A 41,636-nucleotide genomic window follows, 5' to 3' on the forward strand; every position below is an offset into this window, starting at 1 on the left:
ATTCAGCGTTAAGTGACGATAGCCTAGGAGATACACCTGTTCCCATGCCGAACACAGTAGTTAAGCCCTAGCACGCCTGATGTAGTTGGGGGTTGCCCCCTGTGAGATACGGGAGTTGCTTAGCGGTTATCCGCCATAGCTCAGTTGGTAGTAGCGCATGACTGTTAATCATGATGTCGTAGGTTCGAGTCCTACTGGCGGAGTAGATAAGTTGATTAGGAGGGGGTATCCCTCTTTTTTATTGCTTTGTGTTTGACTAATTATCTTTATTTTATTACTATTTTATTAACTGGTTAAGTATAGGGGGATGTTTTGGATTTAGAAAATAAAATTGATAAGATGGTGAATTCTTTTATTAGCTTTTCAGAACATGATAATGAACTTTTATTTGGTGATTGTCATTCTGGTTTTGAGCTGACTAATACTCAGGAGCATATTTTAATGCTGCTTTTGAATGGAGAACTGACTAATTCTGAGCTGGCTTCTCAGCTGAATATATCTCAGGCTGCTGTCACTAAAGCAGTTAAATCTCTTTTGGCAAATGACTTCTTGATTGCCAAGAAAAGTAAAATTGATGGTAGGATTATACGCTATTCATTGACTAAAAAGGCTGATTCTGTGGCTCAGGAACATTATGAGCATCATTCTCGCACTTTGGAAGTGTATTCAAAAATATTGCATGAATTTGATAAGAGTGAGCAGGAAGTTATTGAAAGGTTTGTGGATATGTTGGAGAGGGAAGTAAAGTTCTGATGAAATATATAGATGTTGATAATTTGTCTTTTCAATATGATGGTGAAACCGTTCTTGATCGTATTACCTTTTCTTTAAGTAGTGGAGAATTTATCACTTTGACGGGTGAAAATGGTGCAGCTAAATCTACTTTAATTAAGGCTATTTTGGGAATTTTGAAACCTAAGGCAGGTGTTATTAAGATTGCGAGCAAAAATATTCATGGTAAGAAGTTGAGAATTGCATATCTACCTCAGCATATTTCAAGTTTTAATGCTGGTTTTCCATCAACTGTTTATGAATTTGTGAGATCGGGAAGGTTTCAGTATCATAGTTGGTTTAGGAGGTTGACTAAACATGATGATGAGCATGTGAAGGCTAGTTTAGAGGCTGTTGGCCTCTGGGATCTGCGTGATAGAAAGATTGGTAATTTGAGTGGTGGTCAAAAGCAAAGGGCTGTCATTGCACGTATTTTTGCTTCGGATCCTGATGTGTTTGTACTGGATGAACCCACTACTGGTATGGATGGTGGCTCTATTTCTACTTTCTACGATTTAATGCATCATAGTGCCCATGTGCATAAAAAAGCTGTTTTGATGATTACTCACGATTCAGAAGAAGTTAAAGACTATGCTGATCGTAATATTCATCTTGTTAGGAATCAATCATTGCCTTGGAGATGTTTTAATATTCACGAGCCTAGTGGGGAGGGGAATGATGCTTAGTGTTTTTTCTTATGACTTTATGCAGAGAGCTTTATTGGCTATTGTGGCGATGAGTCTGTTTTCACCTATTTTAGGACTATTTCTTATTTTAAGGCGTCAAAGTTTGTTGAGTGATACCTTGAGCCATGTGTCTTTAGCTGGTGTAGCTTTAGGAGTTTTGCTAGGCATCAATACGACGGTGACAACTTTATTAGTTGTTGTGATAGCGTCTGTTGTCTTAGAATATTTGCGTGTAGTTTATAGGCATTATAATGAAATTTCTACTGCTATATTAATGTCTTTGGGACTGGCGATTTCGTTGATCATTATGAGTAAAACAAATAGTTCTTCGATTAGTTTGGATCAATATTTGTTTGGATCTATTGTTACTATCAGTTCAGATCAGGTTATTGGATTATTTGTTGTAGCTGGTTTAGTATTGGTATTGATGGGGATTTTTATCAGACCGCTTTATGTCTTAACATTTGATGAGGATACTGCTTTTGTGGATGGCTTACCAGTAAGGCTTATGTCGTTGATTTTTAATATTATTACTGGCGTTGCTATTTCTTTGATGATTCCTGCTGCAGGAGCCCTTCTGGTATCGACAATTTTGATTTTGCCGGCATCGATTTCTATGCGAATTGCTAATAGTTTTAAGGGTGTTATGCTTAGTTCGATTGTTGTTGGCTTTGTTGGAATGTTCCTTGGTGTTGTTTTATCTTATTATTGGGAAACTCCAGCTAGTGCGACGATCACAGTAATTTTTATCATTGTATTTATATTTGTTAGTTTATTGGATAGGTTTGTAAAAGAATAAAAAGGTATTGAGTGCTTCTCAATACCTTTTTATTTTTAATAAGTCAATACAAAGTATTTCTTTTTTCCACGTCGGATAACTGTAAGTTCATGATCAATTTTATCTGTTTCTGATAAGATATAATCCAGATTTTGAATTCTTTCGCCATTGATATAGATAGCACCGTTTTGTACATCTTCACGGGCTTGACGTTTGGATGTGACGATGTTTGATGCTACTAGAAGGTCGACGATGTTGAGCGGCTCATCCGGTTTAACAGCATAGTTTGGGACGTTGCTGAGCCCTTGTTTAAGCTCTTTGGCAGATAGGTTTTTGATGTTACCGGCAAAGAGTTGTTCTGTTATTTTGAGGGCTTGGTTATAAGCTTTTTCTCCGTGAACAAGGGTGACTACTTCACGAGCCAGTATTTTTTGAGCTAGACGTTGGTGACGCGCCTCATTAAATTCTTTTTCGATAGCTGAAATTTCATCGAGAGATAAGAAGGTGAAAATTTTCAAAAAGCGGATAGCATCTTCGTCCATGACGTTGAGCCAAAATTGGTACATTTCATAAGGCGATGTCTTATCGGCATCAAGCCAGACAGCATTACCTTCTGATTTTCCAAATTTTTTACCGGTTGAGTCTGTAATGAGTGGAACTGTGATGACATGGGCAGTTTTATCAGCTTTACGGCGTATCAATTCAGTACCTGCTGTCATATTTCCCCATTGATCAGAACCACCGATCTGAAGTGTGACATTGTACTTTTGATTCAGTTCATAGAAATCATATCCTTGCATGATTTGGTAAGCAAATTCTGTATAGGAGATACCAGTTTCAATGCGTTTTTTTACGGATTCCTTACTCATCATCGTATTGACTGTAAAATATTTCCCAACATCTCGTAGGAAATCGATGAAGCTAATAGATCCAAACCAGTCATAATTATTAACCATAACGGCCTTGTTATCGCCTTTTTCAAAATCAAGGAAACGGGATAACTGTTTTTGAATTTTGGTTACCCATCCGTCTACAGTTTCTTTGGTTTGGAGACTACGTTCAGCATCTTTGAAGGAAGGATCTCCAATGAGACCGGTTGCACCTCCAACCAGGGCATAAGGCTTGTGACCAGCTAGCTGAAGGCGTCGTGATGTCAAGATAGCTACTAAATGTCCAAGGTGCAGGCTATCAGCTGTTGGATCATATCCGGTGTAGTAGGAGATAGATCCATTTTCGAAAGCTTTTTTTAATGCTTCTTCATCAGTTGTTTGAAAGACGAGACCGCGTTCTTTTAGTTCGTCAAAAATTGTCATAATGTCTCTCCATTGTTTAGTAATACTGTGGTTCATTATATCGTAAACCTAATGCTCATGCAAGTTGAGCGGGTTTCTGTTATAATAGGCTTGAGGTTTAATTATGCTAGATTTGCTTAAAAAATATATGACTCAGTTTCGCTCTTTTGTACAAAATATAGGGAAGAAAGTAGCTGATTTGAATAGAAATCGATCCAAAAAGGATGGGGATGCTGTTGAACTAACAGGTAAGGACGTTGCGTCTGTCTTTTTAGCTAGCTTCAAAACGATCCTTAATTTTATCTATGTGGTTGTTCTCTTAGGTTTCATGCTTATTTCAGGTATGGGGCTAGGCTATCTAGCTAGTCAGGTTGATAGTGTTAAAGTTCCGTCAGAAAATACTCTGGTAGATAAAGTAACCTCTTTAACTTTAGTTTCTAGACTGACCTATTCTAATGGTGATGAGATTTCCAAGGTGGATAGTGATTTGGATAGGACTCCAGTTAAGTCTGATGAGATATCAAAATCTCTTAAAGAAGCTGTTATTGCTACAGAAGATGAAAATTTTGAATCTCACAAGGGTGTGGTTCCCAAGGCTGTGTTTAGGGCTTTGTTGTCTTCTGTATTACCTGTAGGCTCTACGAGTGGGGGATCGACTCTGACACAACAGTTGATTAAGCAACAAGTCATTGGAGATGATCCTACTTTCAAAAGAAAGGCCAGAGAAATCATTTATTCGTTGGCTTTGGAGCGATACATGACTAAGGATGATATTTTAACGTCTTACCTCAATGTTTCTCCATTTGGTCGCAACAACAGAGGAGAGAATATTGCCGGTGTTGAAGAGGCTGCCCAAGGCATTTTTGGTGTGCCAGCCAAGGAGTTAACGATTCCTCAGGCGGCATTTATTGCTGGTTTACCACAGAGTCCTATTGTTTATTCACCATACGATGGCAATGGGACTTTGAAAACTGGAGATGAACTAGAATATGGTTTGGAACGCCAGAAGAACGTTTTATACAATATGTATCGGAATGGCTATTTAAGTAAAAAAGAATATAACAGCTATAAAGAATATGATATCAAGTCTGATTTTATTCAGTCTAAGGCTGCTCATGTATCTGAACATGATTTCCTTTACTATGCTGTTATGAATGAGGCGCAAGACCATATCTATGATTATTTGATTAAGAGGGATGGTGTCTCAGAAGTTGATTTAAAAAATGATGAAACGGTCGCCAATTATCATCAGCTAGCCTTGGAAGCTCTTCAAACAGGGGGCTACAAGGTGACATCAACGATTGATCATTCTATTTATAAAGCCATGCAAGCAGCGGCTAAAAATCAAGGTAAGTTGTTAGATGCTGGAAATTCCGGGACCGTTGAAGTTGGGAATGTCTTGATGGATAATCAAACAGGGGCGATACTTGGTTTCATAGGTGGTCGAAATTATAAATCCAATCAAAATAATCATGCCTTTGATACTCGTCGTTCTCCTGGATCTAGTATCAAGCCGGTCTTGGCATATGGAGTAGCTATTGATCAAGGTTTGATGGGTTCAGGTTCTGTCCTGTCTAATTATCCTGCTCGCTTTTCAAATGGCTCGAAAATTATGCATGGTGAAGATGAAGGGACTCAAGCAGTCACTCTTCAAGAAGCGCTGGATGTTTCTTGGAATATCCCTGCTTATTGGACTTATCAGATGCTTCTCAATCAAGGCGTAGATGTGGAGTCATACATGACGAAGATGGGCTACAGTATCGATGACTATAGTATAGAAAGTCTCCCTCTGGGAGGTGGTATCGAAACAACGGTATTGCAACAGACTAATGCTTATCAGGCTATTGCTAATGGTGGTGCTTATCAAAAAGGCTATCTAATTGATAGGATTAAGGATCAAAAAGGTAAGGTCATCTATGAGCATAAATCTGCACCGGAGCAAGTCTATAGTAAGGCTACCGCAAGTATCTTGACTCGGCTGTTGAGAGGGCCGCTTGACTCTGGTAAGACGACTAGATTTTTAACAGAATTACGCCGCGAGAATTCGGCGCTTGCTAATGGTGCTGATTGGATTGGAAAAACAGGGACAACCAATGATTATAGTGATGTTTGGTTGATTGTTTCTACCCCTGCTGTAACTTTAGGTGGATGGGCTGGCTATGATGATAACTCTTCTTTAGCTTCTATGACTGGTTACCAAAATAATGGTGACTATATGGCCAATCTTGTTAATGCTATTTATAGGGCTGATCCAACTGTGTTTGGCAGTGGTAAACGTTTCCGTTTAGATTCCAATGTCATTAAATCTAATGTTTTGAAGTCTACTGGATTGAGGCCAGGAACGGTCTCCGTTAATGGAGGGCGTTATACACTTGGAGGAAGTACAACCGCTAGCTATTGGGCTAAAAATGGTGCTGGCAGCACAACTTATAGCTTTATGATTGGCGGTAGCAGTAAGGACGACGCTGCTGCTTGGAAATCAGTTACCAAGCGCTAATGTACTTGCCTTTTTAGATGTTTTCAGGTATAATATAGACAACTATTTGTCGTCTAACTTGATTGAAATATTGTCCAATCAAGAGATACAGCAGTTAGATCAAACGATTTTAGTCGGATTTAGCTGCTCTTTTTGTGCCTAAAATTAGGATTTTTTCTGATTTGTAATCAAAAAATAAAAATTCTAAAAAATCACAAAAGTATCTGTCGATAAATATTTAACCGATCGCTTCGATTGTCTCTGCTTTCCTTAAAAGAAGTGGAAAGGCAATCATTGTATTTTACATGAAGGAGATAGAAACTTGGCAGGACATGACGTTCAGTACGGGAAGCATCGCACCCGTCGTAGTTTTTCTAGAATCAAAGAAGTTCTTGACTTACCAAATCTGATTGAAATTCAGACGGATTCGTTCCAAGATTTTTTGGATAATGGTTTGAAAGAAGTGTTTGAGGATGTGCTTCCAATCTCTAACTTTACAGATACTATGGAGTTGGAATTTGTAGGTTATGAGTTGAAGGAGCCTAAATACACCTTGGAGGAAGCGCGAATCCATGATGCTTCATACTCAGCGCCTATCTTTGTAACCTTCCGTTTGATCAATAAAGAAACAGGTGAGATCAAAACTCAGGAAGTTTTCTTTGGTGATTTCCCAATTATGACAGAAATGGGAACTTTTATCATCAATGGTGGTGAACGGATTATCGTTTCTCAGTTGGTGCGTTCTCCAGGCGTCTATTTCAATGATAAAGTTGATAAAAATGGTAAGGTTGGCTACGGTTCAACGGTTATTCCTAACCGTGGGGCTTGGTTAGAATTGGAAACAGATTCTAAAGATATTGCTTATACACGTATCGATCGGACACGTAAGATTCCATTTACAACCTTAGTACGTGCGCTTGGTTTCTCAGGTGATGATGAAATTATTGATATCTTTGGAGACAGTGATCTTGTTCGTAATACTATCGAAAAAGATATTCATAAAAATCCTGCTGATTCACGTACTGATGAGGCACTTAAAGAAATTTATGAGCGTCTTCGTCCTGGTGAGCCCAAGACAGCGGATAGTTCACGTAGCTTGTTGACAGCTCGTTTCTTTGATCCGCGTCGTTATGATTTGGCAGCGGTTGGTCGCTACAAGATCAATAAGAAACTCAGTGTTAAAACACGTCTTTTGAATCAAGTCTTGGCTGAAAATTTAGTAGATGGTGAAACAGGTGAAATTCTTGTTGAAGCCGGTACAGAAATGACTCGTGATGTCATTGATTCTATTTCAGACCAAATCGATAATGGTTTGAATAGCTTTATCTACACACCTAATGATTATGCGGTTGTGACTGAACCAGTGGTCCTTCAAAAATTTAAGGTGGTCTCACCGGTTGATCCTGATCGTGTGGTTACTATCGTTGGTAATGCCAGCCCAGATGATAAGGTTCGTGCTCTCACACCAGCAGATATCTTGGCTGAAATGTCTTATTTCCTCAACTTGGCCGAAGGTCTTGGTAAGGTTGATGACATCGATCATTTGGGTAACCGTCGTATCCGTGCTGTTGGTGAGCTGTTGGCCAACCAATTCCGTATTGGATTGACACGTATGGAACGTAATGTTCGTGAACGTATGTCTGTTCAGGACAATGATGTCTTGACACCGCAGCAAATCATCAATATTCGTCCAGTTACAGCTGCAGTTAAAGAATTCTTTGGTTCTTCTCAGTTGTCACAGTTCATGGACCAACACAACCCACTGTCAGAGCTATCTCATAAACGTCGTTTGTCAGCCCTTGGGCCTGGTGGCTTGACACGTGATCGTGCGGGCTATGAAGTTCGTGACGTGCACTATACTCACTACGGCCGTATGTGTCCAATTGAAACTCCTGAAGGTCCTAACATCGGGTTGATTAATAACTTGTCTTCATATGGACATTTGAACAAGTATGGCTTTATCCAAACGCCGTATCGTAAGGTGGATCGTACGACTGGTAAGGTGACCAATGAAATTGTTTGGCTGACTGCTGATGAAGAAGATGAGTATACAGTTGCTCAAGCAAACTCCAAGCTTAATGAAGATGGTACTTTTGCTGAAGAAATTGTCATGGGACGCCATCAAGGTAACAACCAAGAATTTCCAGCAAGTAGCGTTGAGTTTGTAGATGTGTCTCCTAAACAGGTTGTTGCAGTTGCAACGGCATGTATTCCATTCTTGGAAAACGATGACTCCAACCGTGCTCTTATGGGGGCAAACATGCAACGTCAGGCTGTTCCATTGATTGATCCAAAGGCACCTTATGTTGGTACGGGTATGGAGTATCAAGCAGCTCATGACTCAGGTGCAGCTGTTATTGCTAAGCATGACGGTCGTGTAACTTTCTCAGATGCTGAAAAAGTTGAAGTGCGTCGTGAAGATGGATCATTAGATGTTTACCATATCACTAAGTTCCGTCGTTCTAACTCAGGAACTGCCTATAACCAACGAACTTTGGTTAAGGTTGGTGATCAAGTTGAAAAAGGAGACTTTATCGCTGATGGTCCGTCTATGGAAGGCGGAGAAATGGCTCTCGGGCAAAACCCTGTCGTCGCTTACATGACCTGGGAAGGGTATAACTTTGAGGATGCTGTTATCATGTCTGAGCGTTTAGTTAAAGAAGATGTCTACACTTCTGTACACTTAGAAGAATTTGAATCAGAAACTCGTGATACCAAGTTAGGCCCTGAAGAAATCACTCGTGAAATTCCAAATGTCGGTGAAGAAGCGCTTAAAGATCTTGATGAAATGGGGATCATCCGCATTGGTGCTGAAGTAAAAGAAGGAGATATCCTAGTCGGCAAGGTGACACCTAAGGGTGAAAAAGACCTTTCTGCAGAGGAGCGCCTCCTGCATGCTATCTTTGGGGATAAGTCACGTGAAGTGCGTGATACTTCCCTTCGTGTACCGCATGGTGGTGAGGGTATTGTTCGTGATGTTAAGATCTTTACACGAGCAAATGGTGATGAATTGCAATCGGGCGTTAATATGCTGGTGCGTGTCTACATCGCTCAAAAACGTAAGATCAAGGTTGGAGATAAGATGGCCGGTCGTCACGGTAACAAGGGTGTCGTTTCACGTATTGTTCCAGTGGAAGATATGCCTTATCTTCCGGATGGTACGCCGGTTGATATCATGCTGAATCCACTTGGGGTGCCATCACGTATGAATATCGGGCAAGTTATGGAGCTTCACTTGGGTATGGCTGCACGTAATCTTGGCATTCACATGGCTACACCAGTCTTTGACGGAGCAACTTCCGAAGATCTCTGGGAAACTGTTGAAGAAGCTGGTATGGCAAGTGATGCCAAGACTGTTCTTTATGATGGTCGTACAGGTGAACCGTTTGATAATCGAGTTTCTGTAGGTGTCATGTACATGATTAAGCTTCACCACATGGTTGATGATAAGCTTCACGCTCGCTCAACAGGTCCTTACTCACTCGTTACCCAACAACCTCTTGGTGGTAAAGCTCAGTTTGGTGGTCAACGTTTTGGGGAAATGGAAGTTTGGGCCCTAGAGGCTTATGGTGCTTCCAATGTTCTTCAAGAAATTTTGACGTACAAGTCAGATGATGTGACTGGTCGTCTTAAGGCCTATGAAGCGATTACCAAGGGTAAACCAATTCCAAAACCAGGTGTACCTGAATCATTCCGAGTTTTGGTTAAGGAGCTGCAATCACTTGGTCTTGACATGCGTGTGCTTGACGAAGATGATAATGAAGTAGAACTTCGTGATCTTGATGAAGGCGAAGATGATGATGTTATGCATGTTGATGATCTTGAAAGAGCTCGTCAAAGACAAGCTGCAGAGGCCGCTGCTCAAGCTCAGGAAAGTTCACAAGAGTAATAGTGGGTATCTGACTCACGGATCAATCTTATTAGATTGATAGCACTATTAATAGAAAGGCAAAATAAGTGGTTGACGTAAATCGATTTAAAAGTATGCAAATCACTTTAGCTTCACCAAATAAGGTCCGTTCATGGTCTTATGGGGAAGTTAAAAAACCTGAAACAATCAACTATCGTACGCTCAAACCAGAACGAGAAGGTCTCTTTGATGAAGTAATCTTTGGACCAACAAAAGACTGGGAATGTGCTTGCGGTAAGTACAAGCGTATCCGCTATAAAGGAATCGTCTGTGACCGTTGTGGTGTCGAGGTCACGCGCGCTAAGGTTCGTCGTGAACGCATGGGTCATATCGAATTGAAAGCTCCTGTCTCTCACATCTGGTACTTCAAAGGGATCCCGTCTCGTATGGGATTGACTTTGGATATGAGTCCTCGTGCTTTAGAAGAAGTTATCTATTTTGCGGCTTATGTGGTTATTGATCCAAAAGATACACCACTGGAACCTAAGTCTATTTTGACTGAGCGTGAATACCGTGAAAAACTTCAAGAGTACGGTTACGGCTCATTTGTAGCTAAAATGGGTGCGGAAGCTATCCAAGATCTCTTAAAGCAAGTTGACCTTGAATCTGAAATCGCTGAGCTCAAGGAAGAGCTAAAAACAGCTTCTGGTCAAAAACGTATTAAGGCCATTCGCCGTTTGGATGTTTTGGATGCTTTCTATAAATCTGGTAATAAGCCAGAATGGATGGTTCTTAATATCCTTCCTGTTATTCCACCGGATCTTCGTCCTATGGTCCAATTGGATGGTGGACGTTTTGCGGCTTCTGATTTGAATGACCTTTACCGTCGTGTCATTAACCGTAATAATCGTTTGGCTCGTTTGCTTGAATTGAATGCACCTGGTATCATCGTGCAAAATGAAAAACGTATGCTGCAAGAAGCGGTTGATGCTCTTATTGATAACGGTCGTCGTGGTCGTCCAATTACTGGACCAGGAAGCCGTCCATTGAAATCATTGAGCCACATGCTCAAAGGTAAACAAGGACGTTTCCGCCAAAACTTGCTTGGTAAACGTGTTGACTTCTCTGGACGTTCTGTTATCGCCGTTGGTCCAACTCTTAAGATGTATCAGTGTGGTGTGCCACGTGAGATGGCTATTGAACTCTTTAAGCCATTTGTGATGCGTGAAATCGTTGCTCGTGAATACGCTGGTAACGTTAAAGCTGCTAAACGTATGGTTGAGCGTGGCGATGAACGTATCTGGGATATTCTTGAAGATGTCATTAAAGAACACCCTGTTCTTCTTAACCGCGCACCTACCCTTCACCGTTTAGGTATCCAAGCCTTTGAACCAGTTCTTATTGATGGTAAAGCTTTGCGTCTTCACCCATTAGTGTGTGAAGCCTACAATGCCGACTTTGACGGTGACCAAATGGCTATCCACGTACCGTTGTCAGAAGAAGCTCAAGCAGAAGCTCGTCTTTTGATGCTTGCAGCAGAGCATATCCTCAATCCTAAGGATGGTAAGCCAGTCGTTACCCCATCTCAAGATATGGTTTTGGGTAACTATTACTTGACTATGGAAGATGCTGGTCGTGAAGGTGAAGGTATGGTCTTCAAGGACAAGGATGAAGCGATCATGGCTTACCGTAATGGCTATGCTCACTTGCATACTCGTGTAGGTATTGCAACTGATAGTATGCCTGAAAAGCCTTGGACAGAAGATCAAAAACACAAGGTAATGATCACCACAGTAGGTAAGATTCTTTTCAATGACATCATGCCTGCAGAATTACCATATTTGAATGAGCCAACCAATGCTAATCTGACAGATAAGACGCCAGATAAGTACTTCTTGGAACTCGGTTCGGATATTAAACCTGCTATTGAGGCTTTGGAACTCAATGTTCCCTTCAAGAAGAAGAATCTGGGTAATATCATTGCAGAGACTTTCAAGCGTTTGCGCACGACGGAAACGTCTGCCTTCCTTGACCGCTTGAAAGATCTTGGCTACTACCACTCAACATTGGCTGGTTTAACGGTGGGTATTGCTGATATTCCTGTTATTAGCAACAAGCAAGATATTATTGCACAAGCGCATAATAAGGTTGAACAAATTAATAAGGCTTTCCGTCGTGGTTTGATGACAGATGATGATCGCTATACAGCTGTTACCAATACTTGGCGTGAAGCTAAGGAAGAGTTAGAAAAACGTTTGATCGAAACACAAGATCCTAAGAACCCTATCGTTATGATGATGGACTCAGGAGCTCGTGGTAACATCTCAAACTTCTCTCAATTGGCTGGTATGCGTGGTCTGATGGCGGCGCCTAATGGACGTATCATGGAATTGCCTATCTTGTCTAACTTCCGTGAAGGTTTGTCTGTGCTGGAAATGTTCTTCTCAACCCACGGTGCTCGTAAGGGTATGACCGATACAGCCCTTAAGACGGCCGACTCTGGATATCTAACTCGTCGTTTGGTTGATGTTGCCCAAGATGTTATTATCCGTGAGGATGACTGTGGTACTGATCGTGGATTGACTATTCGTGCAATCACTGATGGTAAGGAAGTTACTGAAACCTTAGAAGAGCGTCTTATCGGACGTTATACTAAGAAATCAGTTAAGCATCCTGAAACAGGTGAAGTTATCGTTAAGCCAGATACTTTGATTACTGAAAACATGGCTGCAGATATTGCTAAAGCTGGTGTTGAGGAAGTCACTATTCGTTCGGTCTTTACATGTAATACACGTCACGGTGTCTGCCGTCACTGTTATGGTATCAACCTGGCAACTGGTGATGCAGTTGAAGTTGGTGAGGCCGTAGGTACTGTTGCTGCTCAATCTATCGGTGAACCAGGTACTCAGTTGACTATGCGTACTTTCCACACGGGTGGTGTTGCGTCAAATACTGACATTACTCAAGGTTTGCCACGTATCCAAGAAATCTTTGAAGCACGAAATCCTAAAGGGGAAGCGGTTATCACTGATGTCAAAGGCCGTGTAACGGATATCGAGGAAGATGCATCGACACGTACTAAGAAGGTTTACGTTGAAGGTAAGACTGGTAAGGGTGAGTACGTTGTACCATTTACTGCCCGTATGAAGGTAGCTGTTGGTGATGAGATTTCTCGTGGGGATGCTCTTACTGAGGGCTCAATCCAACCTAAGCACTTGCTCGAAGTGCGTGATACCTTATCTGTTGAGACTTATCTCTTGGCTGAAGTTCAAAAAGTTTACCGTAGCCAAGGGGTGGAAATCGGTGATAAGCACGTCGAAGTTATGGTTCGCCAAATGCTACGTAAGGTTCGTATCATGGATCCAGGAGATACAGATCTCCTTCCAGGTACTCTAATGGACATTGCTGATTTCACAGATGCTAATAAGGATATCGTCATTGCTGGCGGTATTCCTGCAACCAGCCGTCCTGTCCTTATGGGAATTACCAAGGCTTCGCTTGAGACAAATTCATTCTTGTCTGCTGCATCCTTCCAAGAAACGACTCGTGTCCTTACAGATGCTGCTATTCGCGGTAAGAAGGATCACCTTCTTGGTCTTAAAGAAAATGTCATTATTGGTAAGATTATTCCTGCTGGTACAGGTATGCAACGTTACCGCAATATTGAACCTCAAGCCGTTAATACTGTTGAAGTTATCGAGGAGCCTATCCTTGAGACGGCTGAAGTTGCTCCAATTAGCGAGTAAGCTTTGAATATGAAAATCTCTCCTAAATTCGGGAGAGATTTTTTTGTTTTTTGCTATTATTGTTGATTGTGAAATTATTAAAAGTTTGTCATTATGAAAACGTTATTTACAATATTCTAACAGAGTGCTACAATGAAATTTAGCCAACTCTTGATGGTTGAATTTGAAAAATTTACCGAATTTTCTGTCGTTTTATTATTGAGGCCGGATTTGGTAATGAGAAGGGGTTTTTATGGTTTTAATCAAAAGAAAAATCAGAAATAAGCTGCGCAAAAATGCTAAGTGGATCGGTCTTGCAGCATTGGTAGTGGCAGCTGGCGGTATTGGGGTTTATCAGGCCAATAAAGGTAATTCAAAGAATCATGAAATCAACTGGTATACACCGACAGAGATGATTACACTCGATGCGTCTAAAAATACAGACCGGTATTCTGCTATGGCTATCGGGAACTCAGGCAGCAACTTGCTACGTGTTAATAAAAATGGGGATCTCAAGTATGATCTTGCTAAGAATCTTGAGGTTTCTAAGGATGGAAAGACTTATACTGTCACTATGCGAGACCATCTAAAATGGTCAGATGGCTCTGAGTTGACTGCTAAAGACATCGTTTATTCTTGGCAGCGTATGGTCGATCCTAAGACGGCATCGGAGTATGCTTATTTGGCGAGTGATGCTCATGTTTTAAATGCTGAAGATATTATTGGTGGGAAAAAGCCTGTATCAGACTTGGGAGTGGAAGCCAGGGGAAATCAGGTGATTTTCCATCTCTCTGATCCGGCACCTCAGTTTAAGAGCTTGTTGTCCTTTTCTAACTTTGTTCCTCAAAAGGAAGCTTTTGTGAAGAAATCTGGGAAAAAGTATGCGACTAATTCTCAGCAAATGCTTTATTCGGGGCCTTACACTGTTAAAGGTTGGAATGGTAGTAATGGTGACTATCAGCTAGTCAAAAATAAGTACTATTGGGATGCTAAGCATGTTAAAACTGATCTTGTCAATGTCCAGACGGTTAAAAAGCCAGATACAGCTGTGCAGATGTACAGGCAGGGAGATCTAGATTGGGCAGATATTTCTGCGACTTCTGCTATGTATGCAGCTAATAGGTATCGAAAGGATGTTATAAAAATACCAGAAGCAACTACTGTCTATATGGTTTACAATATGACTGGTGAAGTCAAGGGACTGACTAATAAAAAAATTCGTCAGGCTTTAAATCTTGCAACTAATCGTCCAGGCACTGTCAAGGCAGCAACTGATACGGGTTCGGAACCGGCTACGGCCTTGGTTCCTAAGGGAATGCAGAAATTACCAGATGGGACTGATTTGACGGCTTCTGTAGAACCTGGTTACACTTATGATGCGAAAAAAGCTGCTAAGCTTTTCAAGGAAGGCTTAAAAGAAGAAGGCCTTACATCTTTAACCCTGACTATCACGGCGGATTCAGATCAGCCAGATAGAAAGGCTGCGGTTGATTACACCAAGGAAACTTGGGAAAAAGCCTTACCGGGTCTCACTGTTGAAGAAAAATTTGTGACTTTCAAACAACGTCTGGATGATACTAAGAATCAAAATTTTGATGTGGCTTTTGTGCTGTGGGGCGGTGATTATCCTGAGGGATCTACTTTCTATGGACTTTTCACGACAGACTCAGCTTATAACTATGGTAAATTTTCTAGCAAGGCCTACGATGCAGCCTATAAAAAGGCTTTAACAACGGATGCGCTTGATCCTCAGGCAGGTGCTAAGGATTATAAGGCTGCTGAGAAAGCTTTGTATGATGAGGCACTCTTTAATCCGGTTTACTTCCGCTCTAATAGGGCTTTGCAAAATCCTAAGATCAAAGGATTGGTAAGAAATGCTACAGGTCTTTACACTGATTTTACCTACGCTTATAAGCAGTAGTGTGTTAATGGTGTGGCGCTGGATGTAAAGGAAACAATATTATGGTGAAATATTTATTAAAACGTTTAATGATCTTGGTGGTTACCCTTTGGGTAGTCATTACCTTATCATTTTTCCTCATGCAGGTGTTGCCGGGAACTCCCTACAATAATCCTAAATTGACGGATGAAATGATTGCAATGATGAATAAGCAATATGGTTTGGATAAACCAGTTTGGCAGCAATATTTGACTTATCTTGGCAATATTGTCCAAGGTGATCTTGGGACCAGTTATTCTTCTGTCAACCAGTCTGTGTCAACTATGATTGGTCAGCGTTTGGCTGTGTCAGCTCAACTAGGGATTCAAGCACTAGTAGTCGGTATTGTGGCTGGACTTTTTGTTGGCGCTGTCTCTGCTCGCAATAAGAATAACTGGATTGATGGTGTACTCAGTGTGCTTTCGACCTTGGGAATTTCTATTCCTTCCTTCATTGTGGGGCTTTTCTTGCTGGATTATCTGGGATTTAAATGGAATCTTTTGCCACTAGTTGGTTGGGGAAGCTTTAGTCAAAGCATTTTGCCAACTTTAGCTTTGGCTATTCCAGTCTTTGCACAGGTAACTCGTTTTTTCCGTAGTGAGATGATTGAAACCCTCAATACGGATTATATTCAGTTGGCGCGTGCCAAGGGACTAAGTTCACCTGAGGTCACGGCTAACCATGCTTATCGAAATTCTATGATTCCTGTTTTAACATTAGTTGGTCCTTTGGCCGCTAATATCTTGACAGGATCTGCCCTGATCGAGCAAATTTTTTCTATTCCTGGGATTGGTCAGCAGTTTGTCAGTTCGATCCCTACTAAGGACTATCCTGTTATCATGGGGACAACGATTGTCTATGCGCTGATGTTGATGGTTGCTATCTTAGTGACAGATATTATCAGTAGCCTGATAGACCCTCGTGTACGCTTACAGTAAGGAAGGTTGCTATGGAAGATACAAGACGCTTTAAACTTGTCGGGGTTGGTAGTACGGCTTCGCAAGAGAAAATTCAAAAACCGACTCTGTCATTTATGCAGGATGCTTGGCGACGATTAAAAAAGAATAGACTGGCTTTTGTTGCTCTTTGGTTTTTAGCTGCTATTATTATTTTGTCACTACTTTCGACGGCAGTGGTCAGCAAAGAAGATGCCAATAACTTTAATAGTGATAAAGTCACGACTTATCGCAACTTGCCGCCAAAATTGAGTGAAGGGCTTCCTTTCTGGAATGGTAAGATCAAGTTTGCTGGTACAGATAAAAAAGTGGATGTCTACAAGGAGCAGGAGGTTCCCAAAGGTGAGCAATTTATCTTAGGGACGGATAATCTTGGTCGTAGTGTGGCTAAGCGTGTTATTGTTGGTGTTCGTATTTCAATTTTAATTGCTGTTGTAGCCACTTTAATCGATCTTGTCATTGGTGTCACTTATGGTTTGATATCTGGTTATATCGGTGGTCGATTGGATACGGTTATGCAGCGGATTATTGAGGTGATTTCCTCTATTCCTAATTTGGTTATCGTAACGATGCTAGGGCTATTGCTGGGCAATGGGGTAATGTCTATTATCATTTCGATTGCGATTGTTGGCTGGACAGCGATGGCTCGTCAGGTGCGTAATATGACCTTATCCTATAAGGAGCGTGATTTTGTGTTAGCCTCTAAGGCTTTGGGAGAACGCCCTTTGAAAATTGCTTTTAAGCATATTTTGCCTAATATCTCAGGGATTATTATCGTGCAAATTATGATGACTGTCCCTAGTGCTATTATGTATGAGGCAGTTTTATCTGCGATAAACCTTGGGGTTAAGCCACCGACAGCGTCATTAGGGTCATTGATCACGGATGCTCAAGAATACCTACAATATTATCCTTATCAACTCTTGCTACCTGCTTTTGCTCTGGTTGTCATCTCGCTGGCCTTTATCCTTTTGGGGGATGGCTTACGTGATGCTTTTGATCCCAAGTTAAATGTAGAGGAATAGGGGGTTTATCAAATGTCTAAAGAAGAAATTTTGTCTGTCAAGAATCTCCATGTGAATTTCCATACTTATGCTGGGGATGTGAAAGCTATTAGAGATGTCAATTTTGAGCTTTACAAGGGTGAAACCTTGGCTATTGTGGGAGAGTCTGGCTCTGGAAAATCGGTCACAACTCGTACCCTTATGGGATTGTCGGCTAAGAATGCTGAGGTTAGTGGCGAGATTATCTATAAAGGGCGTGATCTGAATCAGATCGGTGAGAGCGAGTGGGTAAAACTTCGTGGTAATGACGTGGCTATGATCTTTCAAGATCCTATGACAAGCCTTGATCCAACGATGAAAATTTGGAAGCAAATTGCTGAGCCAATGCTGATTCACGATGAAGACCTAGAGTATGATCAGGCGTTTGAGCGTGTGATTGATTTGATGGAAAAGGTTGGTATTCCTGAGGCGCGTGAGCATGCTCATGATTATCCACACCAATGGTCAGGAGGGATGCGTCAACGTGCGGTTATTGCTATTGCCCTTGCTGCAAATCCTGCTATTCTCATTGCTGATGAGCCTACAACGGCTTTGGACGTGACGATTCAAGCGCAAATTTTAAAACTTATGAAGGAGATTCAAAAGGATACAGATAGTTCGATTGTTTTTATTACTCATGATTTAGGAGTGGTTGCTGGGATGGCGGACCGTGTTGCAGTGATGTATGCTGGTAAAATTGTTGAATATGGTCAGGTCGATGAAGTCTTCTATAACCCTCAACACCCCTATACGTGGGGGCTTCTAGGATCTATGCCAACGACGGATACGAAAGCTGGTAGTCTGCATGCTATTCCAGGAACACCTCCGGACTTGCTTCATCCGCCAAAGGGTGATGCTTTTGCCTCACGTAATGCTTTTGCACTGGATATTGATCATGAGGAGCTACCACCTATGTTTAAGGTGTCAGATACACATTATGCTGCGACATGGTTGTTAGATGAGAGGGCTCCTAAGGTAACTCCACCAGATTTTATTCAGAAACGTTGGGAGCAATGGCAAGAAATCAAGGAGGCTAGTAAATGACGCAAAGCAAACGAAAATTGGTTGAGCTCAGAAATGTATCTTTAACCTTCAATAAAGGGAAATCTAATCAAGTCAAGGCTATTGATGATGTGAGTTTTGATATCTATGAGGGAGAAGTTTTTGGTCTAGTTGGTGAATCAGGTTCTGGTAAGACAACGATTGGACGCTCGATTCTTAAGCTTTACGATATTGATGGTGGCCAGATTAGTTTTGATGGTCAATCAATCTCTGATTTTAAAGGGCAGCAGCTTCAGGAGTTTCGTAAGTCTTCACAAATGATTTTTCAAGATCCCCAAGCTAGTCTCAATAGCCGTATGAAAATTCAAGATATTATTGCAGAAGGGCTCGATATTCATCATTTGACACATTCCAAAGCAGAACGTCAAGCAAAAGTGGAGGAGCTGATTGAGTTAGTTGGATTGAATAAGGATCATTTGACCCGTTACCCCCATGAATTTTCAGGTGGGCAAAGGCAGCGTATTGGCATTGCTCGTGCTTTAGCTGTCAATCCTAGGTTTGTTGTTGCTGATGAGCCTATATCAGCCTTGGATGTTTCTATCCAGGCACAAGTGGTTAATCTGATGCAAAAGCTTCAAGCTGAACAGGGATTAACCTACCTCTTTATTGCCCATGATCTTTCTATGGTGAAGTATATTTCTGATCGTATTGGGGTTATGCATTGGGGCAAACTTTTGGAAGTTGGTCCAGCTGATGAGGTTTATAATAATCCTATTCATCCGTATACAAAATCATTACTATCTGCTATTCCTGAGCCAGATCCTGAAAAGGAGCGACACCGAGTTCCTCTGGTTTATGACCCAAGCTCGGAAAGAGATGGTCAAGCTCGACAAATGTGTGAAGTGACGCCAGGACACTTTGTCTATGCTACTGATGATGAACTTCTTACTTATAGGAAAGATCTTTAAATTTATGATTACCCATGAGGCTGAGATAAAAGTTCTCAGCCTTATTTATTTGGTCATTTTTATTTGCTAGGCTCAGTGGTTGAATATCTAATCTCATGAACTTTGTTTATCTTATTTCTAACCTACCTCAAACGGTCTTCTAGATTGTTTCAAGTAGAACTCTTAGAAATAAAAAAGCGCAGAGAAATCAAATTCTTCGAGTTATTGATTTTTGTCCCACTCTCATTATTTTCGTAAAAACTAAGCAGATTTTTTTTCAAGATGCCTAAAATCCTATATAATGGCATTGTTAAACGAAGGAAGTAGGCTATGTATCAGGTAATAAAAATGTATGGTGATTTGGAGCCCTGGTGGTTCTTAGAGGGTTGGAAGGATGATATTGTTGAAGTGCGGGAGTTTGAGAAATTTTATGATGCTCTAAAGTATTATAAGCAAGAATGGTATGGACTCTTTGAGCGTTATCCTAGCTTTAATAGTAAAAGTAGTGTGATGACAGCCTTTTGGAATGTAGATGATCAGCGCTGGTGTGAGGAGTGTGTGGATTATCTACAGCAATTTTATTCCATTGCTCTTTTAAAAGATTGGGCCAGTCTTCCTAAAGAAGCCTATCGACCGGGCTATGAAAAGAAACGTGGCGAATTATAAAAACTGAGAAATATTTCTCGGTTTTTTTAATTTTTTACGGATAAATAAGTAGGAGGTGAGATATTCTGATGGTTCAAAAATTTGGAAAACGTATCATTTCTCAAGCAGTTGAGAGTCAGGCCCAGGATATTTATTTTATTCCAAAAGCAGATGGCTATGAGATATACATGAGAATTGATGATGATCGCAAATTTATTGATCATTTTGAGTTTGACCAAATTAGTGGTCTTATTAGCCATTTTAAATTTCTAGCTGGCATGAATGTCGGTGAGAAGCGACGCAGTCAGCTTGGATCTTGTGATTATGAGTTAGATAATGGTGAGAGTGCATCTCTTCGCTTGTCTACTGTTGGTGATTATAAGGGGCGTGAGAGTTTAGTCATTCGACTTTTGTTTGATCAAAAGCGAGTTTTGCATTATTGGTTTGAGGGATTAGATCGCTTATTGCCAATTATTAATGGAAGGGGGCTTTATCTTTTCTCTGGCCCTGTTGGCTCTGGTAAGACGACTTTGATGTATGAGTTAGTGACTCAAAAATTTCCGAAGGCTCAGGTGATGTCAATAGAGGATCCTGTAGAGATTAAGCAGGATAGTGTCTTGCAGCTTCAGCTCAATCCTAGTATCGACATGACTTATGATAGTCTGATTAAATTAGCGCTTCGTCATCGGCCGGATGTTCTCATTATCGGTGAAATTCGTGATACTCAGACGGCTCAGGCTGTTATTAGAGCTAGTTTGACAGGGATTACAGTTTTTTCAACTGTCCATGCTAAGAGTATTCCGGGTGTTTATGCTAGATTGTTGGAATTGGGTGTAAAGCCCGATGAGCTTGCAAATAGTCTGACAGGGATTATTTATCAGCGCTTATTAGGGGGAGGAGGTGTATTAGATTTTGCCAAGGAGAACTTCGAAGCTCACTCAGCCAAAGAGTGGAATGACCAGATTGATGAGCTTCTTGCAGCGGGATATATCACTGCTGAACAGGCAAAAACCGAAAAAATTATCGCTTGATCGTCAGCGTAAAGTGATTCAGCTCTTCAATAATTTAATGAGTTCAGGTTTTACATTGACAGAAATTGTTGATTTTTTGGAGCGCAGTGGCTTGTTGCCCTCTATTTATACTTCTAGGATGCGTGAGAGTTTGTTATCGGGTGAGTCTTTAGCCATTATGATGGGGAGGTTAGGATTTTCAGATAATGTGGTGACTCAGCTAGCTTTATCAGAAGTGCACGGCAATACCCAAGGAGCCCTGATTAAGATAGAGTCTTATCTGGGAAAGCTTGTAGCGGTTCGTAAGAAGCTGCTAGAAGTAGCGACTTATCCTATTATACTTTTGTTGTTTTTGGTTGGAATTATGCTGGGTATGAGGCGCTATCTCTTGCCGCAATTAGGGGAAGAAAATATAGCGGCCGCACTGATTGCTCATTTTCCTACTATCTTTTTGGGTCTATTTATCCTGCTATTAGTCTTGGTTTTTCTTTCCTATCTTCATTGGAAGTCTTCAGATAAGGTGGCATGGTATAGTCGCATATCTCATTTTCCTTTTTTAGGTAGTTTTGTTCGTGACTACCTTACAGCTTATTATGCTAGAGAGTGGGGAAATTTGATTGGCCAAGGGATTGAGATGAGTCAGATCGTTGTGATTATGCAAAAGCAGCGCTCCCAATTATTCAGGGAGATTGGCAAGGAGATGCAGGAGGCCTTAGTCAGAGGTCAAGAGTTCCATCATAAAGTTTTAGATTATTCCTTCTTTCTTAAAGAGTTGAGTCTTATTATTGAGTACGGTCAGGTGAAGTCCAAATTAGGAGATGAGCTTGAAGTTTACGCTCAGGAGAGCTGGGAAACTTTCTTTTATAGGGTGACAAGAGCAACTCAGATTATTCAGCCTCTGGTGTTTATATTAGTAGCTCTTGTAATTATCATGATTTATGCGGCTATGTTATTGCCTATGTATCAGAATATGGAGGTTCAATTTTAGATGAAAAAGATTGTTACACAGATGAAAAAGGCGCGTGTGAAGGCCTTTACGCTGATTGAAATGTTGGTTGTCTTATTGATTATTAGTGTTTTATTGTTGCTTTTTGTCCCAAATTTAGCTAAGCAAAAGGATTCAGCTAAAAATACTGGTGGAGCAGCTGTTGTTAAAGTAGTAGAAAGTCAAGCAGAGCTTTATGAACTGAATCATACTGATGATGCTACAGTATCTAAACTTGTAGCGTCCGGTGATATCTCGCAGAAGCAGGCGGATTCTTATAATGAGTATTACAAGAAACATTCAGAAAAACGTCATGTCCCAAATTAAGGCTTTTACCTTATTAGAGACGCTTTTGGTTTTGGCTATTACTAGTTTTATTTTGATGGCTTTTACTGGAGGCGTACAGAGAACTTTTAAGGGGATTCAGCAGCGATTGTTTTTCTTGTCTTTTGAGCACCTTTATGAGGATACTCAACGCTTGAGTCATAGTCAGCAAAAAGAACTCAGTCTTAATGTCACTGCTACAGAAGTTTCTAATGGAGTTGCTAAGATTGAGCTGCCTGATTCTGTTCATCCCATTCAAGACTATCGGGTAGTTTTTTCAGAAGAGGGAGGAAATTCTTCCTTGCAGAAGTTAGAATTTCGGACACAAGACGGTTCTGTCACCTATCAACTATATATAGGGAGTGGTCGTTATAAAAAAACAGAAAGTTAGGGCTTATGTCCTTTTAGAGAGTCTGGTAGCTTTAGCTGTCTTAGTTATGATTGTTAGTCTAGTATTAAGTGAAGTGAATAAGGATAGAAAAAGAATGGCAGCTCTTCTACGTCGTCAGGAAGTTGTAAATGTAGCTCAAATGGCTGTTCAAACTAGGCAAGAAAATCTGACATTAAATGGCATTAGTGTTACTGTTCAACAATCTGACACCAGTATTACTGTCTATGAAGGTGGGAAGGTGGTGTTAGATGTTGCAAAACGTTAAAGTCAGAGCCTTTACTCTTCTTGAATGTATGGTAGCTTTACTGATTATTTCTGGGAGTCTTCTTGTTTATCAGGCTATGACAAATGTTGTCAGTAGCAATGTGAGCTATATCAGTCGTAACGATGAGGAAGAGTGGCTGTTGTTTTGTCAGCAGATGCGTTCGGAGTTGGCATCTGCACAACTTACTAAGGTTTCTGATAATAAGCTCTTTGTTAAGAAGGGGGAGCAAGAGTTAGCGTTCGGACGAGCCAAGGCTGGAGATTTTAGGAAAAGTAATGCTGATGGCCGTGGTTATCAGCCTATGATTTATAGGATTAAGAGTAGCCGTATTAGCCAGAGTGGTTCCATAGTTCATATTACTATAGTGTTTAACTCAGGTATGGAAAGGACGTTTATATATGCTTTCTAAGAGGAGGATCAAGGCAGGTGTATTGATTTATGCGGTACTTATGGCAGCTATATTTTCTCTACTTCTTCAGTTTTATCTCGATCGGGTGATAGCTAGCCAAAGGCAGTACTTGGCTATGGAAAATCATGCTGAAGCCTATGTGCTAGCTCAGTTGACTAAAGTAGAGTTAGAAAAGGATCCAGATAAGCGACAATTTTATTTTGATAGTGGGCAAGTAAAGATTGAAGGCAGAGGGGATCATATTGATATTGAAGTGACTCTGGGGTCAGGAGAGAAGTATCATTTTGATGATCAAATCCCAAGACAATCTCAAAAGGTTAAAAAAGGTAGCAAGAAATCAAAATCTCAGAGATCTAGGCCTTCTAAAAAAGAAGATGATGAAGTAGGGTCTGAGAAACAGACATCGGATTCATCGGACGATGATAGGACAACGGAATCTTCTAGTACTAGTCAGAGTGGGACTGAGAGGAGTTCATCAGAAGGTACAGTGGATAAGGATTCAGCCTCTTCAGATGATTAGCTGTAATTGTGGTTTAGAAGGTTTTGAGAGTTTTTATTTTCAGGTAAATCTGTTATGATAGCATTATGAATTTTGAGAAAATAGAACAGGCCTACGAGCTCATTTTAGAGAATGTACAGTTGATTCAAAATCAATTATCCACTAATATTTACGATGCTCTGATAGAGAATAATGTCCATTATATGAATGAAGATAGTAGAGATAGTAGAGTGTCTGCAAATATAGCTTCCTTAAAATCTTTGAATTTGACTTCTGAAGAATGGCGTCGGGCTTATCAATTTATTTTTATAAAGGCTGCTCAGACCGAACCCCTTCAAGCTAATCACCAGTTTACACCTGATAGCATTGGGTTTATCTTATTATTTCTTTTGGAAAATCTGACTGTAGAAGAGACAGTTGATGTTTTAGAAATTGGCAGTGGGACAGGAAATTTGGCGCAGACTCTTGTGGTTAACAGCCAGAAAAAATTGAACTATCTAGGATTAGAAGTCGATGACCTACTTATTGATTTGTCTGCCAGTATTGCTGATGTTATGGGGACGGAGGTTGGCTTTGTTCAAGAGGATGCTGTGCGGCCTCAGCTTTTAAAAGAGAGTAATATAATTTTTAGTGATTTGCCGGTTGGATATTATCCAGATGATACGATTGCTAGTCGTTATCAGGTTGCTTCTAAGACAGAGCATACATATGCTCATCACTTATTAATGGAGCAGTCTCTCAAATATCTTAAGAAAAATGGTTTTGCTATTTTCTTAGCGCCAGTGAATCTTTTGACAAGTCCCCAGAGTGATCTCTTAAAGCAATGGCTCAAGAATTATGCAGATATTATTTCTGTTATTACTCTTCCAGATAATTTATTTGGTCATGCGGCTAATGCAAAATCGATCTTTCTCTTGCAAAAACAAGCTCAGAAACCTAAGGAGACTTTTGTTTATCCTTTAACAGACTTGCAAAATCAGGACCAATTAGTTGATTTCATGACCCAGTTTAAAAAATGGGTAGCAGATTATATTCTTTAATTTAGAATTCTGCTATAATTGGAATACGTTTAGAAAACGATTTCAAACCCAGAAGAGGTGATCCTATGTCTAAAACAATCGCAATAAATGCTGGCAGTTCCAGTTTGAAATGGCAACTTTATCAAATGCCAGAAGAAACTGTTTTGGCGAAAGGCTTGATTGAGCGTATCGGTTTATCAGATTCAGTTTCAACTGTATCATTTGATGGGCGCTCAGATTCTCAAACTCTAACGATTGCAGATCATACCCAAGCTGTTAAAATTTTATTAGAAGATTTAATTCGCCATCATATTATTGAAGACTACTCAGAGATTACAGGTGTTGGACATCGCATTGTAGCTGGTGGGGAGTATTTTCAAAACTCTGCTTTAGTAGACGATCGGGTCATTGAGCAAATTGAGGAGTTGTCACTTTTAGCACCCTTACACAATCCTGGTGCTGCCGCTGGTATCAGGGCTTTTAAAGATATCTTACCTGATATTACTAGTGTGGCTGTGTTTGATACTTCTTTTCATATGACGATGCCTGATTATGCTTATCAATATCCACTTCCTCAAAAATATTATGAGGAATACAAGGTGAGAAAGTACGGCGCACATGGAACTAGCCATAAGTATGTGGCTCAAGAAGCAGCTAAGATGCTAGGGCGTCCGCTTGAAGAGCTCAAGCTCATTACAGCACATATTGGGAATGGTGTTTCTATTACGGCAAATCGTTATGGTCAATCAGTAGATACCTCCATGGGGTTGACACCGCTAGCTGGACCGATGATGGGAACACGTTCTGGAGATATTGATCCTGCTATCATTCCTTTCTTACTTGATCAAGCTCCAGAATTTAAAACGGCAGCTGATGTCGTTAATATGCTTAATAAGGAATCTGGTTTAGCTGGAGTATCAGAGCTTTCTAGTGATATGCGAGATATTTTAAAGGGGGTTGAAGAAGGAGTTCCTTCTGCGGTTTTAGCCTACGAAATGTTTGTTGATCGTCTCCAGAAATTTATCGGTCAGTATCTTGCTGTATTAAATGGTGCTGACGCTATTGTATTCACAGCGGGTATGGGAGAAAATTCTGCTCAGCTTCGCAGTGATATTATTGCTGGTTTAACGTGGTTTGGTTTGGATATTGATCCAGAAAAAAATGTTTTTGGTTATGTCGGGGATATTTCTAAGGCAGATTCTAGCATTAAGATCCTTGTTATACCAACGGATGAAGAAGTTATGATTGCACGAGATGTTGAATCTTTTAAATAAATGATATCAATAAGGCTGGGATAGTTCCCAGCTTTTATATTTTTTGCCTGTTTATTTCTTGACAGATATTTGATAGCGGCTAAAAGTTCGGGAATTGATATTGTTTTTAACTGAATATTTGAATAAAATTAACGATTTGTGGTAAAATACAAACAATATGAAAAATGGGGTATAAAAATGAAAGCTATTATTACAGTTGTTGGCAAAGATAGTAAAGGGATTGTAGCAGGAGTATCGGTTAAGATTGCTGAATTGGGGTTGAATATTGATGATATTACTCAGACTATTCTTGATGACTATTTTACAATGATGGCGATTGTTTCAGCACCTGAGAAAAAAGATTTTACTTTGCTTCGTAAAGAGTTTGAAGATCTCGGTGCATCGCTAAATGTTAAGATCAATATTCAAAGTGCCGCCATATTTGATGCTATGCATAACTTGTAGTAAGAGAAGAAAGGGCTAAAAATGGATATTAAGCAGGTTACAGAAACAATTGCGATGATCGAGGAGCAAAATTTTGATGTCCGTACGATTACAATGGGGATCTCACTTCTTGATTGTATTGATTCTGATATCAATAAGGCAGCAGAAAAAATTTACAGTAAAATTGTAGAAAAGGCTGGTAAGCTCGTAGCTGTTGGGGATGAGATTTCTGCTGAGTTAGGGATTCCGATTGTTAATAAGCGTGTATCAGTGACGCCTATCTCTATTATAGGAGCAGCGACTGATGCTGAAGATTACATTCCTCTAGCTAAGGCACTAGATAGGGCAGCAAGAGAAATTGGGATTGATTTTATAGGAGGATTTTCAGCTCTGGTTCAAAAGGGTTACCAGAAGGGGGATGAGATCCTTATTCGATCAATTCCACGAGCTCTTGCTGAGACGGAGTATGTCTGTGCATCTGTTAATATTGGTTCTACTAAATCGGGTATTAATATGACCGCTGTTGCTGATATGGGACATATCATTAAAGAAACTTCGCAGGCTTCTGATATGGGACCAGCTAAGTTGGTTGTTTTTGCTAATGCTGTTGAAGATAATCCTTTTATGGCTGGGGCCTTCCATGGTGTTGGTGAAGCTGATGTCATCATTAATGTCGGTGTTTCCGGTCCTGGTGTAGTAAAGCGTGCTCTCGAAAAAGTACGTGGGGAGAGTTTTGATGTTGTGGCAGAGACAGTCAAAAAGACGGCTTTTAAAATTACACGTATTGGTCAACTGGTTGGTCAGATGGCTTCTGAGCGTCTTGGTGTTAAGTTTGGTATTGTTGATTTATCTCTCGCTCCAACACCTGCTGTAGGAGATTCGGTGGCTCGAGTGTTAGAGGAAATGGGATTGGAGACAGTAGGGACTCATGGGACAACAGCTGCTTTGGCTTTGCTGAATGATCAGGTTAAAAAAGGCGGTGTTATGGCTTGTAACCAAGTTGGTGGTTTATCGGGTGCTTTTATTCCTGTGTCTGAAGATGAGGGAATGATCGCTGCCGTCCAAAATGGATCGCTTAATCTCGAAAAGTTAGAGGCCATGACAGCTATTTGTTCTGTGGGATTGGACATGATTGCTATTCCAGAGGATACCCCAGCTGAGACTATTGCTGCTATGATTGCTGATGAAGCTGCTATTGGTGTGATTAATATGAAGACAACCGCTGTTCGAATTATTCCACAGGGTAAAGAAGGCGATATGATTGAGTTTGGTGGTTTGCTTGGTTCGGCTCCAGTGATGCCTATCAATAAAAATTCTTCTGTTGAATTTATCTCACGTGGAGGACAAATTCCTGCTCCTATTCATAGTTTTAAAAACTAATAGTGTTATGACACCTGTCTTAATGGGCAGGTGTTTTATTCGACCTAAATTTGATATAATAAACAAAATAACTAAAGAAGGTTTTACTATGGTTAAAACAAGATTATTTATAGCAAGACATGGAAAAACTATGTTTAATACGATTGGGCGTGCTCAAGGTTGGTCTGATACTCCGCTTACTCAAGAAGGGGAGCAAGGGATACATGAACTTGGACGGGGACTTAAGCTTGCTGGTGAGTCATTTGTTGCTGCTTATTCTAGTGACAGTGGTCGAACGATACAAACTATGGAGATTGTTCTGGAGGAATTAGGTCAAGAAAGTATTCCCTATAAGAGAGACAAGAGAATCCGTGAGTGGTGCTTTGGCAGTCTAGACGGTGGTTATGATGCCGAGTTATTTCATGGTGTCATGCCTCGGGTTTCTGACAAGCCTATGGAAGATATGACTTATGAGGAGATGGCTGAAGCTATTGTTGATGTTGATACGGCAGGCTGGGCTCAACCGTGGCCGGTTCTCAAGAATAGAATCTTAGAGGGTTTTATAAGTATAGCGAATGAGGTGTCTTCTAATGGAGGCGGAGATGTGATTGTTGTCAGTCATGGCATGACCATTGCTACTTTAATTTATTTGCTTGATCCTAGTAGCCCCCGTATTGCCTTGGATAATGGTAGTGTCTCGGTACTATCCTATGAAAATGGTCGCTTTACGATTGATGCTATAGGTGATATGAGTTATCGCCAGCAGGGACGCTTGGATAGAGAAAGGACAAGCTCATGCTGAAGAAGCGTGGTCGTTTAGCCATTGTCTTTTTAGCTCTTGGGAGCCTAGTTTTATGTTTGGTTTTTGGGGGGCGAAATAAGCCTGCTTCGTTTTCTGCTGGTTCTTCTAAATCTTCGTCTCAATCTGGTGGGGCACAGATGTTAGCAAAGGCTGATGATTGGGAATTGATTCTGGTCAATAGAAAGCATATGACTAAGGAATTGAATCCTGAACTTGCTTGGGTTGAAAATGTTCAAGTGGATGCGCGTATTAAAAGCGATGTTGAATCGTTTTTGGCAGCAGCTAGACGGATAGATGAGAAGGAACATTTGATATCGGGTTACCGAAGCGTTAGTTATCAGGAGGGCTTGTTCAATAGTTATGTTGAGCAGGAGCAGCTTGATCATCCATCTTGGACACATGATCAAGCTGTAAAAAAGGTGCAGACCTATTCACAGCCGTCTGGAGCTAGTGAGCATCAGACGGGATTAGCTATCGATATATCTACTGTTGATAGTCTCAACAGTAGCGATCCTGCTACGGTAGAGCGTCTCAGAAAAATAGCTCCTAAATATGGCTTTGTTTTGCGGTTTGATAAGAGTAAGTCCGAGATCACTGGTGTAGGGTATGAGGACTGGCATTTTCGATATGTCGGTAAAGATTCTGCTGAGTATATGGAAAAGCACAAGCTTAGTTTAGAGGAGTATGTTGAACAGCTAGCTTAATAATGAGGAGAAGATAATATGAGGACAAGGATGAAGCCACCAGTGTTTCTGACGATTCTTGGTGTGGTTCTTTTAAGTCTAATTGTATTGTTGAGCTTGAATGTCAAGCCGAAATCAATAGACACTAAAGTAAAAACAGCTTACAGTAAGCGAGAATTTATTACCCAAATAGCTCCTATGGCTAAAGAGTTATCGGATAATTATGGGGTTGATGCTTCTGTGATTATTGCCCAAGCAGCTCAAGGGTCTGATTTTGGGACAAATTTGTTGTCGGTTCGCTATCATAATGTGATGAGAACGGTCGCAGAGCCAGGGGAAGCTAAGGTTGTTTTATCAGCACAGTCTTATGAATCTAACCATTGGAAGAAAGTTAAGCAACCCTATGCTGTTTACAGGAGTTGGGAGGATAGTCTACAGGACTACCTAGAGAGTTTAAGCTCCAATAGGGATTATAAGTCTCTTTATAAAATGTTAGCGACTTCGAATGATTACTTGCAGTCGGCGCAGGCCTTACAGCATTATGGATTTAGTACAGATCCCGACTATGGCGTTCAGCTGGTAAAGATTATCGAAGATTACAACTTGACACGCTATGATAAAAATTAGCACTCTTTTAAAAAGAGTGCTAATTTTTTGGCCTTTTTGCTTGACATCCCCTTATAGAAGGGTATAATAGAATCATAAGTTAGCACTCGGTTGGTTAGAGTGCTAAACTATCAGGGAAGGGGTCGGTATGATTACACAGCGGCAAAATGATATTTTAGCTATGATTGTGCATTTATTTACTCAGACTCACGAACCTGTTGGGTCAAAGGTGTTACAAAATTATATCTCGTCTAGCAGTGCTACTATTCGAAATGATATGGCAGCGCTGGAAGAGGTTGGCTTGCTGGAAAAAGCGCACACTTCGAGTGGCCGCTTGCCTAGTAGGCAGGGGTTTCAATATTATGTGAATCATCTATTGAGCTTGGAACCTTTAGAAGAATCGGAGCTTTATGATTTAGTAGGTGCCTTTGATTTCGAATTTTTTAAATTAGATGATCTTTTACAAAAGGCAAGTGATATCTTATCTGATGTAACTGGTTATACGGCGATTACTTTAGATGTGGAGCCAAAGAATCAGCGGTTAACATCCTTTGATATTGTTAAGCTTGGTCAGCATGATGCTTTGGCTGTTATGACCTTTGATCATTCTAATACGGTGACTAGTCAGTTTGCCATCCCTAAAAATTTTTTGGATGAAGATTTGCAAATTTTTACTAGCCTGGTCAGAGAGCGCTTGTTAGAGCAATCGGTGATGGAAATTCATTATCGGATATTGACAGAGATTCCTCAAATTGTTCAACGTTATTTTAAGATCACAGATAATGTCTTGGAATTGTTTGAGCATATCTTTAAGGAAATGTTTGTTGAAAAGCTGTTTATATCAGGAAAGGAGAGAATTCTTCAATTTTCAGATATTGAGCGCTATCGCTTGTTAGATCATCATCAGGAATTAGCCTTGGATATCAGACAGCACTTGGATGATTCACAAGCCTATGCTATTAGTCTAGCTCAGGAAGGTCAAGCTGGTCTGGAAGCTATTAGCCGGGTCTCTTATAAATTTTTGATCCCCTATAGAGGTTTTGGCAGTATTAGTCTTTTGGGTCCTGTGACACTTGATTACCAGTACTCCTTAGAGATTCTGAGGGTGGTCGGTCAGATCCTGACTCTCAAGCTGGCAGATTTTTATCGCTATTTAAATAGTAATCACTATGAAGTCCATTAGAGGAGGTTTTATGTCAGAAGATATTAAAAAAGAAAATGAAGCAGTTGCGGAAGAAGAAATTTCTGAAACAGAAGAAACTATACAGGAGCAAGAGTCAGTCGATTCAGAAGTTGAGGAAGTTGCTGCAGACCCATCCGAACTTGAGCAGGCCCAAGCCAAAGCAGAAGAATTTGAAAATAAATTCTTGCGTGCTCATGCTGAGATGCAGAATATTCAGCGTCGCGCCAACGAAGAGCGCCAGCAGCTGCAGAAGTACCGCTCGCAAGATTTGGCTAAGGGCATTCTACCTAGTCTCGATAATCTTGAGCGGGCCTTAGCAGTTGAGGGGTTAACTGATGATGTTAAAAAGGGTCTTGAAATGGTACAAGAAAGCCTGATCCAAGCTCTTAAAGAAGAGGGTGTAGAGGAAGTTGCAGTTGATAGTTTTGATCACAACTTCCATATGGCTGTTCAAACTTTACCAGCTGATGAGGAACATCCTGCAGAGAGCATTGCAGAAGTCTTCCAAAAGGGTTATAAACTGCACGATCGCCTGCTTCGTCCAGCCATGGTTGTGGTATATAACTAGTCAATAATGATGGGTATTAAAACATCTCATCATTATACGGCAACATTGCCTGGACTTCTTACTATCTCACGCTGTAACTATGCGATGATGGCTGATCAATAAGATTGAACTAATTGTGTCCGAGATGACCTTAAACTATTATCATAAAAGTAAAAATAATATTAAAAGAGGAAAAAGAGATGTCTAAAATTATTGGTATTGACTTAGGAACAACAAACTCGGCAGTTGCCGTTCTTGAAGGAACTGAAAGTAAAATTATCGCTAATCCAGAAGGTAACCGTACAACGCCTTCTGTTGTATCTTTTAAAAATGGTGAAATTATTGTCGGTGATGCTGCTAAGCGTCAAGCTGTGACTAATCCAGAAACCATTATTTCTATTAAATCTAAAATGGGAACATCTGAGAAAGTCTCAGCAAATGGTAAAGAATATACGCCACAAGAAATTTCAGCAATGATTCTTCAATACCTTAAAGGGTATGCTGAAGATTACCTTGGTGAAAAAGTTGAAAAAGCTGTTATTACAGTTCCTGCTTACTTCAACGATGCCCAACGTCAAGCAACCAAAGACGCTGGTAAAATTGCTGGTCTTGAAGTAGAGCGTATCGTCAACGAACCAACTGCTGCGGCCCTTGCTTACGGTCTTGATAAGCAAGATAAAGATGAAAAAATCTTGGTATTTGACCTTGGTGGTGGTACTTTCGACGTATCAATCCTTGAATTGGGAGATGGTGTCTTTGATGTATTAGCTACTGCTGGTGATAATAAACTCGGTGGGGATGACTTTGACCAAAAGATTATTGATTTCTTGGTAGATGAATTCAAGAAAGAAAATGGCATTGATCTTTCTACTGATAATATGGCTTTGCAACGCTTGAAAGATGCTGCTGAAAAGGCTAAAAAAGATCTATCGGGTGTAACGCAAACACAAATTAGCTTGCCTTTCATCACTGCTGGTGAAGCAGGTCCTCTTCACTTGGAAGTATCATTGACCCGTGCTAAGTTTGATGATTTGACTCGTGATCTGGTTGAGCGCACTAAGACTCCTGTTCGCCAAGCCTTGTCTGACGCTGACTTGACTCTGGCAGAAATCGATGAAGTTATCTTGGTCGGTGGTTCAACGCGTATTCCTGCTGTTGTTGAAGCAGTTAAGGCTGAAACTGGTAAAGAACCAAATAAATCTGTGAATCCTGACGAAGTTGTTGCTATGGGTGCTGCTATTCAAGGTGGAGTTATCACTGGTGATGTTAAGGATGTCGTTCTTCTTGATGTTACACCGTTGTCACTCGGTATCGAAACTATGGGTGGTGTCTTCACGAAGTTGATTGATCGCAACACAACCATCCCAACTTCTAAGTCACAAGTCTTCTCAACTGCTGCTGATAATCAACCCGCTGTTGATATTCATGTCCTTCAAGGGGAACGCCCAATGGCTGCAGATAATAAAACGCTTGGACGTTTCCAATTGACTGATATTCCAGCAGCTCCTCGTGGTGTGCCACAAATCGAAGTGACATTCGATATCGATAAAAACGGTATTGTATCTGTTAAGGCTAAAGACCTTGGTACGCAAAAAGAACAACACATCGTTATCAAATCAAATGACGGTCTTTCTGAAGACGAAATTGAACGTATGATGAAAGATGCAGAAGCTAATGCGGATGCTGATGCTAAGCGTAAGGAAGAAGTTGATCTTCGTAACGAAGTTGACCAAGCGATCTTTGCAACAGAAAAGACTATTAAAGAAACTGAAGGCAAAGGCTTTGATGCTGAGCGTGATGCTGCTCAATCAGCTCTCGACGACTTGAAGAAAGCCCAAGAAGATAATAATCTTGACGATATGAAGGCTAAACTCGAAGCCCTCAATGAGAAAGCACAAGCTCTTGCTGTTAAAATGTACGAGCAAGCTGCAGCTGAGCAACAAGCAGCTGGTGCAGATGGCACAGCTGATGCTGGTTCATCAGATAAGGGCGGAGACGATGTCGTAGACGGTGAGTTTACAGAGAAGTAAAAACCTTCGGGGAAGGTTTTTAGCCCCTGAGCTTAGAAACTAGAAGCGAAGGGTTCAGGACCGAAGGATTATTTTATCCCGAGTTTGAAAAAGCATTTAATATCGAAATGCTTTTCAAGCGTCGTAAGATAGTCAGCAGTAGGTCTTAAGAGTAGTAAGGATAAAAGCCAATCACAGAGGTTGCAAGCCGGCCTCTGTTTTTGGGTAGTAGCGTCAGTGCAAAAAGATAGATTTTCATAGGATGTAAATATCTGTTGTCAAATCTCCTATTTTGGCGGTGTCCATCAAACGCCTTTAATATCATAACGAAAGGAATTGAACCCGCCCTAAAAGCCGTGTGAAAAAAGACAAATTGTCTAGAAAATCAGGGTTTTCTGCCAATTTTCTATTTTCACTTTGCTTTTTACGGGCTTGGTATCTTATATGAACAATACAGAATATTATGATCGTCTGGGGGTGTCTAAGGACGCCAGTCAAGACGAGATAAAAAAAGCTTATCGCAAGATGTCTAAAAAATATCACCCAGATATCAATAAGGAACCTGGGGCTGAGCAAAAATATAAGGAAGTTCAAGAAGCCTATGAAACCTTGAGTGATGAGCAAAAACGTGCTGCCTATGACCAGTATGGTCCAGATGGTGCCAATGCTGGTTTTGGCGGTGGCGGTTTTGGTGGCTTTGATGGCGCTGGTTTCGGTGGCTTTGAAGACATCTTTTCGAGCATTTTTGGTGGCGGTGCTAATCGTAACCCTAATGCACCACGTCAAGGTGATGATCTCCAGTACCGTTTGAACTTGGATTTTGAAGAGGCAGTTTTTGGTACTGAAAAGGATGTTACCTACAATCGTGAAACAGAATGTCATACCTGTCATGGATCTGGAGCTAAGCCAGGTAGCAGTCCTGTAACTTGTAGCCGCTGTCACGGTCAAGGTGTGATCACGGTTGATACCCAAACACCGCTTGGTCGTATGCGCCGTCAAATCACTTGTGATGTCTGCCATGGTAGTGGTAAAGAGATCAAAGATCCTTGTCAAACTTGTCAAGGTTCAGGCCATGAGAGCCAAGCTCATAAGGTATCTGTCAAGGTGCCAGCAGGTGTTGAAACGGGTCAGCAAATCCGTTTGGCTGGTCAAGGAGAAGCAGGAACCAATGGTGGTCTTTACGGTGATTTATTCGTCATCATTAATGTTCTCCCTAGTCAAAAATTTGAGCGTGATGGTTCTACTATTTACTATACTTTGAATATCAGTTTTGCTCAGGCAGCTCTTGGTGATGTCGTTGAGGTTCCGACTGTCCATGGTGATGTTGAAATGACGATTCCAGAAGGGACACAGACGGGTAAAACCTTCCGTTTGAAAGGTAAGGGAGCACCTCGATTGCGTGGCGGCGGTCAAGGAGATCAACATGTAACGATCAATGTCGTGACACCAACTAAATTAAATGATGCTCAACGTCAGGCTCTAAAAGAATTGGCTAAGGCTAGTGGCGAAGAGGAAATTCATCCTAAAAAGAAGGGCTTCTTTGATAAAATGAAGGATGCTTTTGAAACAGATTAGATAGACAAAGAGGGGCGTTGGCCTCTCTTTTGTTTGGATAAAAACTATAGGGGGACAGTTTTGAGATTTGTCCCTAGTCAGTTGATCTGTCTGATGTTAAAATGATGTCATGGTAAGGTATAAAGCAGTCATTTCATACGATGGCACATTGTTTGCAGGGTTTCAACGACAAAGCTCAGAGCGTTCGGTACAAGAAGAACTAGAAAAAACCTTGACTCGTCTAAATAGTGGCAGTTCGGTTTTGGTTCATGGAGCAGGTCGTACAGATAGTGGCGTCCATGCTTATGGTCAGGTAATTCATTTTGATCTGCCCCAGCGGCGTGACGAAGAACGCTTGCGTTTTGCTTTGGATACACAATCGCCAGAGGATATTGATGTGGTGAGTATTGAACAGGTATCTGATGACTTTCATGCACGTTACAATAAGCACAGTAAAACGTATGAGTTTTTAGTTGATGTCGGTCGTCCTAAAAATCCTATGATGAGAGCCTATGCAACCCATTTCCCTTATCCAGTAGATCTGGATCTCATGCAAGAAGCGATTAAGGATCTGATAGGTACTCACGATTTTACAGGATTTACTGCATCGGGGACATCTGTGGAAAACAAGGTCAGAACCATAACACAAGCTAATGTGGTTTGTGATCCTAAGACTGGTTTTCTTGTTTTTACCTTTTCAGGTAATGGTTTTCTCTACAAGCAGGTCCGCAATATGGTTGGGACCTTGCTTAAGATTGGTAATGGACGTCTACCGGTCAGTCAGATTAAATTGGTTTTGGATTCTAAAGACCGTAATCTTGCTGGGCCAACGGCGGCTGGTAACGGCTTATATCTCAAGGAGGTTATCTACGATGACTAATGTATTAGCAATTTCAGGAAATGATATTTTTAGCGGTGGTGGTCTGCATGCTGATCTCAATACTTATCAAGCTAGTGGCTTGCATGGTTTTGTAGCGGTGACTTGTCTGACTGCAGTTACAGACAATGGTTTTGAAGTCTTTGCGACAGATTCGAAAATTTTTGCCCATCAGTTGACTAGCTTGAAAGATGTAGATTTTGCAGGGATTAAGTTGGGATTGCTTCCGAATGTTGATCTTGCGCAACAAGCTCTCAACTTTATAAAGGATCATCCTGGCATTCCAGTGGTGCTTGATCCGGTTTTGGTATGCAAGGAAAAACATGATATAGCTGTTAGTGATCTACGAGATGAACTGCTCAAATTTTTACCTTATGTCACTATTGTGACTCCAAATCTGGTTGAAGCGGAAATTCTCACTCAGATGACGATTGAAAGCGTTGATGATATGATAGTGGCAGCGAAAAAGTTATATGACCTTGGAGCTCAAGCTGTTGTGGTTAAAGGTGGAAAACGCTTGAATGAAAATAAGGCTATTGATGTCTATTATGATGGTCAAGGAAGTAAGATTTTAGAGGCATCTTTGCTAGAGGAAAATAATATTGGGGCAGGTTGTACATTTGCCTCTGCTATTGCAAGTCGTTTGGTTAAGGGGGCAATCCCTCAGGAAGCTGTAGAGGCTGCCAAGGCTTTTGTTCACCAAGCAATCAAGCATTCTGATCAATATGGAGTAAGGCAAGTCTATGACCAAGAATAATATTAGGACTTTAACAAGATTAGCTATTTTAATAGCTTTAGCAGTGGTTTTAGGACGTGTAGGGCAAATTCCAACACCGACTGGCTTTTTGACTTTGGTTGATGCAGTTATTTTCTTCACAGCCTTTTCTTTTGGATCACCTCAAGGAGCTATTGTAGGTGGCGGCAGCGCCTTTTTGCTGGATCTGTTGTCAGGCTATCCTAATTGGATGCTGATTAGTTTGGTTGCTCACGGTGCCCAAGGTTATTTTGCTGGTTGGACTGGTATTAAGAGAGTCCTGGGATTGGTTTTGTCCAGTCTGTCTATGATTGGTATCTATTTTTTAGGAGGATGGTTCCTGTATGGATTGGGTGAGTCCTTGGCAGGTATTTGGAGCAACGTCTTCCAAAACTTTTTAGGTATGATTGTGGGGTATCTGGTTTATCAAGGGTACAAAAGGTCTGTTAAATCTTAGAATTGAGGGGAAAATGGATCTAAACTTATTAGAAGAGCAAACACGAGGTATTATTTGTGATATTTTAGAGCGGTCTGCTATTAAAGCAGGGCAAATTTTTGTCCTTGGCTTATCATCTAGTGAAGTAGCAGGTGGCAGGATTGGTCAAAATTCTAACCTTGAGATTGGCGAAGTTATTGTAAAAACAATCCTGGAAGAAACACAGAAGCGTGGCGTTCATCTGGCTGTACAGGGGTGTGAACATATTAACCGTGCTTTGGTTGTTGAGGAAACCCTTGCTGAGCAAAGGGAACTTGAAGTGGTCAATGTTCTTCCGACCATTCATGCAGGTGGCAGTGGTCAGTTGGCTGCTTTCAAGTTTATGGCTAATCCGGTTGAGGTGGAAGAGATCGTAGCTCATGCTGGATTAGATATTGGGGATACTTTTATTGGCATGCATGTTAAGCGTGTGCAGGTTCCTTTGGTACCATTGCAACGTGAGCTTGGTCGTGCTCATGTTACAGCTTTAGCCAGTCGTCCAAAATTGATCGGTGGGGCTAGAGCGCAGTATCAGGTAGATCCTATTCGAAAATCATAAAAACAGTCCTGACAAAAATGTCAGGACTGTTTTGGTGTGATCAAGTGGGCGCTTGGTGTGGGCAGATTCATTCCTGCTGCTAGCAGGGCTTCTTGGTATAGTCGGAAGAATTTAGAGTAGATTTGATACTGTTTTCCATTTTCTACGAAAATATCTATGCGAAAGACGAACTGACCATTAGTTGCTGTGAGAGGGCCTAAAATATTTGGCACACCGACAATTTCAGGAGTTTCTGGTACTTCTTTGGTGTTGACACTTTTGATGATTTCAGTAATTTTATCCAGGTTACTAGTAGCATAGATGGGGATATCGACTTGAGCTCGCATGTCCCCTCGAGATTGATTGCTGACGAGAAGGATCTGACGGTTTGGGATGAAGTGCAAGGTTCCATCAAAACCGCGAATTTCTGTTGTGCGAATGCCGACACTGGAGACAGTTCCTGAGATATTGTCTACCGTAACTGAATCACCAACATCGAACTGACGTTCAATCAGGATGAAAAAGCCATTGACTAAGTCAGATAGAAATCCCTGAGCACCGAGACCGATGGCTAAACCAGCAATACCAGCTCCTGCTAAAAGACTGGATACTGGTATACCGATGATGGCTAATATCCAGTAGATGAGTATAAAATAAAGAGAATAGTTCATAATATTGTGGAAGAGTTTGACCAGAGTCTTGCGTCTGCCATCATCTTTACCTAATAGCTTTGTTGACTTAACAAAGAACCGCTCAAAGATTAGATTAGCTAGGTATTTACCGATGAAAAAAAATATAAATAGTAGGGCCAAAGAGATAGCTTTGGATAAGAGGTTGACAGCGAGGTCTTCGAGTTTAAGAGAATTCCAATATTTTAATAAGATAGACATACATGAATCCTTTCTAGAGACTAGTCTAACAAAAAAATTGCTGAATGACTAAAGACATTTGGTCATTCTCTATGCGATAGAGAAAAAACTTTAAAATCACCTCAAAGTATGTTAGACTAAGGTGTATTACAATTTTAAGGAGAAAAAGATGTCTGTATCATTTGAAAACACAGCAACAAATCGTGGTGTGCTTACATTTACAATCAGTCAAGAACAAATCAAACCAGCCCTCGACGAAGCCTTTAATAAAGTAAAGAAAGATTTAAATGTGCCTGGTTTCCGTAAGGGTCATATTCCTCGTCCAGTATTTGATCAACGTTTTGGTGAGGAAGCTCTTTATCAAGATGCCTTAAATGCTATTGTGCCAACAGCTTATGATGCAGCGGTAGCTGAGAGTGGTCTAGATGTCGTTGCTCAACCTCAAATTAATGTTGAGTCGATGGAAAAAGGACAAGAATGGGTTATTAAAGCTGATGTTGTCACAAAACCAGAAGTGAAGTTGGGTGATTATAAAAATCTTGAGGTATCAGTAGACACTACTAAGGAAGTGACTGACCAAGAAATTGATGAGAAGATCGAACGTGAACGTAATAACTTAGCAGAATTAGCTATTAAAGATGATGCTGCTGAAAATGGTGATACTGTGGTTATCGATTTTGTTGGTACAGTTGACGGTGTTGAGTTTGATGGTGGTAAAGGTGATAACTTCTCTCTTGAGTTGGGTTCTGGCCAATTTATCCCTGGATTTGAAGATCAATTAGTAGGTTCAAAGGCTGGAGATCAAGTAGAGGTTAAGGTGACTTTCCCAGAAGATTATCAAGCTGAGGATCTTGCTGGTAAGGATGCTGTTTTTGCTACCACTGTTCATGAAGTCAAATCAAAAGAAGTTCCTGATCTTGATGATGAATTAGCCAAAGATATTGATGAAGAAGTGGAAACACTTGATGAATTAAAGGCTAAATATCGTAAAGAACTTGAGGCATCTAAAGAGATTGCTTATGATGATGCTGTTGAAGGTGCTGCTATTGAACTTGCAGTGGCTAATGCTACTATTGATGAATTACCTAATGAGATGGTTCACGAAGAAGTTCATCGTGCTATGAATGAATTCTTGAGCAATATGCAACAGCAAGGTATTTCTCCAGAAATGTATTACCAACTGACTGGTACATCGGAAGCAGATCTACATAACCAATATGAAGCAGATGCTGATCAACGTGTTCGTACTAATCTTGTTATTGAAGCTATTGCAAAAGCGGAAGGTTTTGATGCCACTGAGGAAGAGATCGAAAAGGAAATTACTGATCTAGCTTCAGAGTACAATATGGATGCGAATCAAGTGCGTTCATTATTGTCACCAGATATGCTTAAACACGATATTACTATGAAGAAAGCTATTGAAGCTATCACAAGTTCTGCAAAGGTGAAATAAGATTAAGTGAGAGGAGGCTGAGACAAAGGTTCTCAGCCTTATTTATTTGCTAGGCGCAGTGGTAGCTCAAACAGTTTGGGGAACTGTTGGAGGTTATCTAATCCCATGAACTTTGCTTATCTTATCCCCAACCTCCAAAGATCTGGAAGACCTTTGGAGCTATGCGGAGATGGGCTAAAAAGCTCTACCGGAGCTTTTTAATCGGGAAATAAAGCTTGCAAAGTAAGTGTCAAAATGCTCCGGTGGAGGATTTCTACCTAGGCCTAAAAATAAGAGAGCGAGGCAAATCAAAACCGTGATTTTCTTACGGTTTATTGATATTTGTTCTACTCTCCTTTTTTGTGCTATATTCCTAGTCATTGTCAAGTTTTCGAGAGTTTTGTTATAACAATATAGTTTGGGGATGTACGTATTCCTTTTTGACTTACGGACTAAAATACAGTAGAATATAAATCAACGATAAAATAAGGAGAACTGCCTTGGAATTAGAAGTATTTGCTGGACAAGAAAAAAGCGAATTATCAATGATTGAAGTAGCTCGTGCTATTTTGGAAACGCGTGGTCGTGATCACGAAATGTATTTCAGTGACTTGGTCAACGAAATTCAAACTTATCTTGGAAAATCTGACGCTGAGATCCGTCAAGCATTACCGTTCTTTTATTCAGATTTGAATACAGATGGTAGTTTTATTCCTCTCGGTGAAAATAAATGGGGCTTGCGTTCATGGTATGCTGTTGATGAAATTGACGAAGAGGTTATCACTTTAGAAGACAATGGCGAAGATGCTCCTAAGCGTAAGAAAAAACGTGTCAATGCTTTCATGGATGGCGATGAGGATGCTATCGATTACAATGATGATGATCCTGAAGATGAAGATAGTTTCACCCCGACAGATGTTGAGTATGACGAAGAGAATCCAGATGATGAAAAATCTGAGGTAGAATCTTACGATTCTGAGATTAACGAGATTATTCCTGAAGATGAAGTTGACGATGAAGAAGTCGTGGTCAATGAATCTGATGACGAAGACGAAGATGAAAGTGATAGTGAATCTGAATAATCTGATGGCTAGAGAGTCTGTGACGTTTTGTCATGTCAATCGAAATTGATAATGTCTTGAAAAAATCGGTCAGATAAGTGGAAATTGGTTATAATAGTGGTTGAGAGGTATTCCTCTCATGTTTGAATTCTTCATAAGATTTTCCGATTTTATGAAG

The 41,636-nt window shown here is 40.7% G+C and carries 38 protein-coding genes, 1 tRNA gene and 1 rRNA gene; 38 read left to right on the forward strand and 2 right to left on the reverse strand.

Going from position 1 to position 41,636, the window contains the following annotated elements:
- The first annotated feature begins 8 nt into the window (after positions 1 to 8).
- The 5 genes from rrf (at position 9) to AC4HAI_RS08195 (ending at position 2,256) form a co-directional block, all read left to right on the forward strand.
- Positions 9 to 124, forward strand: a 5S ribosomal RNA gene (gene rrf / locus AC4HAI_RS08175).
- Between the two features lie 5 nt (positions 125 to 129).
- A tRNA-Asn gene (locus AC4HAI_RS08180) sits at positions 130 to 203 on the forward strand.
- A gap of 109 nt (positions 204 to 312) precedes the next feature.
- Positions 313 to 753, forward strand: coding sequence for a zinc-dependent MarR family transcriptional regulator (locus tag AC4HAI_RS08185; protein ID WP_491079741.1), 441 nt, complete (start codon positions 313 to 315; stop codon positions 751 to 753).
- On the forward strand, positions 753 to 1,457 hold the full coding sequence (locus AC4HAI_RS08190; RefSeq protein WP_491079742.1) for a metal ABC transporter ATP-binding protein: 705 nt from the start codon (positions 753 to 755) through the stop codon (positions 1,455 to 1,457). Before AC4HAI_RS08185 ends, AC4HAI_RS08190 begins: the two co-directional genes overlap by 1 nt.
- Positions 1,450 to 2,256 carry a metal ABC transporter permease gene (locus AC4HAI_RS08195; RefSeq protein WP_491079745.1) on the forward strand — a complete coding sequence of 269 codons (807 nt, stop codon included), beginning with the start codon at positions 1,450 to 1,452 and terminating at the stop codon, positions 2,254 to 2,256. Before AC4HAI_RS08190 ends, AC4HAI_RS08195 begins: the two co-directional genes overlap by 8 nt.
- Before the next feature lie 35 nt (positions 2,257 to 2,291).
- On the opposite strand, the gene tyrS is transcribed toward AC4HAI_RS08195, so the two are convergent.
- Positions 2,292 to 3,548: a tyrosine--tRNA ligase gene (gene tyrS / locus AC4HAI_RS08200; RefSeq protein WP_491079743.1), complete on the reverse strand. Its 1,257-nt coding sequence runs from the start codon at positions 3,546 to 3,548 to the stop codon at positions 2,292 to 2,294.
- 103 nt (positions 3,549 to 3,651) lie between these two features.
- Between tyrS and pbp1b the strand changes: the two genes are divergently transcribed.
- The 31 genes from pbp1b to AC4HAI_RS08355 all read left to right on the forward strand — a co-directional run bounded on the left by pbp1b (position 3,652) and on the right by AC4HAI_RS08355 (position 38,117).
- Positions 3,652 to 6,024 (forward strand): penicillin-binding protein PBP1B, encoded by a 2,373-nt coding sequence (gene pbp1b / locus AC4HAI_RS08205; protein WP_491079744.1) that lies wholly within the window; start codon positions 3,652 to 3,654, stop codon positions 6,022 to 6,024.
- Positions 6,025 to 6,325: 301 nt separating this feature from the next.
- Positions 6,326 to 9,892, forward strand: a complete 3,567-nt coding sequence (gene rpoB / locus AC4HAI_RS08210; RefSeq protein ID WP_491079554.1) for a DNA-directed RNA polymerase subunit beta — start codon at positions 6,326 to 6,328, stop codon at positions 9,890 to 9,892.
- A gap of 68 nt (positions 9,893 to 9,960) precedes the next feature.
- On the forward strand, positions 9,961 to 13,599 hold the full coding sequence (gene rpoC / locus AC4HAI_RS08215; RefSeq protein WP_491111186.1) for a DNA-directed RNA polymerase subunit beta': 3,639 nt from the start codon (positions 9,961 to 9,963) through the stop codon (positions 13,597 to 13,599).
- 232 nt (positions 13,600 to 13,831) lie between these two features.
- Entirely contained in the window at positions 13,832 to 15,499 is a 1,668-nt protein-coding gene (locus AC4HAI_RS08220) for a peptide ABC transporter substrate-binding protein (protein WP_491079556.1), read from the forward strand.
- 41 nt (positions 15,500 to 15,540) lie between these two features.
- A complete protein-coding gene (locus AC4HAI_RS08225; RefSeq protein ID WP_491079557.1) occupies positions 15,541 to 16,455 on the forward strand; it encodes an ABC transporter permease in 915 nt (304 codons plus the stop codon).
- A gap of 11 nt (positions 16,456 to 16,466) precedes the next feature.
- Positions 16,467 to 17,498: an ABC transporter permease gene (locus AC4HAI_RS08230; protein WP_491111188.1), complete on the forward strand. Its 1,032-nt coding sequence runs from the start codon at positions 16,467 to 16,469 to the stop codon at positions 17,496 to 17,498.
- Between the two features lie 12 nt (positions 17,499 to 17,510).
- Positions 17,511 to 18,560, forward strand: coding sequence for an ABC transporter ATP-binding protein (locus AC4HAI_RS08235; RefSeq protein ID WP_491111190.1), 1,050 nt, complete (start codon positions 17,511 to 17,513; stop codon positions 18,558 to 18,560).
- Positions 18,557 to 19,486 (forward strand): ABC transporter ATP-binding protein, encoded by a 930-nt coding sequence (locus AC4HAI_RS08240; protein WP_491111191.1) that lies wholly within the window; start codon positions 18,557 to 18,559, stop codon positions 19,484 to 19,486. Before AC4HAI_RS08235 ends, AC4HAI_RS08240 begins: the two co-directional genes overlap by 4 nt.
- Positions 19,487 to 19,795: 309 nt before the next feature.
- Entirely contained in the window at positions 19,796 to 20,131 is a 336-nt protein-coding gene (locus AC4HAI_RS08245; protein ID WP_491111193.1) for a DUF1033 family protein, read from the forward strand.
- 68 nt (positions 20,132 to 20,199) lie between these two features.
- Positions 20,200 to 21,141, forward strand: coding sequence for a competence type IV pilus ATPase ComGA (gene comGA / locus AC4HAI_RS08250; protein ID WP_491079562.1), 942 nt, complete (start codon positions 20,200 to 20,202; stop codon positions 21,139 to 21,141).
- Complete coding sequence (gene comGB / locus AC4HAI_RS08255) at positions 21,065 to 22,108, forward strand: competence type IV pilus assembly protein ComGB (protein WP_491111194.1); 1,044 nt, start codon at positions 21,065 to 21,067, stop codon at positions 22,106 to 22,108. Before comGA ends, comGB begins: the two co-directional genes overlap by 77 nt.
- On the forward strand, positions 22,109 to 22,432 hold the full coding sequence (gene comGC, locus AC4HAI_RS08260) for a competence type IV pilus major pilin ComGC (protein ID WP_491111196.1): 324 nt from the start codon (positions 22,109 to 22,111) through the stop codon (positions 22,430 to 22,432). It abuts the gene before it with no gap.
- On the forward strand, positions 22,419 to 22,820 hold the full coding sequence (gene comGD, locus AC4HAI_RS08265; RefSeq protein ID WP_491111210.1) for a competence type IV pilus minor pilin ComGD: 402 nt from the start codon (positions 22,419 to 22,421) through the stop codon (positions 22,818 to 22,820). The genes comGC and comGD overlap by 14 nt, the downstream gene beginning before the upstream one ends.
- The gene (comGE, locus tag AC4HAI_RS08270; RefSeq protein WP_491111197.1) at positions 22,792 to 23,085 is read left to right on the forward strand and encodes a competence type IV pilus minor pilin ComGE; all 294 of its coding nucleotides are present in this window, start codon (positions 22,792 to 22,794) and stop codon (positions 23,083 to 23,085) included. Before comGD ends, comGE begins: the two co-directional genes overlap by 29 nt.
- Positions 23,069 to 23,494 carry a competence type IV pilus minor pilin ComGF gene (gene comGF, locus AC4HAI_RS08275; RefSeq protein ID WP_491111198.1) on the forward strand — a complete coding sequence of 142 codons (426 nt, stop codon included), beginning with the start codon at positions 23,069 to 23,071 and terminating at the stop codon, positions 23,492 to 23,494. Before comGE ends, comGF begins: the two co-directional genes overlap by 17 nt.
- The gene (gene comGG / locus AC4HAI_RS08280; protein WP_491111200.1) at positions 23,484 to 24,014 is read left to right on the forward strand and encodes a competence type IV pilus minor pilin ComGG; all 531 of its coding nucleotides are present in this window, start codon (positions 23,484 to 23,486) and stop codon (positions 24,012 to 24,014) included. The genes comGF and comGG overlap by 11 nt, the downstream gene beginning before the upstream one ends.
- Before the next feature lie 65 nt (positions 24,015 to 24,079).
- Entirely contained in the window at positions 24,080 to 25,033 is a 954-nt protein-coding gene (locus AC4HAI_RS08285) for a class I SAM-dependent methyltransferase (RefSeq protein WP_491111202.1), read from the forward strand.
- A 65-nt stretch (positions 25,034 to 25,098) separates the two neighbouring features.
- The gene (locus AC4HAI_RS08290; RefSeq protein ID WP_491111203.1) at positions 25,099 to 26,286 is read left to right on the forward strand and encodes an acetate kinase; all 1,188 of its coding nucleotides are present in this window, start codon (positions 25,099 to 25,101) and stop codon (positions 26,284 to 26,286) included.
- Positions 26,287 to 26,463: 177 nt separating this feature from the next.
- On the forward strand, positions 26,464 to 26,730 hold the full coding sequence (locus AC4HAI_RS08295) for an ACT domain-containing protein (protein ID WP_491079571.1): 267 nt from the start codon (positions 26,464 to 26,466) through the stop codon (positions 26,728 to 26,730).
- 21 nt (positions 26,731 to 26,751) lie between these two features.
- Positions 26,752 to 28,089, forward strand: a complete 1,338-nt coding sequence (locus AC4HAI_RS08300; RefSeq protein WP_491079572.1) for a PFL family protein — start codon at positions 26,752 to 26,754, stop codon at positions 28,087 to 28,089.
- An 88-nt stretch (positions 28,090 to 28,177) separates the two neighbouring features.
- Positions 28,178 to 28,870 carry a histidine phosphatase family protein gene (locus AC4HAI_RS08305; RefSeq protein ID WP_491079573.1) on the forward strand — a complete coding sequence of 231 codons (693 nt, stop codon included), beginning with the start codon at positions 28,178 to 28,180 and terminating at the stop codon, positions 28,868 to 28,870.
- Entirely contained in the window at positions 28,864 to 29,574 is a 711-nt protein-coding gene (locus tag AC4HAI_RS08310) for a M15 family metallopeptidase (RefSeq protein ID WP_491111205.1), read from the forward strand. The genes AC4HAI_RS08305 and AC4HAI_RS08310 overlap by 7 nt, the downstream gene beginning before the upstream one ends.
- Before the next feature lie 30 nt (positions 29,575 to 29,604).
- A complete protein-coding gene (locus AC4HAI_RS08315; protein ID WP_491111207.1) occupies positions 29,605 to 30,180 on the forward strand; it encodes a glycoside hydrolase family 73 protein in 576 nt (191 codons plus the stop codon).
- A gap of 127 nt (positions 30,181 to 30,307) precedes the next feature.
- Positions 30,308 to 31,342, forward strand: a complete 1,035-nt coding sequence (gene hrcA, locus AC4HAI_RS08320; RefSeq protein ID WP_491111209.1) for a heat-inducible transcriptional repressor HrcA — start codon at positions 30,308 to 30,310, stop codon at positions 31,340 to 31,342.
- A gap of 10 nt (positions 31,343 to 31,352) precedes the next feature.
- Positions 31,353 to 31,910, forward strand: a complete 558-nt coding sequence (gene grpE / locus AC4HAI_RS08325; RefSeq protein ID WP_491079577.1) for a nucleotide exchange factor GrpE — start codon at positions 31,353 to 31,355, stop codon at positions 31,908 to 31,910.
- Positions 31,911 to 32,089: 179 nt separating this feature from the next.
- On the forward strand, positions 32,090 to 33,919 hold the full coding sequence (dnaK, locus tag AC4HAI_RS08330) for a molecular chaperone DnaK (RefSeq protein ID WP_491079578.1): 1,830 nt from the start codon (positions 32,090 to 32,092) through the stop codon (positions 33,917 to 33,919).
- A 423-nt stretch (positions 33,920 to 34,342) separates the two neighbouring features.
- Positions 34,343 to 35,473 carry a molecular chaperone DnaJ gene (gene dnaJ / locus AC4HAI_RS08335; RefSeq protein WP_491079579.1) on the forward strand — a complete coding sequence of 377 codons (1,131 nt, stop codon included), beginning with the start codon at positions 34,343 to 34,345 and terminating at the stop codon, positions 35,471 to 35,473.
- Positions 35,474 to 35,582: 109 nt separating this feature from the next.
- Positions 35,583 to 36,332, forward strand: a complete 750-nt coding sequence (gene truA / locus AC4HAI_RS08340; RefSeq protein WP_491079580.1) for a tRNA pseudouridine(38-40) synthase TruA — start codon at positions 35,583 to 35,585, stop codon at positions 36,330 to 36,332.
- Positions 36,325 to 37,086: a bifunctional hydroxymethylpyrimidine kinase/phosphomethylpyrimidine kinase gene (locus tag AC4HAI_RS08345; RefSeq protein ID WP_491079581.1), complete on the forward strand. Its 762-nt coding sequence runs from the start codon at positions 36,325 to 36,327 to the stop codon at positions 37,084 to 37,086. The genes truA and AC4HAI_RS08345 overlap by 8 nt, the downstream gene beginning before the upstream one ends.
- On the forward strand, positions 37,073 to 37,540 hold the full coding sequence (locus tag AC4HAI_RS08350; RefSeq protein WP_491079582.1) for an ECF transporter S component: 468 nt from the start codon (positions 37,073 to 37,075) through the stop codon (positions 37,538 to 37,540). The genes AC4HAI_RS08345 and AC4HAI_RS08350 overlap by 14 nt, the downstream gene beginning before the upstream one ends.
- A 13-nt stretch (positions 37,541 to 37,553) precedes the next feature.
- Complete coding sequence (locus tag AC4HAI_RS08355) at positions 37,554 to 38,117, forward strand: TIGR01440 family protein (RefSeq protein WP_491079583.1); 564 nt, start codon at positions 37,554 to 37,556, stop codon at positions 38,115 to 38,117.
- Between the two features lie 20 nt (positions 38,118 to 38,137).
- Here AC4HAI_RS08355 and AC4HAI_RS08360 read toward each other — a convergent pair whose 3' ends face one another.
- The gene (locus AC4HAI_RS08360) at positions 38,138 to 38,986 is read right to left on the reverse strand and encodes a mechanosensitive ion channel family protein (protein ID WP_491079584.1); all 849 of its coding nucleotides are present in this window, start codon (positions 38,984 to 38,986) and stop codon (positions 38,138 to 38,140) included.
- Positions 38,987 to 39,134: 148 nt separating this feature from the next.
- Here AC4HAI_RS08360 and tig point away from each other — a divergent pair, with 148 nt between their 5' ends.
- Positions 39,135 to 40,418, forward strand: a complete 1,284-nt coding sequence (gene tig / locus AC4HAI_RS08365; RefSeq protein ID WP_491079585.1) for a trigger factor — start codon at positions 39,135 to 39,137, stop codon at positions 40,416 to 40,418.
- A 479-nt stretch (positions 40,419 to 40,897) separates the two neighbouring features.
- Positions 40,898 to 41,479, forward strand: a complete 582-nt coding sequence (gene rpoE / locus AC4HAI_RS08370) for a DNA-directed RNA polymerase subunit delta (RefSeq protein ID WP_491079586.1) — start codon at positions 40,898 to 40,900, stop codon at positions 41,477 to 41,479.
- Positions 41,480 to 41,636: the final 157 nt, after the last annotated feature.

The organism is Streptococcus sp. ALY_208, assembly GCF_058314295.1.

Coding starts and splice junctions, on each gene's coding strand:
- pbp1b (WP_491079744.1), top strand. CDS start 3,652: ATGCTAGATTTGCTTAAAAAATATATGACTCAGTTTCGCTCTTTTGTA.
- AC4HAI_RS08360 (WP_491079584.1), bottom strand. CDS start 38,986: ATGTCTATCTTATTAAAATATTGGAATTCTCTTAAACTCGAAGACCTC.
- AC4HAI_RS08240 (WP_491111191.1), top strand. CDS start 18,557: ATGACGCAAAGCAAACGAAAATTGGTTGAGCTCAGAAATGTATCTTTA.
- tyrS (WP_491079743.1), bottom strand. CDS start 3,548: ATGACAATTTTTGACGAACTAAAAGAACGCGGTCTCGTCTTTCAAACA.
- comGF (WP_491111198.1), top strand. CDS start 23,069: ATGTTGCAAAACGTTAAAGTCAGAGCCTTTACTCTTCTTGAATGTATG.
- AC4HAI_RS08235 (WP_491111190.1), top strand. CDS start 17,511: ATGTCTAAAGAAGAAATTTTGTCTGTCAAGAATCTCCATGTGAATTTC.
- tig (WP_491079585.1), top strand. CDS start 39,135: ATGTCTGTATCATTTGAAAACACAGCAACAAATCGTGGTGTGCTTACA.
- AC4HAI_RS08350 (WP_491079582.1), top strand. CDS start 37,073: ATGACCAAGAATAATATTAGGACTTTAACAAGATTAGCTATTTTAATA.
- dnaJ (WP_491079579.1), top strand. CDS start 34,343: ATGAACAATACAGAATATTATGATCGTCTGGGGGTGTCTAAGGACGCC.
- comGG (WP_491111200.1), top strand. CDS start 23,484: ATGCTTTCTAAGAGGAGGATCAAGGCAGGTGTATTGATTTATGCGGTA.
- AC4HAI_RS08305 (WP_491079573.1), top strand. CDS start 28,178: ATGGTTAAAACAAGATTATTTATAGCAAGACATGGAAAAACTATGTTT.
- comGA (WP_491079562.1), top strand. CDS start 20,200: ATGGTTCAAAAATTTGGAAAACGTATCATTTCTCAAGCAGTTGAGAGT.
- AC4HAI_RS08345 (WP_491079581.1), top strand. CDS start 36,325: ATGACTAATGTATTAGCAATTTCAGGAAATGATATTTTTAGCGGTGGT.
- comGB (WP_491111194.1), top strand. CDS start 21,065: ATGACCAGATTGATGAGCTTCTTGCAGCGGGATATATCACTGCTGAAC.
- dnaK (WP_491079578.1), top strand. CDS start 32,090: ATGTCTAAAATTATTGGTATTGACTTAGGAACAACAAACTCGGCAGTT.
- hrcA (WP_491111209.1), top strand. CDS start 30,308: ATGATTACACAGCGGCAAAATGATATTTTAGCTATGATTGTGCATTTA.
- comGD (WP_491111210.1), top strand. CDS start 22,419: ATGTCCCAAATTAAGGCTTTTACCTTATTAGAGACGCTTTTGGTTTTG.
- AC4HAI_RS08195 (WP_491079745.1), top strand. CDS start 1,450: ATGCTTAGTGTTTTTTCTTATGACTTTATGCAGAGAGCTTTATTGGCT.
- AC4HAI_RS08310 (WP_491111205.1), top strand. CDS start 28,864: ATGCTGAAGAAGCGTGGTCGTTTAGCCATTGTCTTTTTAGCTCTTGGG.
- grpE (WP_491079577.1), top strand. CDS start 31,353: ATGTCAGAAGATATTAAAAAAGAAAATGAAGCAGTTGCGGAAGAAGAA.
- AC4HAI_RS08190 (WP_491079742.1), top strand. CDS start 753: ATGAAATATATAGATGTTGATAATTTGTCTTTTCAATATGATGGTGAA.
- AC4HAI_RS08230 (WP_491111188.1), top strand. CDS start 16,467: ATGGAAGATACAAGACGCTTTAAACTTGTCGGGGTTGGTAGTACGGCT.
- AC4HAI_RS08355 (WP_491079583.1), top strand. CDS start 37,554: ATGGATCTAAACTTATTAGAAGAGCAAACACGAGGTATTATTTGTGAT.
- AC4HAI_RS08285 (WP_491111202.1), top strand. CDS start 24,080: ATGAATTTTGAGAAAATAGAACAGGCCTACGAGCTCATTTTAGAGAAT.
- AC4HAI_RS08315 (WP_491111207.1), top strand. CDS start 29,605: ATGAAGCCACCAGTGTTTCTGACGATTCTTGGTGTGGTTCTTTTAAGT.
- AC4HAI_RS08295 (WP_491079571.1), top strand. CDS start 26,464: ATGAAAGCTATTATTACAGTTGTTGGCAAAGATAGTAAAGGGATTGTA.
- AC4HAI_RS08290 (WP_491111203.1), top strand. CDS start 25,099: ATGTCTAAAACAATCGCAATAAATGCTGGCAGTTCCAGTTTGAAATGG.
- AC4HAI_RS08220 (WP_491079556.1), top strand. CDS start 13,832: ATGGTTTTAATCAAAAGAAAAATCAGAAATAAGCTGCGCAAAAATGCT.
- AC4HAI_RS08245 (WP_491111193.1), top strand. CDS start 19,796: ATGTATCAGGTAATAAAAATGTATGGTGATTTGGAGCCCTGGTGGTTC.
- truA (WP_491079580.1), top strand. CDS start 35,583: ATGGTAAGGTATAAAGCAGTCATTTCATACGATGGCACATTGTTTGCA.
- comGC (WP_491111196.1), top strand. CDS start 22,109: ATGAAAAAGATTGTTACACAGATGAAAAAGGCGCGTGTGAAGGCCTTT.
- AC4HAI_RS08300 (WP_491079572.1), top strand. CDS start 26,752: ATGGATATTAAGCAGGTTACAGAAACAATTGCGATGATCGAGGAGCAA.
- AC4HAI_RS08225 (WP_491079557.1), top strand. CDS start 15,541: ATGGTGAAATATTTATTAAAACGTTTAATGATCTTGGTGGTTACCCTT.